Source organism: Brevundimonas sp. Leaf168 (assembly GCF_001423685.1).
GTDB lineage: Bacteria > Pseudomonadota > Alphaproteobacteria > Caulobacterales > Caulobacteraceae > Brevundimonas > Brevundimonas vesicularis_C.
Genome location: NZ_LMOY01000001.1, coordinates 722,458 through 778,323, shown reverse-complemented (window position 1 = coordinate 778,323; position 55,866 = coordinate 722,458). Strand labels below are relative to the sequence as shown.

Below are 55,866 nucleotides of genomic sequence, written 5' to 3'. Positions count from 1 at the left end.
CGAAATATCTGCCCCGTCTCCCATCCAAGGGGTCAAACGGCCGCATAATGCACCCGTCTCGTCGCATGGAGGGCTCGCCTGGCCTGCGACCTTGCGGCGGCGAGAGCGGAGGGATCCATCGCGGCGCCGGGGCTGATCGGTCGGGGAATCGCCCCGGCGTCCGCAGTCGCGTCGCAGGGTCGAGGGGGATACTCGGCCGCACCGGGGATTGGCGATCGCTGCTCCGACCCGCCCGTCGCAGGCTTATGGGGTTAGGCGATAAGACCGCCACCGCTCGGCGCCCCGAGCTTGCAGGCCAACCCCCCGCGCGGAGCGTCACACCCTTCGTCGAAACGGTACTTACAAACTTACACTCCGGGCGAAGGCCCGGCGCTCCGCCCAGCCCTCCAGACTTCGCTGCGATCGCGCGAGGGCGCCGTCGCACGCCCAAACATCCCAATTCACCCGCTTGAGAATCGCGCCTACAAACGGATCATGGCCACGCTTCGCCCCGACACGCTGGCGACCTCGCTCGCGCGCATCTTCGAAGGTCGCATGGTCGACCGGGCCAGCTGGTTTGCGCTGACCGGCGGCGAGCCGCTGTTCACCGAAGGCGATCCGGCCGACACCCTGTATCTGGTCCGCTCCGGCCGACTGGGCGTGTTTCGAATGGAAGCGGATCAGCCGCCGCACATGCTGGGCGTGGTCAAGGCGGGCGAGCCGGTCGGCGAAATGGCCATGCTGGCCGGCACGCCGCACACCGCCACCGTCGTCGCCCTGAGGGACAGCGAGATCCTGGCCCTGCCGCGCGAAGCCTTCTTCGAGGCCGCCCGCACCGAACCGGACCTGATGGTCGAACTGTCGCGGCTGATGATCCACCGCGCCCGCGAACGCACCGCCGGCGCATCCGAACCCAGCGTTTTCGGCTTCGTCTCGGCCCGTCCCCGGCCCATCCGAGCCTTCGTCGAACGCATCGCCGCCGCCATCCAGGCCATGGGATTCACCTGTCAGGTCATCGATCAGTCGGCCCTGGCCTCGGCGTCCGAATGGTTCAGCCGGGTGGAGGGCGACCACGACTATGTCCTCTATGTCGCCGAACAGGATCAGTTCGCCTGGGCCAGCCTGTGCGCGCGTCAGGTGGACCGGATGTTCATCGTCGGCAGCGGCCTTCTGGCGCCGCCGTCCGCCGTCCCGCGCCGTCAGGGATTCGGCGACGGCCGCCGCCTGACCGACTTGATCCTGCTGCGCGATCCGCGCATGCATCATCCGGCCAACACCCGCGTCTGGCTGGATGCGCTGCAGCCTGACCGCTGGTTCCACTGCGTCGAAGGACTGGCCAAGGACGCCGAGCGGATCGCCCGCGTCGTCACCGGCACGGCGGTCGGATTGGTCCTGTCGGGCGGAGGCGCGCGGGCCTATTGCCACATCGGCGCGATCAGGGCCCTGGAAGAGGCCAAGGTCCCCATCGACTTCGCGGGCGGCGCCTCCATGGGCGCGGTTGTCGCCGCCGGCCCGGCCCTGGGCTGGTCCTTCGAACGGCTGGATTTCGAGATTCGGCGCGCCTTCGTCGAGTCCGACCCGCTGTCGGACCTCGCCGTACCGATCATCGCCATGTCCCGCGCTCGCAAGGTCGCCCGACTGCTGGAACAGGCTTACGGCGACATCGATCTGGCGGACCTGGCCCTGCCTTTCTTCGCCGTCTCCTCGAACCTGACCTCGGGCCGGATCGAGGCGCATCGCACGGGCCTGATGCGACGGGCCATGCGCGCCTCCATCGCCATCCCCGGCGTCCTGCCGCCGGTCGTCATGGACGGTCAGGTGCTGGTGGACGGCGCCGTGCTGAAGAACTTTCCCACCAGCGTGATGCGCCAACTGAACAGCGGCCCCATCATCGGCGTGGACATGTCCCAGACGCGCGGCGTCGATCCCCAGGCGCTGGAGAATCCGCCGTCCTGGTGGAAATGGGTCCTGTCCGGAGCCTGGAAAGCCGGCCCGCCCATCGTCTCGATCCTGATGCGCTCGGCCACCATCACCACCGACGTCGAGATGACGCAGTCGCGCGCCGACGCCGACGTCCTGATCCTGCCCCAGGTCGCCAGCAGCGACATTCGCGACTGGAAGACCTACGACGGCCCCGTCGCCATCGGTTACGAGGCGACAAAGGCGGCGCTCGCCGACCTTGCCTGCCCCGTCACCCAGATGCGCCACTGCCCCAGCGCGCCCCCGGCGCCCTCACCTGCCCCTTAAAGCGGCGCGCAGGCCCGCTTCAGCCAGTCCAGCGCCTCGCCATCCATCAACGGGCCGACCTTGGCCAGCGTTTCGGCGTGATAGGCGTCGACATAGGCCCGCTCGTCTGGCGTCAGCATCTCGACCGAAATCAGCTTGCGGTCGATCGGCGCGAACGTCAGCTGCTCGAACCCGTGCATCGGCCGCTCGCCGCCCTCGGGAACCGCTGCAGGCGTCACCACCTGCAGGGTCTCGATGCGGATGCCCCAGTGGCCTTCGCGGTAATAGCCGGGCTCGTTGGACAGGATCATCCCTTCCAGCAACGGCTGGGACGTGCCCCATTTCGCGATCCGCTGCGGCCCCTCGTGGACCCCCAGATAGCTGCCGACGCCGTGGCCGGTGCCGTGATCGTAATCCAGCCCCGCCGCCCACATCGGAGCCCGCGCGATGGCGTCCAGCGCCATTCCGCTGGTCCCGGCCGGGAAACGGATCGTCGCCATGGCGATATGCGCCTTCAGCACCAGGGTGAACTTGTGGCGCTGGTCCTCGCTCGGCTCGCCCACCGCCATGGTGCGGGTCACATCGGTCGTGCCGTCCAGATACTGACCGCCGCCGTCCACCAGCAGCAGCGAGCCCTTCTCGACCCTGCGAATGCTGGCGCCGACCGGCTTGTAATGCGGCAAGGCTCCGTTCGGCCCGGCCCCGGCGATGGTGTCGAAACTCAGGTCCTTCAGCGCCCCGGTCTCCTCGCGGAATCGCTCCAGCGCCTCGACCACTTCACGCTCGTCCGGCAGCGTCTCCTGCACCACGGTGTCGACCCAGTGCAGGAACCGGCTCAGCGCCGCCCCGTCGCGGATATGCGCCTGACGGCTGCCCTCGATCTCCACCGCATTCTTGGCCGCACGGGGAATAGCGCAGGGGTCCATCGCCCGCACAACCGTCGCGCCCGCCGCGTCCAGCCGGTCGAAATACCAGGCCGAGGACAGCGACGGATCGATCATGACCTTTCGGCCCGACAGCCCGTCCAGCGCCGCCGGCAGTTGCTCGGTCGCCTCGATGCGAACATCGTCGCCCAGCCAGCCCGACAAAGCATTTGTCACCTTGGCCGGGTCCAGGAACAGCCGCGCCTTGCCGTCCGCCGCCAGGATGGCCTGGCCGATCGGCAGGGGCGAACGGATCACGTCCCCGCCGCGCACATTGAACAGCCAGGCGATCGACATCGGCGCCGTCAGCACTACCGCGTCTGCGCCAGCGTCCGCCACGGACTTGCCGATCCGTGCCCGCTTGGATGCATGGCTCTCGCCGGAATAGGCGTCCTCATGCGGCACGACCGGCGCCGTCGGCTGGGCCGGACGATCGGCGCCCCACGCCATATCCAGCGGATTGGCGTCCACGGGCTTCAGCGTGGCCCCCGCCTTCTGCGCCGCCGCCTTCAGGGCGACCAAAGCATCCGGGCTGTGCAGACGCGGATCATAACCGATCACCGCCCCCTTCGCCGCCGTCTCAAGATAGGCCGCCACGTCATTGAGGTCGCGCCGCTCGAACAGGGCCGGATCGGTCTGGGCCTTCACCTGAACGGTGTAGCGACCGTCGGTGAACATGCTGGCCCGATCCTGGAACACCACCGCCGCCCCGGCCGAACCGGTGAAGCCGGTCGCCCAGGCCAGACGCTCATTGGCGTCCGGCAGATATTCGTTCTGATGCTCGTCCTCATGCGGGATCAGAAACCCGTCCAGCCCCTGCTTGGCCATTTCGGCGCGCAGCAGCGGCAGGTGCTTGGCCCCAAAGGACGGATCGGTCGTCTCATCGAAAGTCTGGCGCATGATCGATCCTCAGCCCTTGCGCAGTTGCAGCGCGCTCCAGGCGTCGTGATGTATGGTCTGCTCGACCGTGAAGCCCAGCGGCAGATAGGCCTCCAGCACCCGCTCCTCCTGCGTGCGCAGCAGGCCCGACAGGATCGCGACGCCGCCGCTCTTCAGCGCCGCCCCGATCTCGGGCGCCAGATGCACCAGCGGCGCGGCCAGGATGTTGGCGAACACCAGGTCATACGGCTGATGCTGGGCGATGCGCGGATCGCTGAGACCATCGGCGAAATAGAAGTCGCACTTGGCCTCATTGATCTCGGCGTTCTCGTTGGCGATCCGGGCCGAGGGCTCGTCGATGTCGGTGCCGACGGCGATGGGCGTGCCCGTCTTGGCCGCCGCGATCGCCAGCACGCCCGTGCCGCAACCCACGTCCAGCACCTTCTCGAAGCGTTCAGTCTCCAGCAGCTTGTCGAACGCCTCCAGGCAGCCGACCGTCGTGCCATGGTGGCCCGTGCCGAAGGCGGCGCCGGCGTCGATCTTCAGCGTGACGCGGCCCTCGGGCACCTTGCCCTGATCGTGCGCGCCATAGACGAAGAATCGTCCGGCCTCGACCGGCGGCAGCCCCGACAGCGACATGGCCAGCCAGTCGGCGTCCGCCAGCTTCTCCACCAGCACCGTGACCGGATAGCCCGCCAGCACCGCCTTCAGCCCCTCGACCTCGTCATCGGTCGTGGGGAACGCGTCGATGCGCCAGACGTCATTGTCCTCGTCCTCTTCCAGGATTGAATAGGTCGCGCCTTCCAGCCGTGGATCGGCGTCTACGGCCTCTGCGGCGGCCTCTGCGGCGGCGCGCGGGCCGCGTGCGATTATCTGAAGTGCGGACTCGGACATTTTTTAAACACCGGTAATATGGCGAATCGTAGCGATCCGGTGCTGAACGCCCGTCGCCGCCGCGTTTTTATCAAACCGAGGGGTCGGGGAATACATGGCCAAGTCACCGTCTACGTCTAAACCTGCGTCGCCAAAGCCGGCGACCGCCGCTTCCAAGCCTAAAGCCGCGCCGAAGTCGAGCGCCGTGAAGACCGCCGCCGAGAAAACCGCTGCGCCCAAGGCCGCGACTAAGCCGGCAGCCGCTGCGCCGAAGCCCGCCGCCGCCAAGGCTGTCGCGCCCAAGGCTGCGGCGCCAAAAACCGCCGCCGCCAAGCCTGCTGCTAAGCCGGTCGCCGCCAAGGCCGCAGCCAAGCCGAAAACCGCCCCTGCCCCCAAGGCTGCTCCGAAAGCCGCGTCCAAAGCCGCCGCCAAGCCCGCCGCCGCCAAGGCGGCAGTGAAAGCCGCGGCTCCGAAAGCGGCCGCGCTTAAGGCGACCGCGGCGAAGCCCGCAGCGACCAAAACTGCTGCGCCCAAAGCCGCCGCTTCGAAACCCGCCGCCGCCCCGAAGGCTGCGCCTGTCGCCAAGCCGGCCGCAGCGGCGCCCAAGCCTGCAGACCCCGTCGCTGCGCCCAAGCCCGCCGCGCCCCCCGCATCCGCCGCCGCTCCCGCTGCTGCGGCGTCCGCGCCTACGCCGGCTCCTAAGCCGGCCGAAGCATCCAAGCCGGCCAGGGCGCCCGCCGCCAAGCCCGAGGAAAAGGGCTTCTTCGCCAAACTGGGCGACATGATCTTCGGCAAGCGCTGATCGCACTTTCTTTCTGATCCAGCAGATCGCCGGACGGCTCGCCCGTCCGGCGATTTTCGTTTGCGGGCCGCGATTTACGCCTGCGGCCGGCTGAGCGAAAAACCAAGAATACTTGACTTCTGCGCAGGGACTTCTATATCGCCCCCAGCCTCGGGACAGGTCTGCGATCCGCGCCGCCCGCTCGCCCAAAGAGGGGCGGTTCCGTCGCTGCTATGCACGCAGACGCTTTCTCTCCCAAGGATTCATGACCGAATTTTCCCAATTGGGCCTCTCGCCCACGACCCTTCAGGCCGTCGCCGACACCGGCTACACGACCGCCACGCCTATTCAGGAACAGGCGATCCCCGTCGCCCTCGCCGGCCGCGACGTGCTGGGCATAGCCCAGACCGGCACCGGCAAGACCGCCGCCTTCACCCTGCCCCTGGTCGATCGCCTGTCCACCGGCCGCGCCCGCGCCCGCATGCCGCGCGCCATCGTCCTGGCCCCGACCCGCGAACTGGCCGACCAGGTCGCCGAAAGCTTCGCCAAATACGCCAAGGGCACCAAGCTCAGCTGGGTCCTGCTGATCGGCGGCGTCTCCATGGGCGACCAGGTCGCGGCGCTGAACAAGGGCGTCGATGTCCTGATCGCAACGCCCGGCCGGCTGCTCGACCTGTTCGAGCGCGGCAAGATGCTGCTGACCGGCGTCGAGATCATGGTCGTCGATGAAGCCGACCGCATGCTGGACATGGGCTTCATCCCCGACATCGAGCGCATCTTCAAACTGACGCCGCCGCGCCGCCAGACCCTGTTCTTCTCGGCGACCATGCCGCCGGAGATCACGCGCCTGACGACCGCCTTCCTCAAGGATCCGACCCGGATCGAGGCCTCGCGTCCAGCGATGACCGCCGACACCATCACCCAATATATCGTCCGCATCCCAACCTCGGACCCCAAGGCCAAGCGGACCGCCCTGCGCGCCCTGGTCGGCCGTGAGGACGTGCGCAACGGCATCGTCTTCTGCAATCGCAAATCCGAAGTCGATATCGTCGCCAAGTCGCTGAAGACTCACGGCTTCGACGCCGCGCCGATCCACGGGGACCTTGATCAGTCGCACCGGATGAAGACTCTGGCGGACTTCCGCTCGGGCGCGCTCAAGATTTTGGTGGCGTCAGATGTCGCCGCGCGCGGCCTGGATATCCCGGACGTCAGCCACGTCTTCAACTACGACGTCTCGCACCACGCCGACGACTACGTCCACCGCATCGGCCGCACCGGCCGCGCCGGCAAGCTGGGTCAGGCCTTCATGATCGTAACCCCAGCCGACGACAAGTCGCTGGATAAGGTGCTGAAGCTGATCAAGAAGGACCCGGAAGAGCTGGTTCTGGACGGCATCGATTTCGCCGCCATCAAGGACGGCCCACGCCGCGACGATAAACGCTCGGGCGAACGCGGTCGCAGCCGGTCGCGCACCAGCAGCGCGCCCACCCCGTCCGCAGAGCCTGTCGACATCGCCCCCGTCACCGCCGCGCCTTCGTCTCAGGAGGCCGCGGCGCCCCGCAGCCGCAGCCGCCGCAAGGCCCGCCCCGAGACGTCGGTCGAAGTTGCGGCTCCCGTCGCTGCCGCAGTCGAGATTGAGGCGACCGTCGAACCCGTTGAGACGGCTCGCGCTCCGCGTACCGAGCGCGCAGACCGCGAGCCGCACCTGCTGCAATCCGATCGCCGCGGTGATCGCAAGGCTGACAAGGGCGACACTCAGCGTCAGGGCGTGCGTGGCTTCGGCGACGACATCCCCGCCTTCCTGCGTCGGCCCGTCGTTATCCGTGCCTGATTTCGTACACTACGGCGCGGTGAAATGCCGCGTCGTTTACCCTGCATTACGGAACATCCCGTAGTGTGCGCCCCGATACAGCTCCAGAACAGGAGCTCAGGGGAACAAGAATGTCGAAAAAGGTCGAGACGGCGCTAAGAGCTCCTCAAGCCTATGCTTTGGCGCGCAACGTCATCGGCGAAATGGAAAAAGCCGGCGTCTGGCCCACGCCGCTGAACTTCGAGCTTTGGCTGCATTACATCAGCGACCCCGACGGTCCCCTGGCCCAGGAAATCCGCCGTCTTCTGGCGCAGTCCGCGGTCATCACTGACAAGACGTCCGAAATGCTGGCCGCCGAGTTCCTGCCTCGCGGTCGCCTGCCGGATCAGATCCGCGACGTCGGTGCCGTGCTGGACCGCGAACTGGCCAGCGTCGCCAGCGCCATCGCAATGGCGCACAAGACCCAGCATGACTATGGCGAGACCCTCGCCGACGCCTCGCAATGCATGGAAACCGTCGATGATCCGTCCTCGCTGAAGGATCTGGTCGGCGGCCTTTCGACCGCGACCAACCGGGTGCGCCGCGAAACGGCGATCCTCGAAAAGCGTCTGGAAAAGTCCAACAAGGAAGTCATCCGTCTGCGCGAAAACCTGGAACAGGTGCGCCGCGACGCCATGACCGACGCACTGACCAATCTGGCCAACCGCAAGGCCTTCGATGAACGGCTCGAGGCTGCCTGCGCCGAGGACGACGGCGCCCCGCTCAGCCTGGCCATCCTGGACATCGACCACTTCAAACGGTTCAACGACACCTGGGGCCACCAGACCGGCGACCAGGTGCTGCGATACGTCTCCACCGTCCTGTCCAACATCTGCGGCAAGACCCGATTCGCTGCTCGGTTCGGCGGCGAAGAGTTCGCCATCATCTTCCCTGGTGAAGGCGCCGGCGTCGTGATGGCGGCGCTTGAAAGCATCCGCAACGACGTGGCGTCACGTGCCCTGCGCCGTCGTTCGACCAATGATGATCTGGGCTCAGTCACGGTCTCTGCCGGCTTCGCCCAGCGTCGAAAGGGCGAAACCGCCGCCAGCCTGCTGGAACGCGCCGACGCCGCCCTGTACGAATCCAAGCGTGCGGGCCGAAACTGCGTCACGCCGGCATCATCGCTCGAAAAGGCGGCTTAGGGTCTGACAAGGCCAAGCTTTCTGCCATAGTCCTCCCATGCGCAGCTTCGCCTTCAATGTCGCCTACTGGATCCTGTCGATCGGCTACGGGCTGACCGCCGCCTTCGCCGCGTTGGCGCCCGGGCGCGGCCCGGCCAGTTGGGTCATCCGCCGCTATGTGAAACGCATGGTCCAGGCCATGTCGATCTTCGCCGGCATCAAGCTGGACGTTCGCGGCAAGGACCGCTTGCCCGAGGGCGCCTTCATCATCGCCTCAAAACATCAAAGCTGGGGCGACGGCTTTGCGACCTATGACCAGTTCGACGACATCGCCTTCGTCACGGGCGATCACCTGGAAAAGTTTCCCCTGCTGGGCGGCGTGCTGAAGAAGCTGGGCGCCATCGTCGTCAACTCCTGCGGCGGCCACGAAGCCCGCAAGGCCCTGGCCATGCGCGCCGCGGAGGCCCGCGCCGAAAACCGCAAGATCCTGATCTATCCCGAGGGCCATCTCGCGCCCGTCGGCAAGAAGTTCAAATACCGCTCCGGCGTCTGGCACATGTACCGCGACTTCGACGTGCCGGTCGTGCCGCTCGCCACCAACCTCGGCCTCTTCTGGCCCGAGGAAAAGTACGAAAAACACCCCGGCACGGCGACGCTGGAGTTCCTTGACCCAATCCCGGTCGGCCTGCCCAAGGACCAGTTCCTGGCTCGCCTCGAAGCCGTCACCGAGACCCGCACCGCCGAACTGGTTGCCCAGGCCACGGGTCAACCCGTGACGCCGGCCGTGCTGATCGACACACCGGCTAAATGGAGGGCTAGCGCTTCTTTCCCGACGCCTTCTTGACCGCCACATCCAGCGACCGCCGCGCCCAGGCGACGGCTTCGTCGGGGTCGTCGAGAGCCGTTTCGGGCAGGGTCCAGTAGCCCATGCTCATCGTGCGGCCGTCCTTGGTCGGATAGGTGAACTGACGTGAGCCGGCCGCGACGAAGGCCTGCCCTAGCGCCTCGTCGCCCTTCAGCCAGACCACGCCGTCGTCCAGCAGGGCGAACATGAGGCCGGCGGCATAGACTCCGGCCCCGCCGAACATGCGCTTGATCTCCAGGCGGCCGAGCGCGTGGAAATGCTCGCGAACCCATTCGCCGAAGTCCGCGTCATAAGCCATCAGACCGGACCCCTCTCAGTCGGCGGCGACCGGCACGATGGTCACGCTCTCGCCGCAGCCGCAGGCGTCGGTCTGGTTCGGATTGTTGAACACGAACTTGGACGCCAGACGCGTCGTCTCATAGTCGATCTCGGTGCCGATCAGGAACAGCACCGCCTTGGGCTCGATCAGGATGGTGACGCCCTTGTCCTCGACCACCTCGTCCATCGGCCCGATCTCGTCGGCATAGGCGAAGGTGTATTCTTGCCCCGCGCAGCCGCCGTTCTTGACCCCGATGCGCAGACCGATGTGATCGTTCTCGGCATTGTCCAGGATCTCACGCACCCGCTCGGCGGCCGCGTCCGTCAGGGTGACGGCTTTGGGGCGCGGGCGGCGCGGACGCGATGTGGCTTGAAGCTCGGTCATCAGAACATATTCAAGGCAAGTTTCGCCTCGTCGCTCATCTTGGAGGCGTCCCACGGCGGATCGAACACCAGATTGGCCTTGGCGCTGCGCACGCCCTCGACCTTTTCCACCGCCGTCTCCACCCAGCCCGGCATTTCGCCGGCGACCGGACAGCCCGGCGCCGTCAGCGTCATGTCCACCACCACATCGCGGTCATCGTTGACGTCCACGCGGTAGATCAGGCCTAGCTCATAGATGTCGACCGGGATTTCCGGGTCATAGACCGACTTCAGCGCCTCGATCAGCTGATCGGTCAGGGTGTCCAGCTCGGCCTGCGACAGGGCGCTCTTCTGGGGCTCGTCCCAGGCGTCCTTGAAGGCGTCGCTGTCTTGAATCGGTTGATCTGTCATCGGCTTACACGAAGAAGTTCCGCGCCTTGATCAGCGCATCCACGAAGGCGTCGGCATCCTCCACGGTGTTATATAGGGCGAAGGAGGCGCGGGTGCTCGACGTCACCCCCATTCTTTTCGCCAGCGGCTCGGCGCAATGCAGACCCGCGCGCACCGCGACCCCGTACCGGTCCATGATCTGGGCCACGTCATGGGCGTGCGCGCCCTCGACGGCGAAGGTCAGGATCGCGCCCTTGCCCTCCGCCTGGCCCAGGATTTTCAGCCAGTTCTGGCCCTGGAGCCGATCCACGGCATGCCGATATAACGCATGCTCATGCGCCTGCACGGCCGCGCGGTCGTATTGCGCCAGCCATTCCACCGCCACGCCCAGACCGATGGCCTCCAGGATCGGCGGCGTCCCCGCCTCGAACCGGTGTGGCGGGCGGGCGTAGGTCACGCGGTCGCGTTCGACCGTCTCGATCATCTCGCCCCCGCCCTGATAGGGCGGCAGCGCCTCCAGCGCCTCGGCCTTGCCGTACAGGGCGCCGATGCCGGTGGGGGCGAACAGCTTGTGGCCGGTCAGGACGTAGAAGTCGCAGCCGATGGCCTGCACGTCCGGAGTCGCATGTACCGCCCCCTGGCACCCGTCGATCAGCACCTGAGCCCCGGCCGCATGGGCCAGGCGGCTGATCTCGGCGACCGGATTGATGGTCCCCAACACGTTGGACATGTGGGTGACCGCGACCATCCGCGTCCTGGGCCCCAGCAGGTCGGCATAGGCCGCCATGTCCAGCGACCCGTCGTCCTTGACCGGAATCCATTTGATCACCGCCCCGCGGCGTTCACGCAGCAGATGCCAGGGCACGATGTTGGAGTGATGCTCCATCTCCGAGACGATGATCTCGTCGCCTGGCTCGATGCTCAGCCCCAGCCCGTTGGCCACCAGATTGATCGCTTCTGTCCCGCCCTTGGTCCAGACCACCTGTTCGGCGCTCTCGGCGTTCAGGAAGCGGGCGACGATCTCGCGCGCCTTTTCGAAGGCTTCGGTCGCCTCGTTCGACAGGGTGTGCAGGCCCCGGTGGACGTTGGCGTAGCCGCCCTCCATCGTCTCCACCAGTGCGTCGATCACCGCACGCGGCTTCTGCGACGAGGCCGCGTTGTCCAGATAGACCAGCGGCTTGCCGTTCACCTGTCGCGACAGGATCGGGAACTGCGCCCGCACGGCATAGGGATCGTAAGTGTTCACAACCGCGCCGTCAGCCATTCCCGCGCCACCTCTCTCGCGCCCTCATGCTCGATCCGGTCGATGACCTCGATCAGGAACGCCTGGGTCAGCAGGGCGCGGGCTTCGTCGGCCGGAATGCCGCGCTGCTGCATGTAGAACAGGGCGCTCTCGTCCAGCGTCCCCACGGTGTTGCCATGCGCGCACTGCACGTCGTCGGCATAGATGATCAGTTCCGGCTTGGCGTCGATCTCGGCCCGCTCGCTGGCGATCAGGGCGTGGTGGCCCATGCGCGCATCGGTGCCGTCCGCCCCGCGCTCGACCACGATCTTGCCCTGGAAAACGCCGCGCGCCGTGTCGCGGGCCACCCCTTTGATCAGTTGCGAGGTCGCGCCGTCATGTTCGACATGACGCACTACGCTGGTCAGATCCGCATGGCGCGATCCGTTCAGCAGATAAAGGCCGTCGGCTTGAACCTGCGCACCCTGGGCATAGTGAGTGATGCGCGTCTCGATCCGCTGCAGCTTGGCGCCGGTCGTGACGATGGTCTGGCGATAGACGCCGCCCGCCTCGACCTTCACATGGGCCTCGGCGATGGAGATGGCGTCTTCCGGCTCCTCGACCAGGACGACGCGCGTCACCTCGGCCCCGGCCGCCACGTCCAGTTCCAGCGTATTGTGCGCGACGTAGGCCGAGCCCGCGCCCTCGTGCGTTTCCAGCAGCAGCAGCTTGGCGCCGGCGCGCGCCGACACCCGCGCGCTGGCCGTGTGGCCCGTGCCGACGGCGTCCGACACATAGCGCAGCCGCAGCGTCCGCTCGCCCGAGGCGATGAAGTCGGTCACGCCCACGGCGCGCCCGTTGGCGAAGACGATCGCCTCGCCGCCCAGATCATAAAACGGTCCCGGCGGCCCGACCTCGGCCGAACCCGACGGCTCCGGCGCGGCGCGAAGATAGCGCTTCAGGTCGCTGTATTTCCACGCCTCCGTCCGTCGCGACGGATAGGTCTCGACGTCGGTCAGGTCGAGGGCGAAGGCAGCGCTCACGCCGCTTCCGGCAGATACTTATCGTACCCTTCCGCCTCCAGCTTCAGTGCCAGTTCCGGTCCGCCCGAGGCCACGATCCGACCGCCGGCCAGCACGTGCACCCGGTCCGGTTTGATGTAGTCGAGCAGGCGCTGATAGTGGGTGATGACCAACATGGCGCGGTCGGGCGAACGCAGCGCGTTCACGCCCTCCGACACGATGCGCAGGGCGTCGATGTCCAAACCCGAATCCGTCTCGTCCAGGATCAGCAACGACGGCTCCAGCAGAGCCATCTGCAGGATTTCCATCCGCTTCTTCTCGCCGCCGGAGAAGCCGACGTTCAGCGGCCGCTTCAGCATGTCGAAGTCCATCTTCAGCGCCTTCGACGCCTCGCGAACCAGCTTCAGGAAGGCGGGCGCCGCCACCTCCTCCTCGCCCCGCGCGCGCTTTTGAGCATTCAGCGCCGTCCGCACGAAGGTCAGGGCCGGCACGCCGGGGATCTCGATCGGATACTGGAACGACAGGAAGACGCCCTTGGCCGCCCGCTCGGCCGGGTCCAGCGCCAGCAGATCCTCACCCGCCCACTCGACTGCGCCTTCGGTCGCCTCATAGCCCGGCCGTCCCGACAGGGCGTAACCCAGCGTCGATTTCCCGGCCCCGTTCGGCCCCATGATGGCGTGTACCTCGCCGGCCGGAACGTCGAGCGTCAGCCCTTTGAGGATCGGCTTTTCGCCGACAGAGACGTGGAGGTTATTGATGTTAAGCATTGTTTCTTCTTGATTATCCAACCGAGCCTTCGAGGCTGATCGCCACCAGCTTCTGCGCCTCGACGGCGAACTCCATCGGCAATTTCTGCATCACGTCGCGGACGAAGCCGTTGACCAGCAGGGCCACCGCCTCCTCCTGCGACAGGCCCCGCTGCTGGGCGTAGAACAGTTGGTCGTCCGACAGGCGCGTCGTCGTCGCCTCGTGCTCCAGCTGGGCCGAGCCGTTGCGCGCCTCGATATAGGGGATGGTATGCGAGCCGCACTCCTTGCCGATCAGAAGGCTGTCGCACTGGGTGAAGTTGCGCACCCCCGTCGCCTTCGGATGCACCGACACCAGACCGCGATAGGTCGAGTCCGATTGCCCCGCCGACACCGCCTTGGCGATGATCCGCGACTTCGAATTCTTGCCCAGGTGGATCATCTTGGTGCCGGTGTCGGCCTGCTGATGCCCGTTGGTGATGGCGATGGAATAGAACTCGCCCGAGCTTTCTTCGCCCTTCAGGATGCAGGACGGATATTTCCAGGTCACGGCCGATCCGGTCTCGACCTGCGTCCAGCTGACCTTGGACCGATCGCCCCGGCAATCGGCGCGCTTGGTCACGAAGTTGTAGATGCCGCCCTTGCCCTCGGCGTCGCCCGGATACCAGTTCTGGACCGTCGAATATTTCACCTCGGCGTCGTCCAGCGCCACGATCTCGACCACGGCCGCGTGCAGCTGGTTCTCGTCGCGCATCGGCGCGGTGCAGCCCTCGAGGTAGGAGACGTAGGCCCCCTTCTCGGCGATGATCAGCGTCCGTTCGAACTGGCCCGTCTGTGACGCATTGATGCGGAAATAGGTCGACAACTCCATCGGACATTTCACGCCCGGCGGGATGTAGACGAACGAGCCGTCCGAGAAGACCGCGCTGTTCAGCGCTGCGAAATAGTTGTCAGAGACCGGCACCACCGACCCCAAGTATTGCCGCACCAGATCAGGATATTCGCGCAAGGCCTCAGAAATCGGCATGAAAATCACGCCCACCTTGGCCAGTTCCTCCTTGAAGGTCGTGACCACCGACACGCTGTCGAACACGGCGTCCACGGCGACCTTGGGCGCGCCTTGCACCCCGGCCAGCACCTCCTGCTCCTTCAGCGGGATGCCCAGCTTCTTGTAGATTTCCAGGATCTCGGGATCGACCTCGTCCAGCGACTTGGGCCCGTCCTTCTTCTTGGGCGCCGCATAGTAGAACAGGTCCTGATAATCGACCGGCTCGTAACGGACCGCCGCCCAGGTCGGCTCTTCCATCGCCAGCCAGCGCTCATAGGCGGCCAGGCGCCATTCCAGCATCCATTCCGGCTCGCCCTTCTTTTCGGAAATGAAGCGCACGATCGCGGCGCTCAGTCCCTTGGGCGCATATTCCGTCTCGATGTCGGACGTGAAGCCGTGCTCGTACTTCTCCAGCGCGGCGACGGCGTCGATGGTTTCCTTGACGGCGGCCATCAGGCGACCTCTCTCACGCGCTCGGCGGCGCGCGTCTTGTGCTTGTTGTAGGCGGCGACCCAGGCGTCGGCGAACCTTGCCCAGTCGCCCTCGACCGTGCCCCAGCCGCCGGAGACGCGCACGCCCCCGGTCGCCAGCGCATTCAGGCCCATGGCGCTGATGGTCTTGGACGGCTTCACCTTGCCCGACGAACAGGCCGAGCCGGCCGACACCATGACGCCCGTCAGGTCCAAGGTGATCAGCTGCTGCGGACTGTCCCAGCCCTCGACGGCCATGAACAGGGTGTTGGGCAGCCGCGCTGCGCCGCCGCCGATGATGGTCGCGCCTGCGGCCTTGACCTTGGCTTCGGCCGCATCGCGCCAGGCGACGTGCGAGGCCATCGTCTCGAGATCCCGCGCGGCGCAATCGGCCGCGACGCCGAACCCGGCGATGCCCGGCACGTTCTCGGTCCCGGCGCGCAGGCCCCGCTCCTGCCCCGCGCCGTGCAGGATCCGCACGCCCGACAGGCCTGCCTTGAAGATCAGGGCGCCCACGCCCTGCGCCCCGCCCAGCTTGTGCGCCGACAGAGTCAAAGTGTCCGCGTCCAGCGCGCGCATATCGACCGCGACCTTGCCCGCTGACTGGATCGCATCAACGTGCAGCCAGCCGCCCGCTGCTCGTACCAGAGCCGCCGCCTCGGCGATCGGCTGAATGACGCCGCTTTCGTTGTTCGCATGATGGATGGCGACCACGGCCCGGCCTGGACGGCTCAGCGCCTCGGCCAGCCAGTCCAGATCGACCACCCCGTTTGCATCGACCGGCAGAACCTCTACGGCTACGCCCGCATTCGCAGCCGCCTCGGCCACGCACGGATGCTCGGTCGCCGACACGATCAATCGCTCGCAACCGGCCGCAAGCGCGCTGGCGATGCCCTGGGCGTTCGCTTCGGTGCCGCCCGAGTTGAACACCACCGCCGTCGGATCGGCCCCGACCAGCTCCGCGACCTGCGCCCGCGCGGTCTCGACCCGCGCCCGCGCCCGCCGGCCCGCAGCATGGACCGCCGAAGGATTGCCGTTGTCGGCCAGGGCCCTGGCCATGATCTCCAGCACTTCGGGCCGCACCAGGCCCGAGGCGTTATAGTCCAGATAAACCCCGGTCATGCCGCGACCCCGACGGCAGAAGGCTCGACATTGCGCCGACGCTGGCCCGTGCGGTTCATCACCACATCCTCCAGCGAAACGCCCGCCAGATAGCGATGGATCTCGTCGCCCAGGTCTTCCCAAAGGTTGTGGGTGATGCAGCGTTCGCCGGCCAGCATGCAACCCTTGGGCGAGCCATGCGCCACGCACCGCGTCGCCCGGATCGGCTCATCCACCGCCAGCACGATCTCGGCGACCACCGTCTCGTGCGCCGCCTTGGCTAGGCGGTATCCGCCGCCCGGTCCGCGCACGCTCTTGACCAGTTCGCTCTTCCTCAGACGGGCGAACAACTGCTCCAGATAGCTCAGCGAAATCTCCTGGCGCGCGGCGATCTCGGCCAGCGAAACCGCCCGGATTTCACCGCTCTCGCCGCGTCCATTCTTCGCCAGATCGGCCATCGCCATCACGGCGTATCGTCCCTTGGTCGACAGACGCATTTCGCACCTTCAAAAATTGCGCGCTTTTCGGGGCTCCTGTGCTAGAACCCGCGCCTTCGCAAAGGCGGCGCGCTTGCGGAGGGACTTAGAAAGTCCCACCTCTGCGGTCAAGTATTACGCACTCGCGAAATGACAGTTGAACGGATTCCAGAGCCCCTATGCCTGAAGTCATCCTGCCCGGCGCCTCCGGTCGCATCGAAGGCCGCTATTCCCCGGGCAAGCGCCCGAATGCCCCGATCGCGCTGATCCTGCATCCGCACCCCAAGGCGGGCGGGCACATGAACAACCCGGTCGCGGTCACCCTGCACCAGCTGTTCCAGCAGCGCGGCTTTGCGACCCTGCGCTACAACTCGCGCGGCGTCGGCAAGTCGCAGGGCGAGTTCGATTCGGGCATCGGCGAACTGGCGGACGCCGCCACGGCCCTCGACTGGCTTCAGGCCAACAACCCCGGCGCCAGCCAGACCTGGGTCGCCGGCTATCAGTTCGGCGCCTATATCGGCATGCAGCTTCTGATGCGTCGCCCCGAGACGGACGGCTTCATCTCCGTCTCGCCGCCGTCGAACATGTATGACTTCAGCTTCCTGGCGCCCTGCCCTGCGTCCGGCCTGTTCCTGCACGGCACGGCCGACACCATCGTCCCGCCGGTCGAGGTCGAGCGCGTGGTCAACAAGCTGCGCACCCAAAAGGGCATCATCATCGACTACGAACTGGAAGAGGGCGCCAGCCACTTCTGGCAGGACCACATGAGCGCGGTCGAAACCCGCGTCGGTGCCTATCTGGACAAGCGTCTGGAAGAAAAGCCGGCCTAGTATCCGGCTTGGCGTCACGGCTGATTAAGGCGCGGGCGGCATGATCGGGCGAGACATCGCTACGAGATCCGCCATGCGTCCGCCCCTTCTGATCGCCTTGATCGCCTCCCTGGCCTTGCCCACGGCCGTTGCGGCTCAGTCGACTCCCGCGCAAGAGCGCGATTTCTGCGCCGATCGCCCCGGCAAGGGCACCCCGACCTGTATCCTCGACAAAGGCCGCTGGCAGGTCGAACTCGGCCTGTTCGACGGCGCGCGTCAGACGGACGGCACGACACGGACCGACACCTGGGACGCCGGTGACCTGTTCGTGCGCTATGGCCTGACCGGCCTGACTGAGCTTCAAGTCGGACTCACGACCTGGAACCACGAACGCATTCTCGACCGCGCGACCGGCGATCGTGATGTGAACGAAGGCGTCGGCGATCTCAGTCTCGGCCTGCGCCATTCTCTGAAAAACCCGGATGGCTCGGGCCTGTCCGTCGCGATTTCCGGCTTCATCACCGCGCCGACCGGTGCGCGCGGCATTCGCGCCGACGGTTTCGAGGGCGGCGTCATCCTGCCGGTCTCCATCCCGCTGAACGACGACTGGAGCCTGGCTTTGTCACCCGAAGTCGATTGGGTCTCGGACGCGGACGGGGACGGCCGGCACGCCGCCTACACGATGGTCGCCGGCGTCGGCCGCGGCTTCGGCCGCTGGGATCTGGGTGCCGAGCTTTGGGTTAGCCGCGACGATGATCCGGTGGAAGCGACCACCCAGTCCACCTTCGACCTGACCGCCGTCTGGTCGCCCCCGTTCCTGCCCGACGCCCAACTGGATTTCGGTCTCAACTTCGGCCTGAACGACGACAGCCCGGATGTGGAGTTCGGTGTCGGTCTCGCACGTCGGTTCTAATGCGCCGTTGCGGACCAGACCTGTCGCTGCGACAAATGGGCATGGCAGATGCGACCGACATCCCCGGCGGCGTGGTTCATGACTTGCCTGACGACCTGCGCGCGTCGTTGGTCGCCGCGCCGGACGCCTTGGCGACCTGGCGCGACATCACGCCCCTGGCCCGCAACGAATGGATATGCTGGATCGAGACCGCCAAGAAGTCGGAAACCCGGCGCAAACGGCTGGATTGGGGCCGGGCGAGCTTGACCGACGGCAAACGCCGCCCCTGCTGCTGGCCCGGTTGCCCTCACCGTTAAGCGATCACGCCGGTTCGGCCACCGCCTCTTTCGCCGGTTCGGTACGGATCATGTAGTCGAAGGCCGACAGCCCCGCCTTAGAGCCTTCGCCCATGGCGATGACGATCTGCTTGTAGGGCACGGTCGTCGCGTCGCCCGCCGCAAAGATGCCCGGCTGCGAGGTCTCGCCGCGGTGATCCACCTCGATCTCGCCGCGCGGGGTCAGGCCCACCGCGCCGTGCAGCCATTCGGTGTTCGGGACCAGACCGATTTGCACGAAGATGCCTTCCAGATCGACGTCGTGATGGGCGTCGGAGTTGCGGTCCTTGTAGGACAGGCCCGTCACCTTGTCGCCGTCGCCATGCACCTGGGTCGTCAGGGCCGAGGTCACAATCCGCACGTTCGGCAGGGTCGCCAGCTTTCGCTGCAGCACCGCATCGGCCCGCAGCTCGCTGTCGTATTCGATCAGGGTCACATGGGCCACGATGCCCGCCAGGTCGATCGCCGCCTCGACGCCCGAGTTGCCGCCGCCGATCACCGCCACCCGCTTGCCCTTGAACAGCGGCCCGTCGCAGTGCGGGCAATAGGCCACGCCCTTATTCTTGTACTGCTCCTCGCCCGGCACGTTCATCTGGCGCCAGCGCGCACCGGTCGACAGGATGACTGTCCGCGATTTCAGCGATGCGCCGTTCTCCAGCACCACCTCATGCAGGCCGCCCGCAACCTTGGCCGGGATCAGCTTGGCCGCCTTCTGCAGGTTCATCAAGTCCACTTCATACTCGCGGACATGCTGCTCCAGATGGGCCGCCAGCTTGGGCCCTTCAGTGTAGGGGACCGAGACGAAGTTCTCGATCGCCATCGTGTCCAGCACCTGACCGCCGAAGCGTTCGGCGACGACGCCCGTGCGAATGCCCTTGCGCGCCGTATAGATGGCGGCCGCCGCCCCGGCCGGCCCACCACCGACCACCAGAACCTCGAACGGATCCTTGGACTTCAGCCGCTCGGCCGCGCGGGCTTCGGCGCCGGAATCCAGCTTGGCGACGATCTGCTCCAACTCCATCCGGCCCTGACCGAACAGCTCGCCGTTCAGGAAGACCGTCGGCACGGCCATGATCTTGCGTTCCTCGACCTCGTCCTTGAACAGGCCGCCTTCGATGGCGACGTGTTTGATGCGCGGATTGATCACGCTCATCAGGTTCAGCGCCTGCACGACGTCCGGGCAGTTCTGGCAGGACAGCGAGAAATAGGTCTCGAACACATAGTCGCCGTCCAAGTCCCTGACCTGCTGGATCACCTCCTGCGCCGCCTTGGACGGATGGCCGCCGACGTGCAGCAGGGCCAGCACCAGCGAGGTGAACTCGTGGCCCAGCGGAATGCCCGCGAACCGCACCCCGATGTCCGTGCCCTTGCGCCGGATCAGGAAGCTGGGCTGGCGCTCGTCGTCATAGTCGCGGCCCATCTCCACCTTGCCGTGCGAGACCGACACGATCTCCTCCAGCAGGGCCTTCAGCTCGATCGACTTGGGCCCCGCGCCCAGCGAGGCGACCAGTTCGACGGGATGGACGATGTTCTTGAGGTAGGCTTCGAGCTGGGATTTCAGATTGGCGTCTAGCATCGGATGCTCCTCAAATTTCAGGGTAACGCGCCGCCTTCGAGCCGATCCCGGCGAGGCCTGCGCGATAAGGTCCGCGTCCCGCATTTGGGAGGCGGCCGGGTGGGTCCGACCCGAAGGCCGGACCCGATAGGCGTAGTCAGTCTTAGATCTTGCCGACGAGGTCGAGCGACGGGGCCAAGGTGGCTTCGCCTTCTTCCCACTTGGCCGGGCAGACTTCACCGGGGTGCGAACGCACATACTGGGCGGCCTTGACCTTGCGCAGCAGTTCGGCGGCGTTGCGGCCGATGCCTTCCGACGTCGTCTCGGTGAACTGGATCACGCCGTCCGGATCGACCAGGAAGGTCGCGCGGTCGGCCAGGCCCACGCCCGGTCGCATGGCGTCGAAGTTGTTGGTCACCAGGCCCGACGGGTCGCCCAGCATCGTGTATTCGATCTTGCCGATCGCCGGCGACGAGTCGTGCCAGGCCTTGTGCGAGAAGTGGGTGTCGGTCGACACCGAATAGATCTCGACGCCCAGCTTCTGGAACTCGGCGTAGTGGTCAGCCAGGTCTTCCAGTTCGGTCGGGCACACGAAGGTGAAGTCGGCCGGATAGAAGAAGAAGATCGCCCACTTGCCCGCGACGTCGGCGTCCGTGACCGTCAGGAATTTGCCGCCCTTATAGGCTTCGGCCGTAAAGGGTTTGATGGTCGTGTTGATGAGGGCCATGCGCAAAATCCAATGCAAGGTGGTTGGGAGGCGCTCTCCCTACCGCATCGCACCAAATAAGCCCAATCACTTATTTGCAGATGCGCAATAGATTTTGGTTATGGCTGCTCAGTAGAGCAGGAACGGCCGACGCGCCTCTTCCCACGCCGCCTCGTCCGGCGTCGTCGCCGCGTCCAGATCGCCAGGCGTCGCGCCTGAGTCGTCCACCCATTCCCGCAGGCCCGGCCCGCCGTTGATCACGTCGATGGGCAGTTTGCCGAACGCATATTCATACGGAAAATCTCGCCACAGATCGTAATCGGGATACAGCCGCCGGATCGCCTTGAAGCCCAGGGACTGAACCCGCCACGGCTTGAAGGCGGCGTGGTTATAGCCGGGGTGATCGACATGGATCTGCACCCCGCTGCACAGCTTTCCGACGTGCTTGTGGAAGGTCGGCTCGAACCACATGTCGCGCAAGACGCAGCCGCCCAACCATTGCGGCGCCAGCGTCTGCATCTCCGCGATCACCGCCCGCGCGTCGATGTCCGGCGCCCCGAACAGCTCCAGCGGCCGTGTCGTCCCCCGCCCTTCCGACAGGGTCGCGCCTTCCAGCATCACCGTGCCCGCATAGGCGCGCGCCATCGACAGGTTCGGCGCATTCGGGCTGGGATTGACCCATGACCGGTCCAGCAGCGGCCAGCCGAAACCCGGCCCCGCCTCGGGCGCCCAGCCCTGCATCTCCACCACCCGATAATCCACATCCAGCTTGAACTGGTCGATGAACCACAGGCCCAATTCGCCCATCGTCATGCCGTGCCGCATCGGCATCGGCCCGGCCCCGACGAAGCTTTCCCAGCCGGGCTTCAGCGTCATCCCCTCGACCGGCCGTCCCGCCGGATTGGGCCGGTCCAGCACCCAGACCGTCTTGCCGTGTTTCGCCGCCGCCTCCAGTACGTACAGAAGGGTCGTCACATAGGTGTAGATTCGGCAGCCCAGGTCCTGCAGATCGACCAGCAGCACGTCGAACTCGGCCATCCATTCGTCGCGCGGCCGCCGCACCTCGCCGTACAGGCTGAAGACGGGAAAGCCGTGGACCGGATCGCGATAATCCGGGCTCTCCATCATATTGTCCTGCAGATCGCCCTTCATCCCGTGCTGCGGGCCAAAGGCGGCGGTCAGCCGGATCTCGGGACAGGCGGCCAGGGCGTCGACCGCATGGGTCAGATCCTTCGTCACCGACGCCGGATGCGCCAGCAAGGCCACGCGTCGCCCCTTCAGCTGCGCCCTCAGGGCGTCGTCGGACAAAAGGCGGTCGAGGCCGAAGTTCATGTCAGGTCCAGCGCGAACGAGTCGGGATGATGAAAGTCGGGCTTATCCGAAGGATGCGCCAGCGCCCAATAGCCGATCGCCCCGTCCACGCCCCGGATCACCGCCGCAACCCCCGAAATCAGCCCCACGGCATCGCCCGCGTCTTCGGGCAAGGTCACGTCCGCCGTCAGCACGAATTGTCCGGGCGCCGACCGCGTCACGATGAAGGGCGCGGGCATCTCCAGCTCCCACATCCCCTCGCGATAGCCGTCGAACCGATAGGCCGCCCACGCCCCCGACGGCGACAGATTGTATTCGACATAGCCGCCCGCCTCGGTGCGAACGAACGCCTCGAAACAGGTCGCCCGCCACAGCCCATCCGTCCGCACCCGCGCCGCCGCCTCCGGCCGCCACACCCGCTCCACCGGTCCGGCCAGCACATACTCCAGGCTCAGCACCCGCCCGGCTCGCCGCGCTTCGACCTCCAGCGTCAGCCCCGCCGGGCTGGATGTCGGGTGCGGGATCAAAGGCAGGCGCATAGAGCCTTCGTATCGAAGCAACGCGCACGGTCAACGCTCATGCATCGCCGTGACGCTCACCGCGCGTTGCGATAGTATCGGTTCTGGAAACGGAGAACCTCATGCCCGACAATCCCGTGAAGGGTCCGGCGTCATACTTCCCCTCAATCGAGAAGACCTACGGCCATCCTATTTCCCATTGGCAGCAGATTGTGCGCGACGGCTACCCCGCCCGGCACATGGAGTTGATTTCCATTCTCAAGGACGGGCACGGCATGGGCCACGGCCACGCCAACGCCGTGGTCGCCTACACGTTGGCGCAGGACGGATTGAAGTAGCGGCCACGCTCAAAAGTCACACTAACCTTAGTATTTCCGCCAGATATATCATGACAAAACAAGGTTTTGAGACGAAGCAGCAGCGCTTACCCTGTCACTCTGCAAAACGGTCGTACAATGGGCGAGCCATGCCCAAAGCCGCTCCGCCTGAAATTGCACCATCTTGCTTTTTGCACACGTTTTCGCGTCGCCGTGCAGTTTCGCGCCGACCGAGATTAGACGAATTAGACACTTTAGACGGTGTTTTTCATCCTCACCGTCTGAACAGCCGACGCCGCCTCGACTAGGGGAAGACGACCCTCGTCATCCCTGCTAACCCAGCCTCACCATGACCGAACACGCCTTCAAATCCGACTTCCTCCGCACCATGCAGGCGCGAGGCTATATCCATCAGATCACCCATCCGGCCGAACTGGATGCGGCGGCCGCCGCGGGCGTGGTCACCGGTTATATCGGCTTTGACGCCACCGCCCCATCTTTGCACGTCGGACACCTGATCCAGATCATGCTGCTGCGTCGCCTGCAGCAAGCCGGACACAAGCCCATCGTCCTGATGGGCGGCGGCACCACCAAGGTGGGCGACCCCAGCTTCAAGGACACCCAGCGTCCCCTGCTGACCGAAGAGCGGATCGCCGAGAACATCGCTGGCATCAAAGGCGTGTTTGAAAAGTTCCTGACCTTCGGCGAAGGTCCGTCGGACGCCATCATGGTCGACAACGACGAATGGCTGTCCAAGCTGGGCTACCTGGAATTTCTGCGCGACTACGGCACGCATTTCACCGTCAACCGGATGCTCAGCTTCGATTCCGTCAAGCTGCGTCTGGAACGCGAGCAGCCGCTGACCTTCCTCGAATTTAACTACATGCTGATGCAGGCCACCGACTTCCTGGAGCTGAATCGCCGCTACGGGTGCACGCTGCAGATGGGCGGATCGGACCAGTGGGGCAACATCATCAACGGCGTCGAACTGACCCGCAAGGTGGATCAGAAGACCGCCTTCGGCCTGACCACACCGCTGCTGTCCACCGCCTCGGGCCAGAAAATGGGCAAGACCGTGGGCGGCGCCGTCTGGCTGAATGCCGACGCCCTGTCGCCCTATGACTACTGGCAATATTGGCGCAACACGGAGGATGGAGACGTGGGCCGCTTCATGCGCCTGTTCACGGACCTGACGGACGTCGAAATCGCCAGCTACGAGTCGCTGGAAGGCGCGGCCATCAACGACGCCAAAAAGGCCCTCGCCGACGCCGCGACGACCATGCTGCACGGCGCCGAGGCCGCCGCAACCGCCCGCGCCGCCGCCGAGAGCACCTTCGAAAAAGGCCAGCTGTCCGCCGACCTGCCGACCGTCGAACTGTCGTCGGCCGAGGTCTACGGCGCCATGATCGCCGCTGTCGTGACGAAGGCCGGCCTGACGGCCTCCAACGGCGAGGCCCGTCGCCTGGCCCAGGGCGGCGGCCTGCGTCTGAACGACGCCGCGGTGTCCGACGGCGCCCAACTGCTGACCGAGGCCGACCTCAAGGACGGCGTCATCAAACTGGCGGCCGGCAAGAAAAAGATCGTTCTGGTGAGGCCCGTCTGATGTCCGCCGCCGAAGGTCAACCCGCGCCCGCCCTCGACCTGCCCACGGATGGCGGCGGCCGCGTCACCCTCGCCGCCCTGGTGGGCAAGCCCGCGGTCGTCTATTTCTACCCCAAGGACGACACGACCGGCTGCACGCGCGAGGCACAGGACTTCACCGCCCTGGCTCCCGACTTCGCCGCCCTGGGCGTCCCGGTCATCGGCGTGTCCAAGGACACGGTGAAGAAGCACGACAGGTTCAAGGCCAAATACGATCTCGCCGTCACCCTCGCCTCCGACGAGGACGGCGGCGCCTGCGAGGGTTGGGGCGTCTGGGTGCAGAAGAAGCTCTACGGCCGCGAATATATGGGCATCGAGCGGGCCACCTTCCTGATCGACGCCGAGGGCCGCGTCGCCAAGGCCTGGCGCAATGTGAAGGTCGCCGACCACGCCGCCGCCGTGCTGGAGGCCGCCAGGGCCCTGTGATCAGCGAGCGCCGTTCGGAAGCGATGCTTGACCTTGGCCCCTCCTCCACGGCCTAGTGGGCGTCGGGGCTAATAGGGGCTTGGCCGGCCTTGGCTGGCAGATGCGGAGCGCACCATGTTCACCAAGAGCAAATCCTACGACAGCGGATCTAACGGCCTGGGCATCCCCCCGGCGCCCGAACCGACCACGCCCACGCCGACGGCTGCGAGCACGCCGTCCCTGCCCGCGACAACGCCTGCGCCGCGCGCGCCTGAACCGGCCCGTCCAGCGGCCCGGTCCAGCAACCTGTCGACACTCTCGGCCGGCGTGAAATACGAAGGCAACATCTCCGGCGCCGGCGAGCTTCAGGTTGACGGCTCGCTGAAGGGCGACGTCCGCGTCTCGCGCGTCGTGATCGGCGAAGGCGGCTCAGTCGAGGGCACGGTCCATGCCGACGTCCTTGACGTGCGCGGCCGCGTCTCCGGCGCCATCGTCGCCAAACAGGTCAAGCTTCACGCCACCGCCCGCGTCGAGGGCGACATCACGCAAGAGCAACTCGCCATCGACCAGGGCGCCTGGTTCCAGGGCCGCTGCAACCAGGCCAAGCGCGACACCCCCGGCGCCGCCATGCTGGAAGCTCCCTCGCCGAAGGCCGACAAGGCGGACAAGACCGCCGCCTGACCGCCTCGAAGCGAACGGCCGCAAGGCCGGAAGCCCAAGACCAAAAGGGCGGCTCTTCGGAGCCGCCCTTTTCCGTCAGTCCACGCTCGATCCGCGGGTCTCGCCGACCCGCTGGGCCAGGGCCGCGCCCATGAAGGCGTCCAGGTCGCCGTCCAGCACCCCTTGGGTGTCCGAGGTTTCAACCTCGGTCCGCAGGTCCTTCACCATCTGATAGGGCTGCAGGACATAGGAGCGGATCTGGTGGCCCCACCCGATGTCGGTCTTGGCGTCGGCCAGCGCCTGAGCCGCCGCCTCCCGCTTTTGCAGTTCCAACTCGTACAGGCGCGCGCGCAGCATCTTCCACGCCATCTCGCGGTTTTGGTGCTGCGACCGGCCGGCCTGGCAGGCCACGACGGTGTTGGTCGGGGTGTGCGTCAGGCGCACGGCCGAGTCGGTCTTGTTGATGTGCTGACCGCCTGCGCCCGAGGCGCGGTAGGTGTCGGTGCGCACGTCCGAGGGGTTGATGTCGATCTCGATCGCGTCGTCCACGACCGGCGACACCCCGATAGAGGCGAAGCTGGTGTGGCGCTTGGCCGCCGCGTCATAGGGGCTGATGCGGACCAAGCGGTGCACGCCCGATTCCGACTTCAGCCAGCCATAGGCGTTGGGGCCTTCAATCAGGATGGTGGCCGACTTGACCCCCGCCTGTTCGCCCTCTTCGTGCGCCTCGATCGTGACCTCATAGCCGTGCGCCTTGGCCCAGCGGGAGTACATGCGCAGCAGCATGCCGGCCCAGTCGTTCGACTCGGTGCCGCCGGCGCCGGAGTTCACTTCCAGATAGGCGTCGTTACCGTCAGCCTCGCCGGACAACAGGGCTTCCAGCTCGGCGCGGGCGGCGCGCTCCTTGATGCCGCGCAGCGACGCGCGGGCGTCTTCCAGCGCGCCCTCGTCGCCTTCCTCGTCCGCCATCTCGGCCAGCATCACCCCGTCGTCGAGGTCCTGCTCCATCGCCTTGACGGTGTTGATCTTGCCTTCCAGCTGCGAGCGTTCGCGGCTGACGGCCTGGGCCTCGTCGGGCTTGTCCCACAGCGTCGGATCCTCGACCCGCGCGTTCAGCTCATCGAGCTTTCTTAGAGCGACATCCCAGTCAAAGACGCCTCCTGAGCAGAGCGACGCTCTGCTCGATGTCGGCCTTCATGGCCTCGACATCCGGTCTCATCGCAATCTCCGCGACACAATGCCCTTAAGCAGCGCGACCCACAGCCGCGCGACAGGGCAGGATTAATGGAAAACGGCGCGCCACGAGGACGCGCCTTTCGAGAGGCCTACCTAGAGCCTCAGTACAATCCGCTCAAGTCCTCGGCCGGCGCCTTCTTGGGGGGCGGCGGCGCGGTGGGCGCGGGCGACGAGGCGGGCGCGCCGCTGGCGGCCTCCTGCTCGCGGCGGATCACCTCATAGTAGTTCTGCGGTCCGACGGGCTGGGCCGGGCCGGTCGGGCGCGGCGGCGGGGCCTGGCGCTCGGTGCCGGGGCGGAAGGCCTCCTCAATGCCGTTGACGGTGCGGAAGATGGCGTTCTTGGGCCGCACGAACGGGCGAGCCGGCCTTTCCTTCAACGCCGTCTGCATGAACTCCGTGAAGACCGGCACGGCGGCCGAGGCGCCGGCTTCTCCGGATCCCAAAGAGCGGTTGTCGTCAAAGCCGATGAAGACGCCGACCACGATGTCGGTGGTGAAGCCCACGAACCAGGCCGAGCGATATTCGTTGGTTGTGCCGGTCTTGCCCGCGACCCACGGACCCAGGCCGCGCGCGCTGGCCGCGGTGCCCCGCTGAACGACGCCTTCCAGCATGGAGCTCATCTGATAGGCTGTGATCGGGTCGATGACCTGCGTTCCGCGCTGCTGCAGACGCGGGGATTCCTGGCCCGAGAAGCCGCGTCCGCATTCGCGGCAGCTGCGGTTGTCGGCGCGGAAGATGGTCTCGCCGTCGCGGTCCTGCACATAGTCGATCAGATAGGGCGTCACCCGCCGCCCGCCGTTGGCGAAGGCGGAATAGGCGGCCGTGATCTCCAGCGGCGTGACCTCGCCGGCGCCCAGCGACACCGACAGGTTCGGCGTCATGCCCGGCAGACCCATCTTGGCCGACTGATCGACGATTTTCTTCATCCCGACCGACTGGGCCAACCGCACCGTCATGACGTTGCGCGACAGCTCCAGCCCGCGCCGCAGCGTCTGAGGGCCATAGTATTGGCGGCTGTAGTTCTCTGGCGTCCAGCGCGTGCCGTTAGGACCGCCGGCGAAGCTGATCGGCGCATCCAGCACGATCGAAGCGGGGGTGAAGTCGCCCTCCAGCGCCGTCGCATAGACGAAGGGTTTGAACGCCGAACCCGGTTGGCGGCGCGCCTGGGTCGCCCGGTTGAAGCTGGACAGCGCGTAGGAGTAGCCGCCGACCATCGCCAGCACGCGGCCGGACTGCGGCTCGATGGCGACGAGCGCGCCGTTGACGCGCGGCACCTGCTTCAGGGCGAACTGGCCGCCCTGCGGCTCCACGAAGATCAGTTCGCCGCGTTTCAGCTGACGATTGGCGTTGGCCCAGGCGGCGTCCGACGCCAGCAGCGTGCCGGACGTGTCGTCGCGGGCCGTGCGGATGCGCACCGTGTTGCCGCTGACGCTTTCGATGGCGGCGGCCTGCCAGCTGCGGCGCTCGGGCGGCGCCTGTTCCTTCAGCGCGACCGCCTGCCAGCCGTCGGCGAAGTCGGTCGTACCCCAGCCGCCGCGCCAGCCGTGACGACGGTCGTAGTTTTCGAGCCCCTGCATCAGGGCCCGACGCGCCGCCGTCTGCAGCGTCGGGTCCAGGGTTGTGCGCATATAGAAGCCGCCGGCGCGCAACTGCTCGCCGAACTGGGGGTTGGCGGCGGCCTGGCGGCGCGCCTCCTCGACGAAGAAGTCGGCGTCCTTGTAATCCGACCGTTGCGGCGCATCGCGCGTGACCAGAGGCTTGGCGCGGGCCTCGACCAGTTGTTCAGGCGTCAGCCAGCCGCTCTGCTCCATCTCGCCCAGCACCCAGTCACGACGGCCCTTGGCTGCGCCGGGGTGACGCTTGGGGTGATAGTTGTTCGGCCCCTTGGGCAGGGACGCCAGGAAGGCGGCTTCGTCGGGCGTCAGCTGCGCCAGCGACTTGCCGAAATAGTTGTAGGCCGCCGAAGCGATGCCGAACGAGCGATAGCCCAGGAAGATTTCGTTCAGATACAGCTCGAGGATCTGTTCCTTGGACAGGGTCGCCTCCAGGCGATTGGCCAGGATGGCTTCCTTCAGCTTGCGGTTCAGGCTGGATTCGTTGGTCAGCAGGACGTTCTTGGCCACCTGCTGGGTGATGGTCGAACCGCCTTCCAATCGACGTCCCGACGCCAGGTTGAAGACGTTCTTCAGCGACGCGCGGCCGATGCCGCCCACGTCGATGCCGCCATGCTGGAAGAAGTTGCGATCTTCGGCTGCCAGGAAGGCGTGGATCACCGGCTGGGGAATCTGGTCGTAGGAGACATAAATCCGGCGCTCATCCGAAAACTCGCCGATCAGGGTGCCGTCGCCGGCATAGACGCGCGTCGCGGTCGGCGGTCGATAGTCCGCCAGCTCCGACGCATCAGGCAGGTCGTGGAACAGCCACGCGGCATAGACGGCGACGACCAACCCCGCCAGGGCGATGCCGCCCAGCAGAACCATGCCCGCCCACACGAACCAGCGTTCGGCAATCTTCACTGCGTACTCCGACGACGCGCCCCAGCAGGTGCTTTAGCCCGCGTCGCCCGCCGATGGCTAGACCTTGATCGGCTGGGGRGGAATCGCTCCGCGATTCCYCCCCAGCCGATCAAGGACCTGGGGCCTGATTCACCGCTACGTCGAAGCGCGAAGCGCTTCAACTCAAGCGGATCAGGCTCTAGCCGCGATGCAACGCCCCCTTCCCGTTCGCCGTTAAGCTCCCATCTCAAGCATCCCAACCCAAGGAGCCTGCCATGGAAGTTCTGTATCGCGCCCAATCGACGGCATCGGGCGGAGGCCGTGAGGACGGCCGTTCGGCCACCGACGACGGTAAGATCGACGTCAAACTGTCCACGCCAACCGAGATGGGCGGCAAGGGCGGCGACGGCACCAATCCTGAGCAGTTGTTCGCCACCGGATACGCCGCCTGCTACCTCGGCGCGCTGCGTCTGGTCAGCGGCAAGGCCGGCACGCCCGTCAGCCCCGACACCAAGGTCACCGCCGGTGTCGGCTTCGGCAAGAACACCAAGGGTGATGGCTTCAACCTGGATGTCGACCTGACCGTGACCGACCACGGGCTGGACCAGGCCGTCATCGACGACCTGATCGAGAAGGCGCACCAAGTCTGCCCCTACTCCAACGCCACTCGCAACAACGTCGATGTTCGCCTGAGCGCGAAATAACCGACGCCGAGGGCCGCGCGCGTGTTGAGCCGCGCGCGCGGCGCCTCTAGATGAGGTCCATGACCTCCCCGCTCGACGCCTCCCCCGATCCCCTGCTGACGCTCGAACCGCATCGCCGCGTGACCCTGCGCGAAGCCTTCGGCGTGGACAGCGACATGACCGTGCCCGCCTTCGACGAGCGCGACAGCCATGTGCCCGAGATCGACGAGGCCTATCGCTTCGATCCCCAGACGACGATCGCCATCTGCGCCGGCTTCGCCTTCGACCGCCGCGTGATGGTTCAGGGCTATCACGGCACCGGCAAATCTACCCACATCGAACAGGTCGCCGCCCGCCTGAACTGGCCGCTGGTTCGCGTGAACCTGGACAGCCACGTCAGCCGGATCGACCTGATCGGCAAGGACGCCATCGTCCTGAAGGACAGCAAGCAGATCACCGAGTTCCGCGAGGGCATCCTGCCCTGGTCGCTGCAACGCCCCATCGCCCTGGTCTTCGACGAATACGACGCCGGCCGGCCCGACGTGATGTTCGTGATCCAGCGCGTGCTGGAGGCCCAGGGTCGCCTGACCCTGCTGGACCAGAACCGCGTCATCCGCCCGCACCGCTATTTCCGCCTGTTCGCCACGACCAACACCATCGGCCTGGGCGACACCACGGGCCTGTATCACGGCGCGCAGCAGATCAATCAGGCCCAGCTGGATCGCTGGAACATCGTCACCACGCTGAACTATCTCGATCACGACGTGGAAGCCGAGATCGTCGCCGCCAAGGTTCCCGAGTGGAAGGACGCCGAGGGCCGCCGCCGCATCGCCGCCATGGTCCGCGTCGCCGACATGACCCGCAACGCCTTCATGAACGGCGACATCTCGACCGTCATGTCGCCCCGCACCGTCATCACCTGGGCCCAGAACGCCCAGATCTTCAACGATGACCTGGGCCTCAGCTTCCGCCTGACCTTCCTGAACAAGTGCGACGAGCTGGAACGCCCGACCATCGCTGAGTTCTACCAGCGCGCCTTCGGCGAGGATCTGCCCGAGGCGGCGACGCGGGTGAAGGTGGGATAAGCCTATGTTTCTGGCGGCGATGTCTATCGTGATCATGGCTGGCCAGGCTTCGGCTACGGAGACCGCTCGTCCGCCCCGACCATCGGACGAGGCCATCCTTCAGACAGTCTTCGAAAAGCGACCTTCCGCAGTCATCCTCGAGCACACTGCTCGTGACGTTCGAAACGGCGGACGGGTTATTTGTGGTCTTGTGCGGTACGCGGACACGATCGAGCCATTTGCGGCCTACACGATCTGGGAAGAGCCCAGCTCCATTCGGATCATCGAAAACGGTCGCCCCGTGCCGGTCCCGCCGGCGCAATGGAAGTCAAATACGTTCACGCCCGTCGAAACGGCCAGTGTCACTGGGGAAGCCGATCGCCGAAAGCGTAATGCAAACGCCTACCAGCGGGGCCTTGCGCTGAGCGTATGCCGTGATTTGGCGGCGCCGGCCGGAGCACGCTGGGCGACCACGCAGGAGCCCCACCCCGATCCCGACCGTCAGCGACTTATCGAGCAAAGGGCCCGAGCGACGACAGACATGCTTTTCCGCAGGCGTCAGGAAGCGAGCGCAGACCGGCCAAACTAAGGTGTTGAATCGTCTTGGGCTCGCATCACCTCGTCGAGCTTTTGAAGAAGTCAGCCCCGCGCCTCTTCACCGCCGGCGATGAAGGCGCCGGCGATCCAGCTGACGACGCCGGTCACGATGGCGGCGCCGATGCCGGCCCACAGGCCGTCGACCCGGAAGCCGTCCAGGAAGACGGAGGTTAGTCCAATCATGGCGGCGTTTACGACCAACAGGAACAATCCCAGGGTCACCACGGTGATCGGGAAGGTCAGCACGACCAGGATCGGCCGCACGAAGGCGTTGACTAGACCTAAAATGATGGCGGCCGCGATCAGCGATCCGGTGCTGGTGAAATCCACGCCCGGCACGATCCGGGCGGACAGCCAAAGCCCCGCCATGGTTACCAGCGCCTGGATGATGAAACGGATCATGACGGCCCTCGTGACGTTTAAGCGTGACCATAATGCACGAGGTGGACGAAGGCTCCCCGTTCGCGGACGGCGCTGCTATCGAAGGTTCGAACCGCACGGAGACCGCCCATGAGCCTGCACGGCGCCTATGACACCAACAACATCTTCGCCAAGATCCTGCGCGGCGACATTCCGTCGGTGAAGGTGTGGGAGGACGACCACGTCCTGGCCTTCATGGACGTGTTTCCCCAATCGGAAGGCCACGTCCTGATCATCGCCAAACAGTCCCAGGCGCGTAATCTGCTGGAGATCGAGCCCGAGGTGCTAGCCCGCATGACCGCCGCCCTGCAACGCACGGCCAAGGCGGTCGAGAAAGCGCTGAAGCCCGAAGGCCTGTCGATCCTGCAGTTCAATGGCGAGGCGGGCGGCCAGACGGTCTTCCATCTGCATTTCCATATCGTGCCGCGCTGGGCCGATCGCGAGATGAAGGGTCACGGCCATGCGCCGATGGCGGATACGGCGACGTTGCAAGCGCTGGCCGACCGGATCGCGGCCGAACTGGACTAGGTGACGCGGCGCTTTTCCAGCTTTCGCGCCAGGGTGCGGCGGTGCATGCCCAGCCGGCGCGCCGCCTCTGAGATGTTGAAGTCGGTCTCCACCAGCGTCTCGTGGATCCGCTCCCATTCTAGCGTCTTGATCGAGGTGGGGCGCGTGCCCAGCGGCGTCTCGGCGTCGCCGTCCGCCCGGCCGAACGCGGTTTCGATGTCATCGGTGCTGGCGGGCTTGGCCAGATAGTGCCGGGCGCCCAGCTTGATCGCCTCGACCGCCGTCGCGATGCTCGCGAAGCCGGTCAGGACGACGATGTTCATCTCGGGATCGAAGGCGTGAAGGGCCTCGACGCAGGTCAGGCCGGAATGGCCGCCCAGCTTCAAATCGACGACCGCATAGCCGGGGCGATGCGTCTTCAGAACCTCGGTCATCTGGTCGGGACTGGCGGCGCTGACGACCATGTAGCCACGCCGTTCGAATGAGCGTCGCAGGGTGGTCGAAAACGATTCGTCGTCCTCGACGATCAGCAGCAATCTGGCGTCATCGGTCATGCGCGATCTCGTCTGTCGGAGCCAACGCCGAAAGCGGCAGGGTCAGACGCACTTCTGCGCCGCCCGCCGGGGGATTGGAGGCTTCTACCCGACCGCCAAGCGACCGGATCACATTCATGAGCAGAAAGAGGCCGAGACCCGCGCCGGGCCTGGGCTTGGTGGAGTTGTAGGGCTTGCCCCAGGCCTGAAGGATCGCCGGCGGAAAGCCTGGTCCGTCGTCGCGGACCGCGATGCCGAAATCTTCTTCCGTCCGTGTCGTGGTCACGGTGATGCGGCTCGCTCCGGCCTCGACCGCATTGTCGAACAGCACGCCCAGCACCTGACGCAGGGCCGGGTCGGCGATGATCGACGGGTTCTGGGCCAGCTCATCGCGGATCTGCACCGCCACACCGTCGCCGCTCCAGCTGGCCACCACATCGGCGACGAAGGCGCGCAATGTGGTGCGCTCAGGCGCCTGTCCCCTTGCCTCTCCGGCCGACATCAGGATGCCGGTGACGATGGCCTTGCAGCGTTCGACCTCGGCCCGCATCACCGTCATGTCCTGGGCCAGGTCGGCGTCCTGGGTCAGGGCCGGCATCCGCTTCCAATCGCTGAGGATCACTGACAGCGAAGCCAGCGGCGTTCCCAGCTCGTGGGCCGCGCCCGACGCCAGCAGGCCCATGCGGACGATATGATCATGCTCGGCCGTCTGCTGGCGCAGGGCGGCCATAGAGGCGTCGCGCTCGCGCAGGTTCTGGCTGATCCGTGTGACGAACAACACCAGCAGCACGGCCATCAGCACAAAACAGATCAGACTGCCCTGGAGATAGAGGCTGAGCAGTGAGTCTTCGCGCGCCGGCGGCAGGTTCAGCGGGCGGGAATGCAGGCCCAGCCCGGCGAAACACAGGCTGGTGATAGCGATCAGCGCCCAAGCATAGACCCGCGCCAGCAGCACGGCCCCAAGAACGACTTGCAGCAGATACAGCGCCACGAACGGATTGGCCGCGCCCCCGGTCAGGAACAGCAGCCAGGTCAGGGCCGCCACATCCGCCAACAGGGCGATCATCAGCGCCTGATCCTCGACCTCCTGCCGGCGCACGGTCAACGGCGCACTGACCAGATTGACCAGCACCAGACCCGCCGGCGCCGCCAGCAACCACAGCACCGGCAGCGGGATCCGCATCACGTACTGGACCAGCAGGATCGTCGCCACCTGCCCGGCGACCGCCAGCCAGCGCAACTGGATCAGCAGCAGCATGTTGCGGCGGTTGGCCCCGCCGTGGGTTGCGACACCACCTCTGAGCCCCAGGCCCAGCAGCCTCTGTACAGTTGTCGTCGTCACGACCGGTTGCGCCTGCCGTCGCGCAGGAACAGCCACAGACCGACCAAGGTCAGCAGCGCCATGCCGAACCAGGTCAGGGCATAGACCAGATGGCTGTTGGCGAACCGGATCACCGTCAGTCCTCCGCGCGGCCATTCCCCGGGGTTCGGACTAGCGTCCGCATCAATGAAATAGGGCGCGACAGTCGACAGGCCGCGCCGCGCAACGATCGCCGCGACGTCGCGAGACCGCCAGCGATCACCGGCCGGATCATTGGCGCGCAGGAAGCCGCCCTTGGGCTCGGTGATCCGGAGCAGTCCCGTCACACTCTGCGGCCCGTCGACCTGACCATCGGCGCGGACGGCCGGATCGCGTCGGCCAGCGGGCACAAAGCCGCGATTGATCAGGACGGTGAAGCCCCGGTCGTCAACCAGAGGCGTCATGACCCAGAAGCCGCCGCCGGCGTCGGTCACCGCCTGAACCAGAGTTTCCTTGTCGTGCAGGAATCGACCGCGAACAACGACACGGCGGTACTGATCCTTGTCGCGCGTCACGCCGGCCCATTGGGTCGGGCCAGGCGCTGGGACGGCGGCCGCGTGAACGCGCGCATCGACCTGGGCGATCAGATTGGTCTTCCAGGCCAGGCGCTGAACCTGCCACCCGCCCAGCGCCAGAAAGCCGACGAACAGCGCCAGGCCCGCGACCACGACCGCCATGCGGAAGGATAGCGAACGTCTGGCCTTGCCGCCGGCCGGCACTGAGGACGGGTCCGTGATCTCGACCTCAGCCGCCCATCTGCGCCATGTCGTGCGTCATGGGCATCATATTGGTGTTCAGGTGGTACATGACCCACAGCGAACCCGACAGGGCGATGACCACCACGATGATGGTGAAGATCAGCGCCAGCATGATCCAGCCGCCCTCGGACTTGGAGTTCATGTGCAGGAAGTAGATCATGTGCACCACGATCTGCACCACGGCGAAGCCCATGACGATCAGGGCCGTCGCCTGGGTCGGCAGGACGCCGGTCATGACCAGGGCGAACGGGATGGCCGTCAGGATCACTGACAGCACGAAGCCGATCATGTAGCTCTTGAAGGAGCCGTGATTGTGCCCCTCGTGGCCCAGGTGGTCGGTCTCGTGAGACTCCGGCGAATGGTCGTTCTTGTCGGCGCTCATCGCAGCATGCCCAGCAGATAGACGAAGGTGAAGACGCCGATCCAGATGACGTCCAGGAAGTGCCAGAACATCGACAGGCACATCAGGCGGCGTTTGTTGGCGGGGATCAGGCCCTTCATGCTGACCTGAACCATCAGCGTCACCAGCCAGATGATGCCGAAGGTGACGTGCAGGCCGTGAGTGCCCACCAGGGTGAAGAAAGCCGACAGGAAGGCGCTGCGTTGCGGCGTCGCGCCCTCATGGATCAGGTGCGCGAACTCGTAGAGTTCGATCCCCAGGAAGGCCAGGCCGAACAGGCCGGTGATCGCCAGCCAGACCAGGGTCTGACGCTGGTTGTTCCGATCCATCGCCAGCATGGCGAAGCCATAGGTGATCGACGAGAACAGCAGCATGGCGGTGTTGATCGCCACCAGCTCCAGGTCGAACAGCTCCTTGGGCCCCGGCCCGGCGGCGTAGTTGCCGCCCAGCACGCCGAACACGGCGAACAGCATCGCAAAGATGAGGCAGTCGCTCATCAGATAGAGCCAGAAGCCCAGCATGGTGCTGGAGCCTTCCTCGTGGTGCGGCTCCTCTTCCAGGTGGAAGACGGTCCGGTCGATCTCGGTCGCAGTCGCGCTCATGATCAGGCCTCCGTTCCGGCCAGGGCGCGGGTGCGCGCCTCTTCTGTCGCACGGACCTCATCCTCGGGGATGTAGTAGTCGCGCTTGTAGTTGAAGGTATGGCCGATTGAGACGGCCATGACCCCGATGAAGCTGATGGCGGCCAGCCACCAGATATACCAGATCAAGGCCAGACCCATCACCAGGCACAGGCCCGAGATGATGATCCCCGCCCCGGTGTTCGAGGGCATGTGGATCGCCTTGTAGCCGCTCAGCGGACGTTGATAGCCCTGCTTCTTCATGTCCCACCAGGCGTCGGCGTCATGGACGTAGGGCGTGGCGGCGAAGTTGTAGGCCGGCGGCGGCGACGACGTCGCCCACTCCAGCGTGCGGCCGCCCCACGGGTCGCCCGTCGTGTCGCGCAGCTTGTCGCGGTTGATGATCGACACCGCGAACTGGATGAACATGGCCGCGATGCCCAGCGCGATGACGCCGGCGCCGATGGCGGCGATGACGAACCAGATTTGCAGCGAGGGATCGTCGAACACCCGCATCCGGCGCGTCACGCCCATCAGGCCCAGCACGTACAGCGGCAGGAAGGCCAGCCAGAAACCGGGCACCCAGCACCAGAAGCTGATCAGGCCCCACTTCTTGTCCAGCTTGAAGCCGAAGGCCTTGGGCCACCAGAAGTTGATCGCCGCGAACAGGCCGAACAGCACGCCGCCGATGATGACGTTGTGGAAGTGGGCCACCAGGAACAGCGAGTTGTGCAGCACGAAGTCGGCCGGCGGCACCGCCAGCAGCACGCCCGTCATCCCGCCGATCACGAAGGTCAGCATGAAGGCGACCAGCCACATCATCGGCAGCTCGAACCGGATGCGCCCGCGGTACATCGTGAACAGCCAGTTGAAGATCTTCGCGCCCGTCGGGATCGAGATGATCATCGTCGTGATGCCGAAGAAGCTGTTCACCGAGGCGCCCGAGCCCATAGTGAAGAAGTGGTGCAGCCAGACCAGGTAGGACAGGATCGTGATGACGACCGTGGCGTAGACCATGGAGGTATAGCCGAACAGCTTCTTGCCCGAGAAGGTCGAGGCGATCTCCGAGAAGACGCCGAACAGCGGCAGGATCAGGATGTAGACCTCGGGGTGACCCCAGATCCAGATCAGGTTCACGTACATCATCGGGTTGCCGCCGAAGTCGTTCGTGAAGAAGTTGGTGCCGACGTAACGGTCCAGCGTCAGCAGGGCCAGGACGGCGGTCAGGACCGGGAAGGACGCCACGATCAGCACGTTGGTGCACAGCGAGGTCCAGGTGAAGACCGGCATCTTCATCATGCCCATGCCGGGCGCACGCATCTTCACGATCGTCGCGATCAGGTTGATGCCGGACAGCGTCGTCCCGACCCCCGCGATCTGCAAGGCCCATATGTAATAGTCGACGCCGACGCCGGGGCTGTAGCCAATGCCCGACAGCGGCGGATAGGCCAGCCAACCGGTGCGCGCGAATTCGCCCACGAACAGCGAGGCCATGACGATGATGGCGCCGGCCGTGGTCATCCAGAAGCTGAAGTTGTTCAGGAAGGGGAAGGACACGTCGCGCGCGCCGATCTGCAACGGCACGACATAGTTCATGATGCCCGTCACCAGCGGCATGGCCACGAAGAAGATCATGATCACGCCGTGGGCGGTGAAGATCTGGTCATAGTGGTGCGCGTTCAGGTAACCCTCGGACCCGCCGAAAGCCATCGCCTGTTGCAGGCGCATCATGATGGCGTCGGCGAAGCCGCGCACGAACATGATCAGACCCAGGATCATGTACATGATCCCGATCTTCTTGTGGTCCACGGTGGTGAACCATTCCTTCCAGAGATAGCCCCACAGCTTGAAATAGGTCAGGGCGCCGAACAGGGCGAGGCCGCCCAGCAGCACGACCGACATGGTCACGACCAGGATCGGCTCGTGCAACGGCAAAGCCTCAAGCGTGAGGCGCCCGAAGATTAGCGGAATGAGTTGATCAGCGTTCATCGACTGTGTTCGCTCAGGCGTTGGGGGCGGAACGGACGTCGGTCGGAACCGGCCCCGTGGCGAAGGGATTGCGGGCCAGCGTCGTCAGCGAGGCCATCGGAGTCTGACCCGGCGACAACCCCTGCCCGGTCAGGCGCTCCAGGCTGGTCGGTCCGGCGACCGTATCCAGCTCGGCGCGGCGCATGCGGTCGGCGGCGGCCGCCTCGGCCTGCAGCGGGGTGCAGATCGTCATGACGTAGCTGTCGTTGGAGCCGAAGTAGGCGGGCGATTTTCCGCGACCGGCGTATTTGTCATAGACCAGCGGCATGGTGTTGCGCACCGACGCCATGGACAGGCCGCCCTGTTTGTCGATGGCCATCATCTCGCCCATGCACATCTTGCCCGGCTCGACGCACATGTTGAGGATCGCGTCCCACAGCGCGCCGTCCACGGCGCCGAAGCGCATGACCGGCACCTTCTCGCTGGGCTTTTCCAGCTCCAGATAGCGATCGCGGTCCAGCGTCTGGGCGCCCTGGCGCACGCCGGCGATCCATTGGTCGAACCCGGACTGATCCAGGCCGTGGAAGGCGAAGCGCATGTGCGAGAAGCCGTCGCCGGAATAGTTGGCCGAGAAGCCTTCGTATTCGCCCGGACGGTTGATGACGGCGTGCAGCTTCGTTTCCATGCCCGGCATGGCGTAGATCTGACCGGCCAGGGCGGGAATGTAGAAGCTGTTCATCACCGAGGACGAGGTGATGTGGAAACGGATCGGACGGTCAACCGGCGCGGCCAGTTCATTGACCGTGGCGACGCCGTACTGCGGGTAGATGAACATCCACTTCCAGTCGAGCGCGACGACATTGACCTGCAACGACTCGACGCTTTCCTCGACGGCCTGGCCCGGCTTGATCCGGTCGATCGGACGATAGGGGTCCAGCAGGTGGGTGCCGGCCCAGGTCAGGGCGCCCAGGCAGATGATGATCATCAGCGGCGCGGCCCAGATGACCAGCTCCAACGACGTGGAGTGGTCCCAGTCGGGACGGTAGTCGGCCTCGGCCTCCTTGTTCGACGCCCGATACTTCCAGGCGAAGAAGACGATCAGACCCATCACCGGCACGATGATGATCAGCATCAGCAGGGTCGAGATCATCAGCAGATCGCCCTGCTGGGACGCGACGTCGCCGGCAGGGTTGAGGACGACCAGGTTGCAGGCCGACAGCAGGGCCACGACGGGCGCGAGCAAAAGTAGGCGCAGACGGCGCAAGGCGGATCCAATCGAAAAGCGTCGGGCGAGGGGGAGGCGCCGCGACGGTTGGCGTTCGTAGGCGGCGGGATACTCAAGCTCAATCAGGAACGACATTGGGCAATATGTCCTATCCTCACGAGGCCGCTTTCATCGCAAAGGGCGCCCGGTCATAATGCGGCGACCTGCCGTACGGCCGATAATTCAGTCTCACACGGAGCGACCAAGCCCATGTCCGCCTCGACGACCCCTTCGTCAGAGTCGCTGGAACGCGACGCCGCCGCCCTTCACACGGGCCATGGCAAGGTTGACGCCGGCGAGATCGCCATCGGCGTCATTATCGGCCGAACTTCCGAGTTTTTCGACTTCTTTGTTTACGCCATCGCTTCGGTGGTCGTTTTCCCGCAGTTGATCTTCCCCTATGCCGGCGCGGTGGGCGGCACCCTGCTCTCCTTCGCCGTCTTCGCCCTGGCTTTCCTGGCCCGGCCGCTGGGCACCGTCCTGTTCATCGCCATCGACCGCAAGTTCGGACGCGGCGCCAAGCTGACGACCGCCCTGCTGCTGCTGGGCACCTCCACCGTGTCTGTGGCCTTCATCCCCGGATATGAGAGTATCGGCATGTGGGCGCCGGTGCTGCTGGCCCTGACCCGTATCGGCCAGGGCGTCGCCCTGGGCGGCACCTGGGACGGTCTGGCCTCGCTCCTCGCGCTGAACGCGCCCGAGAAGAAGCGCGGTTGGTACGCCATGATCCCGCAACTCGGCGCGCCCATCGGCCTGCTGGTGGCCTCGGCCCTGTTCGCCTTCTTCCTGAACACACTCTCGGCGCCCGATTTCCTGGACTGGGGCTGGCGCTATCCGTTCTTCGTGGCCTTCGCCATCAACGTCGTGGCCCTGTTCGCGCGCCTGCGCATCGTGGTGACGCCGGCCTTCCAGAAGTTGTTCGAGACGCGCGAGCTTCAGCCCACGCCGATCAGTCAGGCCCTGCGCGACGAAGGCCCCAAGATCGCCATCGGCGCCTTCGCCCCGCTGGCCAGCTTCGCCATGTTCCACATGGTCACCGTCTTCCCGCTGTCTTGGGTGTTCCTGTTCACCAAGGAAACGCCGGTGCGCTTCCTGCTGATCGAGATGGTGGGCGCGGTCTTCGGTCTGCTGGCCATCCTCGCGTCGGGCATTCTGGCCGACCGCTACGGCCGCCGCACCTTGCTGGCGATCACGGCCGCCGGCATCGCCGCCTTTTCGGGCTTTGCGCCGCAACTGCTGAACGGCGGCCCGGTCGGCGAGCTGACCTTCATGATCTCCGGCTTCATCCTGCTGGGCCTGTCGTTCGGCCAGGCCTCTGGCCCCGTGGCGTCCAGCTTCAGCCTGACGAACCGCTATACCTCCTCCGCCCTGACCTCGGACCTGGCCTGGCTATTCGGCGCGGGCTTTGCGCCCTTGGCGGCCCTGTGGATCTCCAGCCAGTTCGGCCTGATTGCCGCCGGCGCCTATCTGCTGTCGGGTGCCATCTGCACCCTCGTGGCCCTGTGGCTAAACCGCGAACTGGCCCGCAGCTCCTCCGACAAGGACCGCGCCAAGACGGCCTGATCTTTCAGGTCACCCACAAACAGACACGGCCCGCAATCGCCTGCGGGCCGTGTTGCGTTGGAGCAGATCGCTGTGAAGCGCAGCGGCAGCTTCAGTTGGGGCGGCTGTCCGTCGACGGCTTGAAGGTGGTGTCGAAATGACAGCCGTCCTCGTAGCGTGAAGCCGCCACCTGACACAGCGTGGCAACGTCAGCGGGCGTCGGCTTCACGCCCTCGTCCAGCCAGCGCATCATCGCCTGGAAAAGACCGACGTACTCTGGCGGCGATAGGCGGCTATGTTCGGACTCGTCTGTGAACGTCTGGACCAATAGGTCCGATCGTCCCGCCGCGGCGACCGTCTCCCTGTAAAGCGCGTCGTTGGAGACGAAGGCTGTCGCATCGTTTTTGGCGTGGATCGTCAGCGTCGGCGCCACGATCAGACCGCTGAGATCCGCGTCGTAAGCCAAGCGCGCCACACCCATAGGATCAGCCGCGAACCGCTGAACGCCAGCGTTCAACGCCTCATCGTCGTGCGAACCCTGATAGACCGTATGGCTGTTGTCGAAGGGGTTCAGCCCGTCAAGACGGCGCAAAACCATGTCGCGGAACAGGAAGGTCGCCCAGGCCAGATGCGGAACCAACTGTTCCTCGTTCACGCCCGTCACGGCCAGGATATCCGCCAGATTGCGCTTCTGCTCAGCCGACCTTTCAGCAAGCGGCAGGCCCACGCCCGTGCAGGTTTTGACCCGCTCCGCCAACTGCGCCCGGGTCAGATCGCTGTCTAGCGGTAGCCCCTGCCACAGCGGATACTGAGGCTCGTTCGGAAGCGGATGGTTAGTGCAGTAGAACTGATACACCGCTCTCAGATCAGCGCGAAAGCGGTAGGTGCGGGTCCCGCCGCCGATTACGCCGTTGGTCAGGACGACGCCGTCCCACATGACCTGTCCCTCGGCATCGCGGGCGTAGAGCTCAGCCGTCTTGGCCGCGACATTTCCGCCCCAGGACTGGCCATGCAACAGAGTTCGACGCGGCTTGCCGAAGGCGTTCCAGAAAATCTGGCGCAGATCGTCCGTATCTTCCGCGGCCATTCGTACGCCATAGCCGCCACGGCGGTAGGTCGAGCCCGCCCAGGCGAAACCTTCCTTCACCGTCATGGAGAACCGCTCCATGTCCTCCAGCGGATCGTTTGGTTCTGGGGCGCTGGTGCGGGGTCCGCCATGCGCGTGAACGATCAGGGCGCCATTCCAGTCCTTAGGCACAGCGATCCAATAATAGCCGCCTTTAACCGCCCTGCCCGACCAGCACCGCGTCTGCTGCGGCACGAAGTCAGGGCAATCGGCTGGCGCGGGTGCAGGATCGACAGCCGCCGCGACGGCAGTGTCCGTTTCCTGCGCCTGCGCCATCGGCGCGATGCCGGCCCAAGCTGCGACCAGCGCGCCCAGAGATCGAACGATACGGTCGGCCATCGCGCCTCTCCTTTCTTAGAACGTCTTGGAGATGTTGGCGTACCAGTAGCGGCCGTAGGGATTGTAGAGCGCGCCCAGATAGCCCGACGAAGTCAACGGCGGCTGCTCGTCAGTGATGTTGCGCGCCCCCAGGCGAACCGTTGTGCCGGACGCAAAGCCGGCGTTGTCGCCGAACTCATACTGACCATACAGATTGCCGGTGATCTGGCTATCGACCTGCCAGGGATCGCCTTGGGCGCTGAGGAAGCCGGTTTCGGTGACGGCGCTGTTGTATTGGGTGAATGCGCCAACCTGCCATGGCCCTTGCGACCAGGTGAACGAGCCCGTCACCCGCCATTCCGGCCGGCCGTTGCGAGCCAACAGGGTCTGAGAGATCGGCAGCGGCGTGTTCGCATTGATCTGGCCGGCTTCACGCGCTGCGAACAGCGACTCGACCAAGGGGCCGGGAGAACGGTCGAACTTCGTCAGATGCGCCGCATTCACGCTGGCGCGGAAGTTGCCCCAGGGTGTGCCGCGCAGCCGCCATTGAAGACCGATGTCGAGCCCCTCCACCGTCTGTGGCAGCAGGTTTATGAACTGGTCTTCGACCGAAACGATCTGTCCGACAGGAGTGATCCCGCTGCCCTGGAAGAAAGCGATGTCGTCGGCCGTCACCGCCGCCCGGTTCACGTTGTCGTTCCGGGTGCCGTTCAGGATGTTTAGGTAGTCCAGCACGACGTTCGACTGCGCGCCCAGCAGACCGACGATCTTCTCCTGCTCGATCTTCCATCGGTCGAGCGTGAAGGTGAAGCGGCCGAACTGCTCGGGAATGAACCAGGGCTGCAATACCAGGCCTATGGACTGGTTGGTGCTTTCCTCGGGCTGAAGCTCGGGATTGCCCGACACCAGCAGCGAGGCGCTGGCGGGTTGCGAACATTGGTTGAAGTTGGTGATCCGACCCAGGCGCAAATCGGCCTCGCAGCGGATGTAATCGTTATTGGTCGATAGACGCCCGTACTGCGCCGCGTTGGTCTGTTCCAGGTTCGGGGCGCGGAAACCCTCGGAATAGGAGCCCCGGACGCGCACGCCTTCGACCAAGTCCCAGGCCATGGCGATCTTTGGCTTGGCCACATCGCCGAAGTCGGAATAGTGCTCGTATCGACCGGCCAGTTGGAAGTCGAGACTGCGAACCAGCGGGATGTTCATCTCCGGCGACACGACGGGCACGGCAAACTCGACATAGGCCGAATAAACCTCGCGCTTACCGTAGGTATCGGGGTTGGAGCTAACCGCGGCGATGTTGGACTGGCTGATCTCGCCCGACACGCTGTCGCGGAAGACGTTGGTGCCGTCCAGATCGGCGTCGCGGTCGTCACGCTGAGTTTCCCGACGCGCCTCGACGCCCAGGGCCATACCGACAGGTCCGGCTGGTAACGCGAAGACATCCGCACGACTGAGCTTGAAGTCCCACAGCGCCAGCGTTGTCTTGGAGACCCGCGTCAGGTCGGTCGTGATGGCGTCGATCGCGGCCTGAGAACTGGGCGTGCAATCGCCGAAGCTGGTATCGTTCACACAGCCGCCGCTGAACGGATTGTAGGCGTCGGGCGTCGACAGGGCGAGATTGGCCTGAAGCGCGGTCAGATTGACGGCGTTCGAGCTGTCGGTGGCCTCAGCTTCCGAATACAGCAGCGCGCTTTCCCAATCGAAGCCGCGCCATTCGCCCCGCAGGCCGCCCAGGAATCGGGACTGCCAGTTGTCGACATCCACCACTTGGGCGCCCAGATCGTTGAAGCGATACCGAACCAGCTTAACGGCCGTCCCGGCTGTGGGGACGTTTGTCAGGCCAGCGAGACGATTGGGATTGCGCGTGCCGTCGGCAAAGGTGACGGGGCCAAACGGATTCCAGTAGTTGCTGGCTGGGATCCAGAGCGGGTTCAGCAGGATGGTCGGCGGCTGAATGTTTTGGGTCGACGCCGTGTAATAGCCGAGTTCGCCAAAGGCCGTGACGCCGTTGTCGAGATCGTAGCGCCCCGAAACGAATAGGTTCAACCGTTCGATGTCCGGCGATTGCGTGGTGCCCCGCGCCCCGTCGTAGCGCAACTCGCGGCCGGCGCCGCTGTAGCTGATGTTGCCGCTGGCCAGGCAAACATCACTCCCAACCGGCGCGGTGCAGCCGAAGCTGGAAGGCTGATTGTGGAAGGCGCCGGCGCCGGTCGTCAGGGCCGTCGTGCCTCGACGGACCTGGAATGGCGTCTGGAAGTTGGCCCAGGCTGTATAGGAAGAGCGCCCATCGGTGTCGGTCGAATTCTCATAGCCCGGCACGTTGGCGAACAGGCTGCGGCGGTCGTCCGAGGCGGTATAGGGTTCGTCGCTGGCCTGCTGAGCGGTGCGGTTGGTGTAGTCGAGGAAGCCCGACAGATTGCCCCGCACGAAATCCTTGCCTGCGAACATCCCGAAGGTGAACTCTCGGCGATGCGTGCCCTCCGCGCCGCCGTATTGGGCCTTCATCTCCAAGCCATCGAAATCCTGCTGAAGCACAGTGTTCACGACGCCTGCGACAGCGTCCGCGCCATAGATGGCGGCGGCGCCGTCCAGCAGAACTTCCAACCGCTCCAACCCCGAGACCGGAATGGCGTTGGAGTTGTAGCTGAGCACGGGCACCGTGCCGGTGTCTGACGTCCCTTGGCTGGTGGGGTGCTGAACGATCCGACGTCCGTTCAAGAGCACCAGGGTGTTGCCCACCCCGAGCGAGCGCAGATTGACCGAGTTGACGTCGCCTCGCGCTGCGTTCGAGGTTTGAGGATTGTTGGCGCTGGAGAACAGCACATCGCCCATCTGGGGAATGGACCGCAGCAGATCATCGCCGCTGACGGCGCCGGTCGCGATGATTTCTTCCTGCGTGACGACGGTCACCGGCAGAGCCGCCGTGGTGGAAGCGCCGCGGATCTGAGAGCCGACGACGACGATGTCCTCGACCTGCGCCGCCTCGCCCTCCTGCGGTGGCGTCGACTGAGGCGCGGCGTCCTGAGCCAGAGCCGCTCCCGCCGAGACCAGCAGGACAGCCGAGGCCGCGCCCGCCATCAGTGCGAACTTGGATTGCATCTTCATGTTTCCTCCTCCCGGGCCGTCGTTATGTCGTCGGTCCCGTCCTTCAAAAGTCGTTCTCGCCGTCAGTCCTTGGCGAGAACCAGATCGTCTCCAGGCCCCGCCGCAGGGTCAGGCAGCGCCGCCACCGGCAAGGGATGTCCGTCCAGCGCGGCCTTCAGGGCGTCGCGATCCAGCGCGTTCTCCCAGCGGGCCACGACGACGGTGGCCACGGCGTTGCCGATGAAGTTGGTCAGGGCCCGGCATTCGCTCATGAAGCGGTCGATGCCCAGGATCAGCGCCATGCCTGCGACTGGCACATCCGGCACGACCGACAGGGTCGCCGCCAGGGTGATGAAGCCCGCGCCCGTGATGCCCGCTGCGCCTTTTGAGCTGAGCATTGCGACCAGCAGAAGCGTGATCTGCTGCCAGATGGTGAGTTCGATGTTCAGCGCCTGAGCAATGAACAGAGCAGCCATCGTCATATAGATGTTGGTGCCGTCCAGATTGAACGAATAGCCGGTCGGCACGACCAAGCCGACGACCGACTTGGCGGCGCCCGCGCGTTCCATCTTGGAGATCAGGCTGGGCAAAGCCGCTTCTGAACTGGAAGTGCCCAGCACCAGCAGAAGCTCTTCTTTGAGGTAACGGATCAGCTTGAGAATGTTGAAGCCGTTGGCGACGCCCACCAGCCCCAGCACGCCCACGACGAAGATGATCGCGGTGACGTAGAAGGTCACGATCAAGGCGGCCAGATTGGCGATCGATGCGATGCCATAGGCGCCGATCGTAAAGGCGAAGGCTCCGAAGGCGCCGATGGGCGCGGCTTTCATCACGATGGCGACCAGCTTGAACACGGCAAGACTGAGCGTCTCGAACAGATCGACCACGGGCTGGGCCCGCTCTCCCACCAACGCCAGGGCAAGGCCAAACAGGATCGACACGAACAGAACCTGCAGGATGTTGCCGGTCGAGAAGGCGCTGACCAGCGTGTCGGGAATGACGCCCATCAGGAAGCCGACGATCGTGCTCTCGTGCGCGGCCGCCGCATACTGCTCGACGGCGCCGGCGTTCAACGTCGCCGGGTCGATGTTCAGTCCATGGCCCGGACGCACCAGATTGGCGATGATCAGGCCCACGATCAGAGCCAGGGTCGAGAAGACCAGGAAGTAGGCGAAAGCCTTGGCGGCGACGCGACCGACGCTTCCAAGATCACGCATGCCGGCGATGCCGGTCACAATGGTCAGGAAGATGACTGGCGCGATGACCATCTTCACCAGTTTGATGAATCCGTCGCCCAGCGGCTTCAGGCTTTCGCCGAATGTCGGCCAGAAGTGACCGATCAAGGCGCCGAGCGCGATAGCAATCAGCACCTGGAAATACAGGTGGCGATAGAACGGCCGGCGAACGACCGGCGCGGCCTCTGACGGTATTGAGATCACGAAGTGCTCCTGATGTGCGGGGGTTGATCCCGCAGTCTCCTCGATGGGCGCGATCTTCGCCACGCTCCGTTCGACAGAGCTTCCAACGAGAACCATCATCGCGAAAGCGATTGATCGAACGTCTCCATCTTTATGATAACCAAGCACTTTCTATGAAAGCGGGAGCGTTTATCGAGATATCTGTGCGGTTTTTCACCCACGCGACTGGTCCTTACGTGCGATTATCCGCACACTAGGAATGTGCAGCATTCACCTGTCATAGGCTCGGCTCGAAAACCTTGGCGCTCCCGTTGGCTAATAACGGTGGGGGCTTGGTTCACGATCGCCGTTCTGGCGGCTTTCGGGGCGGGCGAGGTCGCTCGGCGTGACGCTCAGATCGAACTGGCTCGACAGACAGAGGCGGCCGCCGCCTTGCACGCGGCCGTGCTACGCAGCGAACTGGAAAAGCACCGCTCCCTGCCCCTAGCGTTGGCGAGCGATCCCGACATCGCCGCCCTGCTGAGCGCCCCGCAGACTGCCAAGGGCGATCCCGTCAGCCTTAAACTGGAGACTTTGGCGCGTCAGACACGGGCCGCCGCCATCTATATCATCGACGCCAACGGCCGGACCCGCGCCGCCAGCAACTGGCGCCTGCCGACCAGTTTCGTCGGCGCCGACTATGGGTTTCGCCCTTATTTTATCAACGCCATGCGCCAGGGCCAGGCGGAGTTCTTCGCCTTGGGCACCGTGTCCGGCCGACCCGGGCTCTATCTGGCGCGGCGCGTTGACGGGTCGAGCAGCTCCGCCGTGGGCGTCGTCGTGGTCAAGGTCGAGTTCGCCACTCTCGAGGCCGAATGGCGCGCGTCAGGTGAGCCGGCCTACGTTGTCGATCCCGGCGGCGTCGTTCTGATCACCAGCGTGCCGGCATGGCGTTTCCGCACCACAGAAGCGCTGGACGAACGTCGACGGCGGCTGACATTGACCGATCAGACGCTTCAACCCGAGGCGTTGCGCCCCCTCCCCTTCGTAACGCCCCCCAATGATCGACCGCGTCTGATCCAGGCTCCAGTCGATGGCCGCGAACAGCGCTGGATGCATGCGGCGATCCCAACGGAGACGCCCGGCTGGACTCTGCATCTGCTGTCGCCGGATCGCGGATCCATTGGGACGGCCGTCGCAACCGCGCGGGCGCTTGCGGCCCTGATCGTCACCCTGCTGGCAGGCGTCATCGTCGTGCTCCTGCGTCGTCGGCATCAGGCCCTTGTCCGCGCTCGTGCCGAGGAAGAGGCGCGGCTGGAACTGGAGAGGCTGATTGACGAACGCACCCACGAGCTTCGTGACGCCAATGCCGCCCTTAATCGCCAGATCGAGGAACGCCGCCAAGCCGAGACCGCACGCGAACTGTTGCGTGACGAACTGGTTCAAGCCAGCAAACTCGCCGCGCTGGGGCAGATCGTCGCCAGCGTGGCGCATGAGATCAACCAACCCGTCGCCGCTATCCAGACACAGGCAGAGACTGCCGGCGTTCTGCTTGACCGCGACGAGCCCGCCAAGGCGCGTGGCGCGTTGGCGCGGATCAGCGACCTGACCCAGCGCATCGGCGCCATCACCGAGGGCCTAAGGGTCTTTTCCAGAAAGTCAGATCCCAAAATCGGCATCGTCCGCCTGGAGGACGCGATCTACGGGGCCTTGCTGCTGACGCGCGGCCGATTGGACGAGGGCGGCGTCAAATTGATCCGCGAAGGCGACGCAAACGTCACAGTGCGCGCCGACCGCTTTCGCCTGGAACAGGTGATCGTCAATCTGGTCAAGAACGCCTCAGAAGCGCTGGAAGGCTGCGACCGGCCGCGACTAACGCTGAAAGTCTCGCGCGACAAGGACCGTGTTCGATTGAGCATTTCCGACAATGGTCCTGGCGTCCCTCCCGCTGTGCGCGCCCAACTGTTCACGCCCTTTGTCACCACACGCGCAAATGGCCTCGGCTTGGGTCTGGTCATCTGTCGAGATCTGATCGCCGGGTTCGGCGGCGAGCTTGACTTGGTCGACGAGGACGTCGGAGCGACCTTTGTCGCCATGCTGAGGATCGCGTGATGGAATTCGCTCGCCCCACTGCCGTCGCTCTGATCGAGGACGACGCCGATTTCCGCCATGCCTTGGTCGAGCGCCTGACCTTGGAAGGTTACGACGTCCGCCCTTTTCCGGGGGCCGAACCTGCATTGAGAGCGATTGACGCCGATTTCCCGGGCGTTGTCATCACCGACCTGCGGATGCCCGGCCTTGATGGCCGCCAATTGCTCAGCCGCCTCCAGGCTTTGGACGCGGCCCTGCCGATCATCATGATCACTGGCCATGGCGACATCACCGACGCCGTCGCAGCGATGAAGGACGGAGCCTACGACTTCGTCGCCAAGCCTTTTCCGTTTGAGCGCCTTCAGGACAGCTTGAACCGCGCGCTGGAAAAACGCGGCCTGGTGCTGGAGAACCGCCGGCTGCTGGCTATGGCGTCGGACAGCGGGCAGGAACTGCCCCTGGCGGGATCGTCGCGCGCCATCACCGCCCTCCGCGCCACCATAGCTCAGATCGCCGACGCCCGGATGGACGTGCTGATCGAAGGCGAAACCGGGACAGGAAAGGAGGCCGTTGCGCGCGCCCTTCACAACGGTGGCCGACGTCGCTTGGCGCCGTTCGTCGCCGTCAACTGCGGTGCCCTGCCCGACGGGCTGATCGAGAGCGAATTGTTTGGTCATGAACTCGGCGCCTTCGCCGGAGCCTTGCGCCGCCGGGTCGGGCACGTTGAACGGGCGCACAACGGCTCACTGTTTCTGGACGAGGTCGAGAGCATGCCTCTGGCCGTCCAGGTCAAGATTCTGCGTGTCCTGGAAGAACGCGAGGTCCATCCGATCGGAGCCAATGAGCCCCGCGCCTTAGATTTGCGTGTGCTGGCCTCGTCAAAGATCGATCTGGGCGAGGCCGCCCGCGCGGGCGCTTTTCGCGAAGACCTCTATTACCGTCTGAACGTCGTGCGGCTCCGCGTACCGCCTCTGCGCGAACGGCGAGAAGATATTCCCCTGCTGTTCGCCCACTTCCTGCGTCGCGCTGCGGACCGCCACGGCGTTGATACGCCCACAATAAGCGACAGCGTAAGACGCCTGTTGGTCGAGGCCGACTGGCCCGGCAACATCCGCGAACTGGCGCATTTCGCCGAACGCGTCGCCTTGTCGCTCGACGACACGACCCGCCCGCCTGATGAAGGCCTGAGCCTTCCCGACCGCGTCAACAGATTCGAAGCCGAACTGCTGCGCGACGCGCTACAGTCCCATCGTGGGGACATATCCGCAGTGCTCGCTGAAATGCAGGTTCCGAGAAAGACGCTGTACGACAAACTGCAGCGGCATCGCCTGAAGCCCGCCGACTTCCGCTGAGAACGCCCGACAATCCAGGTTCAAAGCGGTGGCGTCTCAGCCTCTCTTCCTTCGAGCGGAAGAAATCTCGCTGCCTGCCCATCGGTCCCACATCTGGAAATACAGGCCGTAGTTGCCGTTGAAGCGTTTGTGGTGCGCGTCGTGGTGGGTGGCGGTGATCATCCAGCGTAGGGGGGCGCGTTTCAGCCAGGACGCGGGCCAGATTTCTCGGCCTGCGTGATTCAGTACGGCGGTTGCGGTCATCAGGGTCAGCAGCGCCAGCGCTACGCCCCAATGAATGGGAATGAAGAGGGTCAGGGCCGGCAGGAACCAGGCTGTGGCGATCGCTTCGGCCGGATCGAAGGCGAAGGAGGCGAACGCGCTGGGGTCGCGCGACCGATGATGTTCGGCGTGGGCCCAGAGGAAGATGCGCGGATGGTGCAGTCCGCGGTGAACCCAATAGTAGAAGGCGTCGTGGGCCAGCATGTAGACGATGAAGCTGGCGGGCAGCCACCACAGCGGGAAGGCGTGGATATCGTCATAGATCGCCGTCCCGCCGCGCTTCCAAAGCTCGATGACGAATGCAGCCGGCAAGGCGTAGATCGGGCAGGCGATCAGGGACGCGATGACTTCGGCGCGGATGCGTTTCGCTGCCGGCGGCCTGTGGTTCAGCTGACGCCCCCGTCCCGCTCCGCCCCACAGTAAGCCATGGGTCACGACACCGACCAGCAGATAGCGCACGCCGATAATCAGGCTGAGCGCGAGGGTGGTGACGAACAGATCCTTCAACATGGGCGCACAGACGGCGAAACGTCGCGCCGGGTCAAGTCGTGACGCGCGGTCCGTAAAGCGCCTATGATGGGTCATGTCCTGGCCGACGATGATCCTGCTGTTCCTCGCCACCTTCCTGGGGATGGAGGTCTTCGCCTGGGCGATGCATCGCTATGTCATGCACGGCCTGCTGTGGACCTGGCACCGCAGCCATCATGAGCCGCACGACGACGTGCTGGAAAAGAACGACCTGTTCGCGGTGGTGTTCGCCGCCCCGGCCATCGTCTTTGTGGCGCTCGGGCTGCACGCCTGGCCTTGGATGCTGCCGATCGGCCTGGGTGTCACAGCCTATGGACTGATCTATTTCTTCTTTCACGACGGGCTGGTGCACCGCCGTTTCCCGACGGGAATCGTTGGGCGCTCGGGGTTCTGGACGCGGCGCATTCAGGCCCACCGGCTACATCACGCGGTGCGGACACGCGAGGGCTGCGTGTCGTTCGGCTTCCTGTGGGTGCGGTCGGCGCGGGCGCTGAAGGCCGAACTGTCTCAGAAACGCGGCGCTTCCAGCAACGGCGCCTGAGCCAGGGCGGCAAGGTCCGCCGAGTCGGTGCAGAAACAGGCCAGCCTTAGCTGAGCCGCCATCAGATCCAGATGATCCGCCACGGCCTCCGTCGAGGTCAGCGCGGCTCCGAGCACGCCCGCCGCCTGGCCGACCAGACAGGCGCCCAGCCGAATCGCACGCGCTGCATCCAGCCCGTCGCGGATGCCGCCCGACCCGATCAGATCCAGTTCCGGCGCGGCCTGGGCGCACTCTGCCAGGCTGCGCGCCGTCGGCACGCCCCAGCCGGCGAAGGGCGCGGCCAGCGCTTCCGCCCGACCGCCCGTCGCTCGCGCGCCTTCGATCAGGCCCCAGTTGGTGCCGCCCGCCCCCGCCACGTCCAGCGCGGCAACGCCGATGTCCGCCAGACGGCGCGCCACCGCGCCCGACAGGCCGGCGCCCGTCTCCTTGACGATCAGACGGCCCGGGAAAGCCGCCGCAACCTGCTCGATGCCTCGCGCCACGCCGCGCCAGTCGCGATCGCCCTCGGGCTGAATGCCTTCTTGCAACGGGTTCAGATGCAGGATCAGGGCGTCGGCGCCGATCATCTCCATGGCCCGCCGCGCCTCGTCGACGCCATAGCCCAGGGCGAACTGCACGGCGCCCAGGTTGGCCAGGATCATCGCATCGGGGGCGCGGCGTCGCAGATCCAGCCCCAAACCCAAACCACCTTCCGTCTCCAGCGCCACACGCTGCGAGCCGACCGCCAGAACGACGCCCAAAGCCTGGGCGGCCTCGGCCAGCCGTGCATTGATCGCCTCGGCCCGCGACGGCCCGCCGGTCATCGAACTGATCAGGAACGGCAAGGCGACCCGTCGCCCCAGAAAGCGCGTCGCCAGATCGATGGCGTCATGATCGATATCCGGCAGGGCGTCGTGAACAAAACGGACGGCGTCCAGACCCGAGGTCGTCTGGCTGACGCCTCGCCCAGCCCGCACGTGATCGATGTGTTCGTCCTTGCGCCGGATCAAGGCATCGGCGTCGGTGGACATCGCAAACGGCTCCTGGCGGGTTGCATCCGACGCAGTCGTGATGCCGTATGGCATCATAAAGGTTCGGCGCGTGGTCGCAACGCGACGCCGGCGAGTATGGGAGATCTGTATGGCGATCGTCGGCATCCGGCGCAAACCGCCCCTGGCGGACGCATCCTGCGACCCCGACGATCTGCGCCTGCAGGTTCAGGCGCGCCTGGCCGAGGTCGCGCCGGCGCATGACGGGCTGCTGTCCATAGCGGCCCGCGAGGCCTTGCTGGGCCAGGGAAAACGCGTCCGGCCGGTGCTGGCCATGCTGGCGGCGGCGCATGTCGGGGGCGAGCCGGAAGATGCCCTGGACTATGCCTGCGCGCTGGAAATGGTCCATGCCGCGTCGCTGGTTCTGGACGATCTGCCGTGCATGGACGATGCCTCGCTGCGTCGGGGCCAGCCGACCCTGCACCGTCGCCACGGCGAGGATACGGCGGTTCTGGCGGCCGTGGCCCTGTTGAACGAGGCGACGCGTCTGATGCTGCGGACCCCGGCGCCGGCGGAAACGCGTCTGGCGGCCCTGGACCTTTTGACGCAGGCGATTGGTTTCAATGGTCTGTCCGAGGGTCAGATGCGCGACCTGCGCGACGACGCAAGGGATCGCGACGAAACCGCCTTGCGCCAGATCAACGATTTGAAAACCGGCGCCCTGTTCGTCGCCACCGTGCGCGGCGGCGGTCTGCTCGGCGGCGGCGATACGCAGGATCTGGCGCGGCTGTCAATTTTCGGCGAGGCGATCGGCTTCGCCTTCCAACTATGCGACGATCTGCTGGATGTCTGTTCGACCGTAGATGCGGTCGGCAAGGATGTCGGCCAAGACGACGACACAACCACCTTCGTCGATCTGTGGGGCGAATGCCGGACCCGCGCGGCGGTGCGACAATCCTTAGCTAAGGCGGTCGAGGCGGTCGGCCATGACAGCCCCCTGGCCCTCTATGTCCTAGACCTTTTCCAGCAGGCCGAACTTGGGGTCTGAGGTCACGCCGGCCTTGTCGCTGAGCGGGATCGATGCGGGCTACGACGGCCGGTACGTGCTGCGCGACTTCAGCCTCAGCATCGCTGCGGGCGAGGTCTATGCCCTGCTCGGGGCGAACGGAGCGGGCAAGTCCACGGTCGCGCGTGTGGCCTCTGGTCTGCTGCCCGCTCGGCGCGGGCGTGTCGTCCTCGGCGAAGGCGGCGGACCACGCGGGCGCATCGGGCTAGCGCCGCAGGACAGCGCCCTGTTCCCGGCTTTGTCGCCGCGCGAGAACGTCGATGTGACGGCGCGGCTATGCGGCGTGCCCAAGCGTGATCGCGGCGCGGCGGTGAACCGCGCGCTCGACCTGACCGGCTGCGGCCCGCGCGCGGACCAGCCGGTGCGCACCCTGTCCGGCGGCTGGAAGCGGCGCGCCAACCTCAGCGCCGCCTTGGTCGGGCAACCGCGCCTGCTGATCGCCGACGAACCGACGGAGGGCGTGGATGCGACGACCCGCGGCGTCCTGTCCGTCGCGCTGCGCGAAACCGCGAAGGCCGGCGCCGGATGCCTGCTGATCAGTCACGACGCCATCTTCGTCGCCGATACGGCCGACCGGATCGGTGTCCTGGCCCAAGGGCGACTTCTGGCGGAAGGCGCCCCGAACGCCCTGCTTCATCGCGCGTTCGGCTCAGCCCGGCTGCTCAGCATTCGCCTGACCCGACCGGCGTCGGACCCCGCGGCCCAATGGTTCGCCCAAGCGGGGCTGACCGCGTCCGAGGACGGGCTGGAGTGGCGGCGGCTCTGCGAGGACGCATTGGCCATCGCTCAGATGCTGGCCGCCGTGGTCGATGGCGAGGATGGCGAGGTCGCCGTGCGCCGCCCCGGCCTGGACGACCTGGTCGCACAGCTGTCGCAGGCTCCGTCATGATGGCGGTGGCGGGCGCCTGGGCGAGAGGCTTTTGGCGTGACCGCGCGGGCGTGATCCTGACCCTGCTTTTGCCGCCCCTTGTCTATTTGCTGTTCGCGGCGATCTTCGGCGCGGGCGCGCGCGGCGACATCGACACCACCGTCGTGCTGCACGACGCCTCACGCACGCCCGCGACGGCGGCGATCCGCGAAGCGGTGTCAAAGGACATGGGCGCGCGTCTTCGCATCGTCGAAGATCGCGAGGCCTTCGACCGCGCCGTCATCGACGGTCGCGCCGACGCGGGCATACTGATCCGTCCCTCGACGCAGGGACCGCCAAAGCTGGTGATCGTTTCCGCCGCCGGCCGGGACGTGGCGGCGTCGGCGCTTCAGGCGCAACTGGAGCCGATGGCCGCCGCCCTGTCTGGTCAGGTCGCACGACCCGCGTCGCGCGTTCAGACCCTGCATATCGGTCCCCAGGGTGATGTGCAGGCGACCTATTATGCGGGCGCGGTCAGCGTCATGTTCGTCTTCTTCGCCGCCATGCACGGGGCCATGGGCGGGCTGGACGAGCGGCGGTCCGGTCTTCAGTCACGCCTGGCCCTGGCGCGCGGCGGCCTGGGGCCCATCCTTGGCGGGCGGGCCGTCTGGCTGACGGCGGTCGGCGTGATGCAGTCGGCGGCGGTCTTTGTCGCGGCCTGGGTCAAGCTGCCCGCCCTGGAGCCTTGGCAGATGGCGGTGGCTGCGATGACTGCCTTGGCGGTCGGTTTCTGCGCCGCTGGTCTGGCCTTGGCTCTGACAGCAGCGTGTCGATCGCGCGAACAGGCCCAGCCGTTGACGACCTTCGTGGTCCTGCTGCTGGCCTCTCTGGGGGGATCGATGGCGCCGCGCTTTTTGATGCCCGAGGTCTTCCGCGATCTCGGCTTGATCACGCCCCACGCCTGGGCCATCGAGGCCTATCAGGCCGTGATCTGGCGCGGCGAATTCACCCAGACCGTCATCTCCGCCTGGGCGGTC

The 55,866-nt window shown here is 65.8% G+C and carries 52 protein-coding genes (1 of these 52 only partly in view); 22 read left to right on the top strand and 30 right to left on the bottom strand.

Annotated elements, in window-relative coordinates; genetic code table 11:
* The first annotated feature begins 474 nt into the window (after window positions 1-474).
* Window positions 475-2,226, top strand: coding sequence for a patatin-like phospholipase family protein (locus tag ASF81_RS03845; protein ID WP_055804942.1), 1,752 nt, complete (start codon window positions 475-477; stop codon window positions 2,224-2,226).
* Here the strand turns inward: ASF81_RS03845 and ASF81_RS03840 are convergent.
* On the bottom strand, window positions 2,223-4,028 hold the full coding sequence (locus ASF81_RS03840) for an aminopeptidase P family protein (RefSeq protein ID WP_055804939.1): 1,806 nt from the start codon (window positions 4,026-4,028) through the stop codon (window positions 2,223-2,225). The two genes, ASF81_RS03845 and ASF81_RS03840, sit on opposite strands and share 4 nt — an antisense overlap.
* Window positions 4,029-4,037: 9 nt before the next feature.
* Window positions 4,038-4,901, bottom strand: a complete 864-nt coding sequence (locus ASF81_RS03835; protein WP_055804936.1) for a 50S ribosomal protein L11 methyltransferase — start codon at window positions 4,899-4,901, stop codon at window positions 4,038-4,040.
* Between the two features lie 184 nt (window positions 4,902-5,085).
* Here ASF81_RS03835 and ASF81_RS14960 point away from each other — a divergent pair, with 184 nt between their 5' ends.
* The 4 genes from ASF81_RS14960 to ASF81_RS03815 all read left to right on the top strand — a co-directional run bounded on the left by ASF81_RS14960 (window position 5,086) and on the right by ASF81_RS03815 (window position 9,475).
* A complete protein-coding gene (locus ASF81_RS14960) occupies window positions 5,086-5,682 on the top strand; it encodes a hypothetical protein (protein ID WP_156363124.1) in 597 nt (198 codons plus the stop codon).
* Window positions 5,683-5,926: 244 nt separating this feature from the next.
* Window positions 5,927-7,492, top strand: a complete 1,566-nt coding sequence (locus ASF81_RS03825) for a DEAD/DEAH box helicase (protein WP_055804930.1) — start codon at window positions 5,927-5,929, stop codon at window positions 7,490-7,492.
* A gap of 110 nt (window positions 7,493-7,602) precedes the next feature.
* Window positions 7,603-8,652, top strand: coding sequence for a GGDEF domain-containing protein (locus ASF81_RS03820; protein WP_055804927.1), 1,050 nt, complete (start codon window positions 7,603-7,605; stop codon window positions 8,650-8,652).
* 37 nt (window positions 8,653-8,689) lie between these two features.
* Complete coding sequence (locus ASF81_RS03815; RefSeq protein WP_055804924.1) at window positions 8,690-9,475, top strand: 1-acyl-sn-glycerol-3-phosphate acyltransferase; 786 nt, start codon at window positions 8,690-8,692, stop codon at window positions 9,473-9,475.
* On the opposite strand, the gene ASF81_RS03810 is transcribed toward ASF81_RS03815, so the two are convergent.
* Genes ASF81_RS03810 through ASF81_RS03770 form a run of 9 tightly spaced genes read right to left on the bottom strand, consistent with a single transcriptional unit; the run spans window position 9,447 to window position 16,673 of the window.
* Window positions 9,447-9,794, bottom strand: a complete 348-nt coding sequence (locus ASF81_RS03810) for a TfoX/Sxy family protein (protein ID WP_055804921.1) — start codon at window positions 9,792-9,794, stop codon at window positions 9,447-9,449. The two genes, ASF81_RS03815 and ASF81_RS03810, sit on opposite strands and share 29 nt — an antisense overlap.
* 15 nt (window positions 9,795-9,809) lie before the next feature.
* Window positions 9,810-10,199: an iron-sulfur cluster assembly accessory protein gene (locus ASF81_RS03805; protein ID WP_055804917.1), complete on the bottom strand. Its 390-nt coding sequence runs from the start codon at window positions 10,197-10,199 to the stop codon at window positions 9,810-9,812.
* Complete coding sequence (locus tag ASF81_RS03800; protein ID WP_017504008.1) at window positions 10,199-10,588, bottom strand: SUF system Fe-S cluster assembly protein; 390 nt, start codon at window positions 10,586-10,588, stop codon at window positions 10,199-10,201. Before ASF81_RS03800 ends, ASF81_RS03805 begins: the two co-directional genes overlap by 1 nt.
* Window positions 10,589-10,592: 4 nt before the next feature.
* On the bottom strand, window positions 10,593-11,831 hold the full coding sequence (locus tag ASF81_RS03795) for an aminotransferase class V-fold PLP-dependent enzyme (RefSeq protein ID WP_055804914.1): 1,239 nt from the start codon (window positions 11,829-11,831) through the stop codon (window positions 10,593-10,595).
* Window positions 11,810-12,832 carry a Fe-S cluster assembly protein SufD gene (gene sufD, locus ASF81_RS03790; RefSeq protein WP_055804910.1) on the bottom strand — a complete coding sequence of 341 codons (1,023 nt, stop codon included), beginning with the start codon at window positions 12,830-12,832 and terminating at the stop codon, window positions 11,810-11,812. Before sufD ends, ASF81_RS03795 begins: the two co-directional genes overlap by 22 nt.
* Window positions 12,829-13,578 carry a Fe-S cluster assembly ATPase SufC gene (sufC, locus tag ASF81_RS03785; protein WP_055804907.1) on the bottom strand — a complete coding sequence of 250 codons (750 nt, stop codon included), beginning with the start codon at window positions 13,576-13,578 and terminating at the stop codon, window positions 12,829-12,831. The genes sufD and sufC overlap by 4 nt, the downstream gene beginning before the upstream one ends.
* 13 nt (window positions 13,579-13,591) lie before the next feature.
* Window positions 13,592-15,058: a Fe-S cluster assembly protein SufB gene (sufB, locus tag ASF81_RS03780; RefSeq protein WP_055804904.1), complete on the bottom strand. Its 1,467-nt coding sequence runs from the start codon at window positions 15,056-15,058 to the stop codon at window positions 13,592-13,594.
* Window positions 15,058-16,197 carry a cysteine desulfurase family protein gene (locus ASF81_RS03775; protein ID WP_055804901.1) on the bottom strand — a complete coding sequence of 380 codons (1,140 nt, stop codon included), beginning with the start codon at window positions 16,195-16,197 and terminating at the stop codon, window positions 15,058-15,060. Before ASF81_RS03775 ends, sufB begins: the two co-directional genes overlap by 1 nt.
* A complete protein-coding gene (locus ASF81_RS03770) occupies window positions 16,194-16,673 on the bottom strand; it encodes an Rrf2 family transcriptional regulator (protein ID WP_055753471.1) in 480 nt (159 codons plus the stop codon). Before ASF81_RS03770 ends, ASF81_RS03775 begins: the two co-directional genes overlap by 4 nt.
* Window positions 16,674-16,831: 158 nt before the next feature.
* Here ASF81_RS03770 and ASF81_RS03765 point away from each other — a divergent pair, with 158 nt between their 5' ends.
* From ASF81_RS03765 to ASF81_RS03755, 3 genes are all read left to right on the top strand, one after another.
* Window positions 16,832-17,482, top strand: a complete 651-nt coding sequence (locus ASF81_RS03765) for an alpha/beta hydrolase (protein ID WP_017504016.1) — start codon at window positions 16,832-16,834, stop codon at window positions 17,480-17,482.
* Window positions 17,483-17,555: 73 nt separating this feature from the next.
* A complete protein-coding gene (locus ASF81_RS03760) occupies window positions 17,556-18,374 on the top strand; it encodes a transporter (protein ID WP_055804898.1) in 819 nt (272 codons plus the stop codon).
* 41 nt (window positions 18,375-18,415) lie between these two features.
* Window positions 18,416-18,670, top strand: coding sequence for a YdeI/OmpD-associated family protein (locus ASF81_RS03755; RefSeq protein WP_055805428.1), 255 nt, complete (start codon window positions 18,416-18,418; stop codon window positions 18,668-18,670).
* A 4-nt stretch (window positions 18,671-18,674) separates the two neighbouring features.
* On the opposite strand, the gene ahpF is transcribed toward ASF81_RS03755, so the two are convergent.
* The 4 genes from ahpF to ASF81_RS03735 all read right to left on the bottom strand — a co-directional run bounded on the left by ahpF (window position 18,675) and on the right by ASF81_RS03735 (window position 22,799).
* Window positions 18,675-20,264, bottom strand: a complete 1,590-nt coding sequence (ahpF, locus tag ASF81_RS03750; protein ID WP_055804894.1) for an alkyl hydroperoxide reductase subunit F — start codon at window positions 20,262-20,264, stop codon at window positions 18,675-18,677.
* A gap of 142 nt (window positions 20,265-20,406) precedes the next feature.
* Window positions 20,407-20,970: an alkyl hydroperoxide reductase subunit C gene (ahpC, locus tag ASF81_RS03745; RefSeq protein ID WP_017504020.1), complete on the bottom strand. Its 564-nt coding sequence runs from the start codon at window positions 20,968-20,970 to the stop codon at window positions 20,407-20,409.
* Window positions 20,971-21,078: 108 nt separating this feature from the next.
* Entirely contained in the window at window positions 21,079-22,281 is a 1,203-nt protein-coding gene (locus ASF81_RS03740) for an exo-beta-N-acetylmuramidase NamZ domain-containing protein (protein ID WP_055804891.1), read from the bottom strand.
* Entirely contained in the window at window positions 22,278-22,799 is a 522-nt protein-coding gene (locus ASF81_RS03735) for a DOMON-like domain-containing protein (RefSeq protein ID WP_055804888.1), read from the bottom strand. The genes ASF81_RS03740 and ASF81_RS03735 overlap by 4 nt, the downstream gene beginning before the upstream one ends.
* 101 nt (window positions 22,800-22,900) lie before the next feature.
* On the opposite strand from ASF81_RS03735, the gene ASF81_RS03730 reads away from it, so the two are divergent.
* The 4 genes from ASF81_RS03730 (at window position 22,901) to ASF81_RS03715 (ending at window position 25,822) form a co-directional block, all read left to right on the top strand.
* The gene (locus ASF81_RS03730) at window positions 22,901-23,116 is read left to right on the top strand and encodes a DUF4287 domain-containing protein (protein ID WP_055804885.1); all 216 of its coding nucleotides are present in this window, start codon (window positions 22,901-22,903) and stop codon (window positions 23,114-23,116) included.
* Window positions 23,117-23,444: 328 nt separating this feature from the next.
* Window positions 23,445-24,698: a tyrosine--tRNA ligase gene (gene tyrS, locus ASF81_RS03725; RefSeq protein ID WP_055804882.1), complete on the top strand. Its 1,254-nt coding sequence runs from the start codon at window positions 23,445-23,447 to the stop codon at window positions 24,696-24,698.
* Window positions 24,698-25,162, top strand: a complete 465-nt coding sequence (locus ASF81_RS03720; RefSeq protein WP_055804877.1) for a peroxiredoxin — start codon at window positions 24,698-24,700, stop codon at window positions 25,160-25,162. Before tyrS ends, ASF81_RS03720 begins: the two co-directional genes overlap by 1 nt.
* Before the next feature lie 114 nt (window positions 25,163-25,276).
* Window positions 25,277-25,822: a polymer-forming cytoskeletal protein gene (locus ASF81_RS03715; protein ID WP_082503411.1), complete on the top strand. Its 546-nt coding sequence runs from the start codon at window positions 25,277-25,279 to the stop codon at window positions 25,820-25,822.
* A 75-nt stretch (window positions 25,823-25,897) separates the two neighbouring features.
* Here the strand turns inward: ASF81_RS03715 and prfB are convergent.
* A protein-coding gene (gene prfB / locus ASF81_RS03710; RefSeq protein WP_156363123.1) for a peptide chain release factor 2 occupies window positions 25,898-27,020 on the bottom strand; the annotation gives its coding sequence in 2 pieces (ribosomal slippage) (window positions 25,898-26,950 and window positions 26,952-27,020; 1,122 coding nt in all).
* Window positions 27,021-27,138: 118 nt separating this feature from the next.
* The gene (locus ASF81_RS03705) at window positions 27,139-29,553 is read right to left on the bottom strand and encodes a penicillin-binding protein 1A (protein ID WP_055804869.1); all 2,415 of its coding nucleotides are present in this window, start codon (window positions 29,551-29,553) and stop codon (window positions 27,139-27,141) included.
* Window positions 29,554-29,807: 254 nt separating this feature from the next.
* On the opposite strand from ASF81_RS03705, the gene ASF81_RS03700 reads away from it, so the two are divergent.
* Complete coding sequence (locus ASF81_RS03700; protein WP_055804865.1) at window positions 29,808-30,236, top strand: organic hydroperoxide resistance protein; 429 nt, start codon at window positions 29,808-29,810, stop codon at window positions 30,234-30,236.
* 59 nt (window positions 30,237-30,295) lie between these two features.
* Entirely contained in the window at window positions 30,296-31,300 is a 1,005-nt protein-coding gene (gene cobS / locus ASF81_RS03695; RefSeq protein WP_055804862.1) for a cobaltochelatase subunit CobS, read from the top strand.
* A gap of 618 nt (window positions 31,301-31,918) precedes the next feature.
* Here cobS and ASF81_RS03690 read toward each other — a convergent pair.
* Window positions 31,919-32,278 (bottom strand): phage holin family protein, encoded by a 360-nt coding sequence (locus tag ASF81_RS03690; protein WP_055804859.1) that lies wholly within the window; start codon window positions 32,276-32,278, stop codon window positions 31,919-31,921.
* Between the two features lie 108 nt (window positions 32,279-32,386).
* Here ASF81_RS03690 and ASF81_RS03685 point away from each other — a divergent pair, with 108 nt between their 5' ends.
* The gene (locus tag ASF81_RS03685) at window positions 32,387-32,824 is read left to right on the top strand and encodes an HIT family protein (RefSeq protein ID WP_055804856.1); all 438 of its coding nucleotides are present in this window, start codon (window positions 32,387-32,389) and stop codon (window positions 32,822-32,824) included.
* Here ASF81_RS03685 and ASF81_RS03680 read toward each other — a convergent pair.
* From ASF81_RS03680 to cyoA, 7 genes are all read right to left on the bottom strand, one after another.
* On the bottom strand, window positions 32,821-33,357 hold the full coding sequence (locus ASF81_RS03680; RefSeq protein ID WP_055804853.1) for a response regulator transcription factor: 537 nt from the start codon (window positions 33,355-33,357) through the stop codon (window positions 32,821-32,823). The two genes, ASF81_RS03685 and ASF81_RS03680, sit on opposite strands and share 4 nt — an antisense overlap.
* Window positions 33,347-34,678: an ATP-binding protein gene (locus tag ASF81_RS03675; RefSeq protein ID WP_082503410.1), complete on the bottom strand. Its 1,332-nt coding sequence runs from the start codon at window positions 34,676-34,678 to the stop codon at window positions 33,347-33,349. The genes ASF81_RS03680 and ASF81_RS03675 overlap by 11 nt, the downstream gene beginning before the upstream one ends.
* Complete coding sequence (locus tag ASF81_RS03670; RefSeq protein ID WP_055804851.1) at window positions 34,675-35,373, bottom strand: SURF1 family protein; 699 nt, start codon at window positions 35,371-35,373, stop codon at window positions 34,675-34,677. The genes ASF81_RS03675 and ASF81_RS03670 overlap by 4 nt, the downstream gene beginning before the upstream one ends.
* A gap of 67 nt (window positions 35,374-35,440) precedes the next feature.
* On the bottom strand, window positions 35,441-35,836 hold the full coding sequence (cyoD, locus tag ASF81_RS03665) for a cytochrome o ubiquinol oxidase subunit IV (protein WP_039248364.1): 396 nt from the start codon (window positions 35,834-35,836) through the stop codon (window positions 35,441-35,443).
* Entirely contained in the window at window positions 35,833-36,456 is a 624-nt protein-coding gene (gene cyoC, locus ASF81_RS03660; protein WP_039248366.1) for a cytochrome o ubiquinol oxidase subunit III, read from the bottom strand. The genes cyoD and cyoC overlap by 4 nt, the downstream gene beginning before the upstream one ends.
* Before the next feature lie 2 nt (window positions 36,457-36,458).
* The gene (gene cyoB, locus ASF81_RS03655; RefSeq protein WP_055804846.1) at window positions 36,459-38,462 is read right to left on the bottom strand and encodes a cytochrome o ubiquinol oxidase subunit I; all 2,004 of its coding nucleotides are present in this window, start codon (window positions 38,460-38,462) and stop codon (window positions 36,459-36,461) included.
* 13 nt (window positions 38,463-38,475) lie between these two features.
* Window positions 38,476-39,705: a ubiquinol oxidase subunit II gene (cyoA, locus tag ASF81_RS03650; protein ID WP_055805419.1), complete on the bottom strand. Its 1,230-nt coding sequence runs from the start codon at window positions 39,703-39,705 to the stop codon at window positions 38,476-38,478.
* Between the two features lie 210 nt (window positions 39,706-39,915).
* On the opposite strand from cyoA, the gene ASF81_RS03645 reads away from it, so the two are divergent.
* Window positions 39,916-41,268 carry an MFS transporter gene (locus tag ASF81_RS03645; protein WP_055804843.1) on the top strand — a complete coding sequence of 451 codons (1,353 nt, stop codon included), beginning with the start codon at window positions 39,916-39,918 and terminating at the stop codon, window positions 41,266-41,268.
* Window positions 41,269-41,359: 91 nt separating this feature from the next.
* Here the strand turns inward: ASF81_RS03645 and ASF81_RS03640 are convergent, their stop codons facing one another.
* The 3 genes from ASF81_RS03640 to ASF81_RS03630 all read right to left on the bottom strand — a co-directional run bounded on the left by ASF81_RS03640 (window position 41,360) and on the right by ASF81_RS03630 (window position 47,214).
* Window positions 41,360-42,712 carry a hypothetical protein gene (locus ASF81_RS03640; RefSeq protein WP_055804840.1) on the bottom strand — a complete coding sequence of 451 codons (1,353 nt, stop codon included), beginning with the start codon at window positions 42,710-42,712 and terminating at the stop codon, window positions 41,360-41,362.
* Between the two features lie 15 nt (window positions 42,713-42,727).
* Complete coding sequence (locus ASF81_RS03635) at window positions 42,728-45,799, bottom strand: TonB-dependent receptor domain-containing protein (RefSeq protein WP_055804837.1); 3,072 nt, start codon at window positions 45,797-45,799, stop codon at window positions 42,728-42,730.
* A 62-nt stretch (window positions 45,800-45,861) separates the two neighbouring features.
* Window positions 45,862-47,214 carry a dicarboxylate/amino acid:cation symporter gene (locus tag ASF81_RS03630; protein WP_369814897.1) on the bottom strand — a complete coding sequence of 451 codons (1,353 nt, stop codon included), beginning with the start codon at window positions 47,212-47,214 and terminating at the stop codon, window positions 45,862-45,864.
* Window positions 47,215-47,520: 306 nt separating this feature from the next.
* On the opposite strand from ASF81_RS03630, the gene ASF81_RS03625 reads away from it, so the two are divergent.
* Together ASF81_RS03625 and ASF81_RS03620 are read left to right on the top strand one after the other, a co-directional pair.
* The gene (locus ASF81_RS03625) at window positions 47,521-49,287 is read left to right on the top strand and encodes an ATP-binding protein (protein WP_235559206.1); all 1,767 of its coding nucleotides are present in this window, start codon (window positions 47,521-47,523) and stop codon (window positions 49,285-49,287) included.
* Window positions 49,287-50,618, top strand: coding sequence for a sigma-54 dependent transcriptional regulator (locus ASF81_RS03620; RefSeq protein WP_055804833.1), 1,332 nt, complete (start codon window positions 49,287-49,289; stop codon window positions 50,616-50,618). Before ASF81_RS03625 ends, ASF81_RS03620 begins: the two co-directional genes overlap by 1 nt.
* A 36-nt stretch (window positions 50,619-50,654) precedes the next feature.
* On the opposite strand, the gene ASF81_RS03615 is transcribed toward ASF81_RS03620, so the two are convergent.
* A complete protein-coding gene (locus ASF81_RS03615; protein WP_235559204.1) occupies window positions 50,655-51,464 on the bottom strand; it encodes a sterol desaturase family protein in 810 nt (269 codons plus the stop codon).
* On the opposite strand from ASF81_RS03615, the gene ASF81_RS03610 reads away from it, so the two are divergent.
* On the top strand, window positions 51,463-51,948 hold the full coding sequence (locus ASF81_RS03610; RefSeq protein WP_055804827.1) for a sterol desaturase family protein: 486 nt from the start codon (window positions 51,463-51,465) through the stop codon (window positions 51,946-51,948). The two genes, ASF81_RS03615 and ASF81_RS03610, sit on opposite strands and share 2 nt — an antisense overlap.
* Here ASF81_RS03610 and fni read toward each other — a convergent pair.
* The gene (gene fni, locus ASF81_RS03605; protein WP_055804823.1) at window positions 51,915-52,958 is read right to left on the bottom strand and encodes a type 2 isopentenyl-diphosphate Delta-isomerase; all 1,044 of its coding nucleotides are present in this window, start codon (window positions 52,956-52,958) and stop codon (window positions 51,915-51,917) included. The two genes, ASF81_RS03610 and fni, sit on opposite strands and share 34 nt — an antisense overlap.
* Before the next feature lie 109 nt (window positions 52,959-53,067).
* Here fni and ASF81_RS03600 point away from each other — a divergent pair, with 109 nt between their 5' ends.
* The 3 genes in view from ASF81_RS03600 to ASF81_RS03590 are tightly spaced (each overlapping or abutting the next) and all read left to right on the top strand, a layout consistent with a single transcriptional unit that may run on beyond the window.
* Window positions 53,068-53,964: a polyprenyl synthetase family protein gene (locus ASF81_RS03600; protein WP_055804820.1), complete on the top strand. Its 897-nt coding sequence runs from the start codon at window positions 53,068-53,070 to the stop codon at window positions 53,962-53,964.
* A complete protein-coding gene (locus ASF81_RS03595; protein ID WP_055804815.1) occupies window positions 53,954-54,871 on the top strand; it encodes an ABC transporter ATP-binding protein in 918 nt (305 codons plus the stop codon). Before ASF81_RS03600 ends, ASF81_RS03595 begins: the two co-directional genes overlap by 11 nt.
* Window positions 54,868-55,866: the 5' portion of an ABC transporter permease gene (locus ASF81_RS03590; RefSeq protein WP_055804812.1), read on the top strand. Its footprint extends 69 nt past the window's final position; 999 of the gene's 1,068 nt are visible here — the first part of the coding sequence; its start codon is at window positions 54,868-54,870; the stop codon falls past the right edge of the window. The genes ASF81_RS03595 and ASF81_RS03590 overlap by 4 nt, the downstream gene beginning before the upstream one ends.

Excerpts from the sequence above, each read along its gene's own strand:
- ASF81_RS03845 (WP_055804942.1), top strand. The coding sequence starts at position 475 with ATGGCCACGCTTCGCCCCGACACGCTGGCGACCTCGCTCGCGCGCATC.
- ASF81_RS03690 (WP_055804859.1), bottom strand. The coding sequence starts at position 32,278 with ATGATCCGTTTCATCATCCAGGCGCTGGTAACCATGGCGGGGCTTTGG.
- ASF81_RS03680 (WP_055804853.1), bottom strand. The coding sequence starts at position 33,357 with ATGACCGATGACGCCAGATTGCTGCTGATCGTCGAGGACGACGAATCG.
- ASF81_RS03610 (WP_055804827.1), top strand. The coding sequence starts at position 51,463 with ATGTCCTGGCCGACGATGATCCTGCTGTTCCTCGCCACCTTCCTGGGG.
- ASF81_RS03600 (WP_055804820.1), top strand. The coding sequence starts at position 53,068 with ATGGCGATCGTCGGCATCCGGCGCAAACCGCCCCTGGCGGACGCATCC.
- ASF81_RS03775 (WP_055804901.1), bottom strand. The coding sequence starts at position 16,197 with ATGACCGGGGTTTATCTGGACTATAACGCCTCGGGCCTGGTGCGGCCC.
- cyoC (WP_039248366.1), bottom strand. The coding sequence starts at position 36,456 with ATGAGCGCGACTGCGACCGAGATCGACCGGACCGTCTTCCACCTGGAA.
- tyrS (WP_055804882.1), top strand. The coding sequence starts at position 23,445 with ATGACCGAACACGCCTTCAAATCCGACTTCCTCCGCACCATGCAGGCG.
- ASF81_RS03615 (WP_235559204.1), bottom strand. The coding sequence starts at position 51,464 with ATGACCCATCATAGGCGCTTTACGGACCGCGCGTCACGACTTGACCCG.
- ASF81_RS03620 (WP_055804833.1), top strand. The coding sequence starts at position 49,287 with ATGGAATTCGCTCGCCCCACTGCCGTCGCTCTGATCGAGGACGACGCC.
- sufC (WP_055804907.1), bottom strand. The coding sequence starts at position 13,578 with ATGCTTAACATCAATAACCTCCACGTCTCTGTCGGCGAAAAGCCGATC.
- ASF81_RS03685 (WP_055804856.1), top strand. The coding sequence starts at position 32,387 with ATGAGCCTGCACGGCGCCTATGACACCAACAACATCTTCGCCAAGATC.
- ASF81_RS03755 (WP_055805428.1), top strand. The coding sequence starts at position 18,416 with ATGGCAGATGCGACCGACATCCCCGGCGGCGTGGTTCATGACTTGCCT.
- ASF81_RS03800 (WP_017504008.1), bottom strand. The coding sequence starts at position 10,588 with ATGACAGATCAACCGATTCAAGACAGCGACGCCTTCAAGGACGCCTGG.
- ASF81_RS03715 (WP_082503411.1), top strand. The coding sequence starts at position 25,277 with ATGTTCACCAAGAGCAAATCCTACGACAGCGGATCTAACGGCCTGGGC.
- ASF81_RS03670 (WP_055804851.1), bottom strand. The coding sequence starts at position 35,373 with ATGGCGGTCGTGGTCGCGGGCCTGGCGCTGTTCGTCGGCTTTCTGGCG.
- ASF81_RS03770 (WP_055753471.1), bottom strand. The coding sequence starts at position 16,673 with ATGCGTCTGTCGACCAAGGGACGATACGCCGTGATGGCGATGGCCGAT.
- ASF81_RS03820 (WP_055804927.1), top strand. The coding sequence starts at position 7,603 with ATGTCGAAAAAGGTCGAGACGGCGCTAAGAGCTCCTCAAGCCTATGCT.
- ASF81_RS03740 (WP_055804891.1), bottom strand. The coding sequence starts at position 22,281 with ATGAACTTCGGCCTCGACCGCCTTTTGTCCGACGACGCCCTGAGGGCG.
- ASF81_RS03730 (WP_055804885.1), top strand. The coding sequence starts at position 22,901 with ATGCCCGACAATCCCGTGAAGGGTCCGGCGTCATACTTCCCCTCAATC.
- ASF81_RS03805 (WP_055804917.1), bottom strand. The coding sequence starts at position 10,199 with ATGACCGAGCTTCAAGCCACATCGCGTCCGCGCCGCCCGCGCCCCAAA.
- sufB (WP_055804904.1), bottom strand. The coding sequence starts at position 15,058 with ATGGCCGCCGTCAAGGAAACCATCGACGCCGTCGCCGCGCTGGAGAAG.
- ASF81_RS03795 (WP_055804914.1), bottom strand. The coding sequence starts at position 11,831 with ATGGCTGACGGCGCGGTTGTGAACACTTACGATCCCTATGCCGTGCGG.
- ASF81_RS03635 (WP_055804837.1), bottom strand. The coding sequence starts at position 45,799 with ATGAAGATGCAATCCAAGTTCGCACTGATGGCGGGCGCGGCCTCGGCT.
- ASF81_RS03835 (WP_055804936.1), bottom strand. The coding sequence starts at position 4,901 with ATGTCCGAGTCCGCACTTCAGATAATCGCACGCGGCCCGCGCGCCGCC.
- ahpF (WP_055804894.1), bottom strand. The coding sequence starts at position 20,264 with ATGCTAGACGCCAATCTGAAATCCCAGCTCGAAGCCTACCTCAAGAAC.
- ASF81_RS03810 (WP_055804921.1), bottom strand. The coding sequence starts at position 9,794 with ATGGCTTATGACGCGGACTTCGGCGAATGGGTTCGCGAGCATTTCCAC.
- ASF81_RS03840 (WP_055804939.1), bottom strand. The coding sequence starts at position 4,028 with ATGCGCCAGACTTTCGATGAGACGACCGATCCGTCCTTTGGGGCCAAG.
- fni (WP_055804823.1), bottom strand. The coding sequence starts at position 52,958 with ATGTCCACCGACGCCGATGCCTTGATCCGGCGCAAGGACGAACACATC.
- ASF81_RS03700 (WP_055804865.1), top strand. The coding sequence starts at position 29,808 with ATGGAAGTTCTGTATCGCGCCCAATCGACGGCATCGGGCGGAGGCCGT.
- cyoB (WP_055804846.1), bottom strand. The coding sequence starts at position 38,462 with ATGAACGCTGATCAACTCATTCCGCTAATCTTCGGGCGCCTCACGCTT.
- ASF81_RS03640 (WP_055804840.1), bottom strand. The coding sequence starts at position 42,712 with ATGGCCGACCGTATCGTTCGATCTCTGGGCGCGCTGGTCGCAGCTTGG.
- cobS (WP_055804862.1), top strand. The coding sequence starts at position 30,296 with ATGACCTCCCCGCTCGACGCCTCCCCCGATCCCCTGCTGACGCTCGAA.
- ASF81_RS03645 (WP_055804843.1), top strand. The coding sequence starts at position 39,916 with ATGTCCGCCTCGACGACCCCTTCGTCAGAGTCGCTGGAACGCGACGCC.
- ASF81_RS03815 (WP_055804924.1), top strand. The coding sequence starts at position 8,690 with ATGCGCAGCTTCGCCTTCAATGTCGCCTACTGGATCCTGTCGATCGGC.
- ASF81_RS03825 (WP_055804930.1), top strand. The coding sequence starts at position 5,927 with ATGACCGAATTTTCCCAATTGGGCCTCTCGCCCACGACCCTTCAGGCC.
- cyoD (WP_039248364.1), bottom strand. The coding sequence starts at position 35,836 with ATGAGCGCCGACAAGAACGACCATTCGCCGGAGTCTCACGAGACCGAC.
- ASF81_RS03765 (WP_017504016.1), top strand. The coding sequence starts at position 16,832 with ATGCCTGAAGTCATCCTGCCCGGCGCCTCCGGTCGCATCGAAGGCCGC.
- ASF81_RS03760 (WP_055804898.1), top strand. The coding sequence starts at position 17,556 with ATGCGTCCGCCCCTTCTGATCGCCTTGATCGCCTCCCTGGCCTTGCCC.
- ahpC (WP_017504020.1), bottom strand. The coding sequence starts at position 20,970 with ATGGCCCTCATCAACACGACCATCAAACCCTTTACGGCCGAAGCCTAT.
- ASF81_RS03735 (WP_055804888.1), bottom strand. The coding sequence starts at position 22,799 with ATGCGCCTGCCTTTGATCCCGCACCCGACATCCAGCCCGGCGGGGCTG.
- ASF81_RS03720 (WP_055804877.1), top strand. The coding sequence starts at position 24,698 with ATGTCCGCCGCCGAAGGTCAACCCGCGCCCGCCCTCGACCTGCCCACG.